The sequence below is a fragment of the Acinetobacter guillouiae genome (assembly GCF_002370525.2).
Lineage (GTDB): Bacteria > Pseudomonadota > Gammaproteobacteria > Pseudomonadales > Moraxellaceae > Acinetobacter > Acinetobacter guillouiae.
This window is the reverse complement of the sequence record NZ_AP014630.1, coordinates 4210021-4267691: the sequence shown is the minus strand read 5'-3', so window position 1 is coordinate 4267691 and position 57671 is coordinate 4210021. Positions and strand designations below refer to the sequence as shown.

General features: G+C 39.1%; 44 protein-coding genes (2 of these 44 only partly in view). 25 read left to right on the top strand and 19 right to left on the bottom strand.

Annotated features, from left to right (window positions below; genetic code table 11):
* The 5 genes from AS4_RS19900 to AS4_RS19880 all read right to left on the bottom strand — a co-directional run.
* Positions 1-865, bottom strand: the 5' portion of a protein-coding gene (locus AS4_RS19900; RefSeq protein ID WP_096735270.1) for a patatin-like phospholipase domain-containing protein. The gene continues 218 nt to the left of window position 1, outside the view; the window shows 865 of its 1083 coding nt (coding positions 1-865); its start codon is at positions 863-865; its stop codon lies beyond the left edge, outside the window.
* 130 nt (positions 866-995) lie between these two features.
* The gene (locus tag AS4_RS19895) at positions 996-2615 is read right to left on the bottom strand and encodes an ABC1 kinase family protein (RefSeq protein WP_096735269.1); all 1620 of its coding nucleotides are present in this window, start codon (positions 2613-2615) and stop codon (positions 996-998) included.
* Between the two features lie 3 nt (positions 2616-2618).
* Entirely contained in the window at positions 2619-3290 is a 672-nt protein-coding gene (locus AS4_RS19890; RefSeq protein WP_096735268.1) for a ubiquinone biosynthesis accessory factor UbiJ, read from the bottom strand.
* 32 nt (positions 3291-3322) lie between these two features.
* Positions 3323-4267, bottom strand: a complete 945-nt coding sequence (gene ubiE, locus AS4_RS19885) for a bifunctional demethylmenaquinone methyltransferase/2-methoxy-6-polyprenyl-1,4-benzoquinol methylase UbiE (RefSeq protein WP_096735267.1) — start codon at positions 4265-4267, stop codon at positions 3323-3325.
* A gap of 152 nt (positions 4268-4419) precedes the next feature.
* Complete coding sequence (locus AS4_RS19880; RefSeq protein ID WP_004725477.1) at positions 4420-5127, bottom strand: FFLEELY motif protein; 708 nt, start codon at positions 5125-5127, stop codon at positions 4420-4422.
* Between the two features lie 199 nt (positions 5128-5326).
* On the opposite strand from AS4_RS19880, the gene pap reads away from it, so the two are divergent.
* Positions 5327-6745, top strand: a complete 1419-nt coding sequence (pap, locus tag AS4_RS19875; protein WP_004725481.1) for a polyphosphate:AMP phosphotransferase — start codon at positions 5327-5329, stop codon at positions 6743-6745.
* Positions 6746-6861: 116 nt separating this feature from the next.
* On the opposite strand, the gene AS4_RS19870 is transcribed toward pap, so the two are convergent.
* A complete protein-coding gene (locus AS4_RS19870; protein WP_056517415.1) occupies positions 6862-7296 on the bottom strand; it encodes a MarR family winged helix-turn-helix transcriptional regulator in 435 nt (144 codons plus the stop codon).
* Between the two features lie 182 nt (positions 7297-7478).
* Complete coding sequence (locus AS4_RS19865; RefSeq protein ID WP_096735266.1) at positions 7479-8516, bottom strand: 2,5-dihydroxypyridine 5,6-dioxygenase; 1038 nt, start codon at positions 8514-8516, stop codon at positions 7479-7481.
* 229 nt (positions 8517-8745) lie between these two features.
* Between AS4_RS19865 and AS4_RS19860 the strand changes: the two genes are divergently transcribed.
* The 7 genes from AS4_RS19860 to AS4_RS19830 all read left to right on the top strand — a co-directional run bounded on the left by AS4_RS19860 (position 8746) and on the right by AS4_RS19830 (position 15583).
* Positions 8746-9888 carry an FAD-dependent monooxygenase gene (locus AS4_RS19860; RefSeq protein ID WP_096735265.1) on the top strand — a complete coding sequence of 381 codons (1143 nt, stop codon included), beginning with the start codon at positions 8746-8748 and terminating at the stop codon, positions 9886-9888.
* Positions 9885-10691, top strand: coding sequence for an alpha/beta fold hydrolase (locus AS4_RS19855; RefSeq protein ID WP_096735264.1), 807 nt, complete (start codon positions 9885-9887; stop codon positions 10689-10691). The genes AS4_RS19860 and AS4_RS19855 overlap by 4 nt, the downstream gene beginning before the upstream one ends.
* Before the next feature lie 12 nt (positions 10692-10703).
* Positions 10704-11459: a maleate cis-trans isomerase family protein gene (locus AS4_RS19850; RefSeq protein WP_096735263.1), complete on the top strand. Its 756-nt coding sequence runs from the start codon at positions 10704-10706 to the stop codon at positions 11457-11459.
* A 10-nt stretch (positions 11460-11469) separates the two neighbouring features.
* Positions 11470-12108, top strand: a complete 639-nt coding sequence (locus AS4_RS19845; protein WP_004816725.1) for an isochorismatase family protein — start codon at positions 11470-11472, stop codon at positions 12106-12108.
* 185 nt (positions 12109-12293) lie between these two features.
* Complete coding sequence (locus tag AS4_RS19840; protein ID WP_004816727.1) at positions 12294-13610, top strand: MFS transporter; 1317 nt, start codon at positions 12294-12296, stop codon at positions 13608-13610.
* Between the two features lie 56 nt (positions 13611-13666).
* Positions 13667-14857 carry a hypothetical protein gene (locus AS4_RS19835; protein ID WP_167468961.1) on the top strand — a complete coding sequence of 397 codons (1191 nt, stop codon included), beginning with the start codon at positions 13667-13669 and terminating at the stop codon, positions 14855-14857.
* Between the two features lie 21 nt (positions 14858-14878).
* Positions 14879-15583, top strand: coding sequence for a nitroreductase (locus tag AS4_RS19830; RefSeq protein WP_096735261.1), 705 nt, complete (start codon positions 14879-14881; stop codon positions 15581-15583).
* Positions 15584-15654: 71 nt separating this feature from the next.
* Here AS4_RS19830 and AS4_RS19825 read toward each other — a convergent pair whose 3' ends face one another.
* A complete protein-coding gene (locus tag AS4_RS19825) occupies positions 15655-16161 on the bottom strand; it encodes a hypothetical protein (protein WP_004725502.1) in 507 nt (168 codons plus the stop codon).
* A gap of 184 nt (positions 16162-16345) precedes the next feature.
* Here AS4_RS19825 and AS4_RS19820 point away from each other — a divergent pair, with 184 nt between their 5' ends.
* From AS4_RS19820 to recD, 3 genes are all read left to right on the top strand, one after another.
* Positions 16346-20125 (top strand): exodeoxyribonuclease V subunit gamma, encoded by a 3780-nt coding sequence (locus tag AS4_RS19820; protein WP_096735260.1) that lies wholly within the window; start codon positions 16346-16348, stop codon positions 20123-20125.
* A gap of 2 nt (positions 20126-20127) precedes the next feature.
* Positions 20128-23916 carry a UvrD-helicase domain-containing protein gene (locus AS4_RS19815; protein ID WP_096735259.1) on the top strand — a complete coding sequence of 1263 codons (3789 nt, stop codon included), beginning with the start codon at positions 20128-20130 and terminating at the stop codon, positions 23914-23916.
* 96 nt (positions 23917-24012) lie between these two features.
* Positions 24013-25788 carry an exodeoxyribonuclease V subunit alpha gene (gene recD, locus AS4_RS19810; RefSeq protein WP_197724421.1) on the top strand — a complete coding sequence of 592 codons (1776 nt, stop codon included), beginning with the start codon at positions 24013-24015 and terminating at the stop codon, positions 25786-25788.
* Positions 25789-26422: 634 nt separating this feature from the next.
* On the opposite strand, the gene AS4_RS19805 is transcribed toward recD, so the two are convergent.
* Entirely contained in the window at positions 26423-27721 is a 1299-nt protein-coding gene (locus AS4_RS19805; protein ID WP_096735257.1) for a serine hydrolase domain-containing protein, read from the bottom strand.
* Between the two features lie 269 nt (positions 27722-27990).
* On the opposite strand from AS4_RS19805, the gene rpsO reads away from it, so the two are divergent.
* From rpsO to AS4_RS19790, 3 genes are all read left to right on the top strand, one after another.
* On the top strand, positions 27991-28260 hold the full coding sequence (rpsO, locus tag AS4_RS19800; RefSeq protein WP_004725514.1) for a 30S ribosomal protein S15: 270 nt from the start codon (positions 27991-27993) through the stop codon (positions 28258-28260).
* 255 nt (positions 28261-28515) lie between these two features.
* The gene (gene pnp / locus AS4_RS19795; protein ID WP_171478454.1) at positions 28516-30603 is read left to right on the top strand and encodes a polyribonucleotide nucleotidyltransferase; all 2088 of its coding nucleotides are present in this window, start codon (positions 28516-28518) and stop codon (positions 30601-30603) included.
* Positions 30604-30751: 148 nt separating this feature from the next.
* The gene (locus tag AS4_RS19790; protein ID WP_096735255.1) at positions 30752-31975 is read left to right on the top strand and encodes a magnesium transporter CorA family protein; all 1224 of its coding nucleotides are present in this window, start codon (positions 30752-30754) and stop codon (positions 31973-31975) included.
* 7 nt (positions 31976-31982) lie between these two features.
* Here AS4_RS19790 and AS4_RS19785 read toward each other — a convergent pair whose 3' ends face one another.
* The 5 genes from AS4_RS19785 to AS4_RS19765 form a co-directional block, all read right to left on the bottom strand.
* Entirely contained in the window at positions 31983-32252 is a 270-nt protein-coding gene (locus AS4_RS19785; RefSeq protein ID WP_004725519.1) for a YdcH family protein, read from the bottom strand.
* A 122-nt stretch (positions 32253-32374) separates the two neighbouring features.
* A complete protein-coding gene (locus AS4_RS19780) occupies positions 32375-32713 on the bottom strand; it encodes a chaperone modulator CbpM (protein ID WP_004725521.1) in 339 nt (112 codons plus the stop codon).
* 41 nt (positions 32714-32754) lie between these two features.
* A complete protein-coding gene (locus AS4_RS19775; protein WP_096735254.1) occupies positions 32755-33723 on the bottom strand; it encodes a DnaJ C-terminal domain-containing protein in 969 nt (322 codons plus the stop codon).
* A gap of 347 nt (positions 33724-34070) precedes the next feature.
* Positions 34071-34946, bottom strand: a complete 876-nt coding sequence (hslO, locus tag AS4_RS19770) for an Hsp33 family molecular chaperone HslO (protein ID WP_004725526.1) — start codon at positions 34944-34946, stop codon at positions 34071-34073.
* An 83-nt stretch (positions 34947-35029) separates the two neighbouring features.
* Positions 35030-36925: a monovalent cation:proton antiporter-2 (CPA2) family protein gene (locus AS4_RS19765; protein ID WP_096735253.1), complete on the bottom strand. Its 1896-nt coding sequence runs from the start codon at positions 36923-36925 to the stop codon at positions 35030-35032.
* A gap of 479 nt (positions 36926-37404) precedes the next feature.
* Between AS4_RS19765 and AS4_RS19760 the strand changes: the two genes are divergently transcribed.
* The 3 genes from AS4_RS19760 to AS4_RS19750 all read left to right on the top strand — a co-directional run bounded on the left by AS4_RS19760 (position 37405) and on the right by AS4_RS19750 (position 42766).
* Positions 37405-41601, top strand: coding sequence for an RHS repeat-associated core domain-containing protein (locus tag AS4_RS19760; RefSeq protein ID WP_319922698.1), 4197 nt, complete (start codon positions 37405-37407; stop codon positions 41599-41601).
* A gap of 136 nt (positions 41602-41737) precedes the next feature.
* A complete protein-coding gene (locus tag AS4_RS19755) occupies positions 41738-42079 on the top strand; it encodes a hypothetical protein (protein WP_227548102.1) in 342 nt (113 codons plus the stop codon).
* A 186-nt stretch (positions 42080-42265) separates the two neighbouring features.
* A complete protein-coding gene (locus AS4_RS19750; protein ID WP_126606946.1) occupies positions 42266-42766 on the top strand; it encodes a hypothetical protein in 501 nt (166 codons plus the stop codon).
* A 103-nt stretch (positions 42767-42869) separates the two neighbouring features.
* On the opposite strand, the gene AS4_RS19745 is transcribed toward AS4_RS19750, so the two are convergent.
* Positions 42870-45095 carry a primosomal protein N' gene (locus tag AS4_RS19745; RefSeq protein WP_034617817.1) on the bottom strand — a complete coding sequence of 742 codons (2226 nt, stop codon included), beginning with the start codon at positions 45093-45095 and terminating at the stop codon, positions 42870-42872.
* A 168-nt stretch (positions 45096-45263) separates the two neighbouring features.
* Here AS4_RS19745 and gspF point away from each other — a divergent pair, with 168 nt between their 5' ends.
* From gspF to AS4_RS19730, 3 genes are all read left to right on the top strand, one after another.
* Complete coding sequence (gene gspF, locus AS4_RS19740) at positions 45264-46469, top strand: type II secretion system inner membrane protein GspF (protein ID WP_096735249.1); 1206 nt, start codon at positions 45264-45266, stop codon at positions 46467-46469.
* Positions 46470-46508: 39 nt separating this feature from the next.
* On the top strand, positions 46509-46946 hold the full coding sequence (gene gspG / locus AS4_RS19735; RefSeq protein ID WP_004816754.1) for a type II secretion system major pseudopilin GspG: 438 nt from the start codon (positions 46509-46511) through the stop codon (positions 46944-46946).
* Between the two features lie 281 nt (positions 46947-47227).
* The gene (locus tag AS4_RS19730) at positions 47228-47563 is read left to right on the top strand and encodes a hypothetical protein (RefSeq protein WP_004725552.1); all 336 of its coding nucleotides are present in this window, start codon (positions 47228-47230) and stop codon (positions 47561-47563) included.
* A gap of 73 nt (positions 47564-47636) precedes the next feature.
* Here AS4_RS19730 and AS4_RS19725 read toward each other — a convergent pair whose 3' ends face one another.
* Complete coding sequence (locus tag AS4_RS19725; protein WP_034617824.1) at positions 47637-47900, bottom strand: DUF2798 domain-containing protein; 264 nt, start codon at positions 47898-47900, stop codon at positions 47637-47639.
* A gap of 350 nt (positions 47901-48250) precedes the next feature.
* On the opposite strand from AS4_RS19725, the gene AS4_RS19720 reads away from it, so the two are divergent.
* Positions 48251-48589, top strand: coding sequence for a tRNA-binding protein (locus AS4_RS19720; protein ID WP_004816760.1), 339 nt, complete (start codon positions 48251-48253; stop codon positions 48587-48589).
* A 67-nt stretch (positions 48590-48656) separates the two neighbouring features.
* Here AS4_RS19720 and lnt read toward each other — a convergent pair whose 3' ends face one another.
* Positions 48657-50216 carry an apolipoprotein N-acyltransferase gene (gene lnt, locus AS4_RS19715; RefSeq protein ID WP_004725558.1) on the bottom strand — a complete coding sequence of 520 codons (1560 nt, stop codon included), beginning with the start codon at positions 50214-50216 and terminating at the stop codon, positions 48657-48659.
* A complete protein-coding gene (locus AS4_RS19710; RefSeq protein WP_004816763.1) occupies positions 50213-51052 on the bottom strand; it encodes an HlyC/CorC family transporter in 840 nt (279 codons plus the stop codon). Before AS4_RS19710 ends, lnt begins: the two co-directional genes overlap by 4 nt.
* A gap of 193 nt (positions 51053-51245) precedes the next feature.
* Between AS4_RS19710 and tusA the strand changes: the two genes are divergently transcribed.
* The 4 genes from tusA (at position 51246) to AS4_RS19690 (ending at position 56137) form a co-directional block, all read left to right on the top strand.
* Positions 51246-51503: a sulfurtransferase TusA gene (gene tusA / locus AS4_RS19705; RefSeq protein ID WP_004725563.1), complete on the top strand. Its 258-nt coding sequence runs from the start codon at positions 51246-51248 to the stop codon at positions 51501-51503.
* Positions 51504-51745: 242 nt separating this feature from the next.
* On the top strand, positions 51746-54541 hold the full coding sequence (gene tssI, locus AS4_RS19700) for a type VI secretion system Vgr family protein (RefSeq protein ID WP_096735248.1): 2796 nt from the start codon (positions 51746-51748) through the stop codon (positions 54539-54541).
* 11 nt (positions 54542-54552) lie between these two features.
* Positions 54553-55767, top strand: a complete 1215-nt coding sequence (locus AS4_RS19695; RefSeq protein WP_096735247.1) for a hypothetical protein — start codon at positions 54553-54555, stop codon at positions 55765-55767.
* Between the two features lies 1 nt (position 55768).
* Complete coding sequence (locus AS4_RS19690; protein ID WP_227548101.1) at positions 55769-56137, top strand: hypothetical protein; 369 nt, start codon at positions 55769-55771, stop codon at positions 56135-56137.
* A 206-nt stretch (positions 56138-56343) separates the two neighbouring features.
* Here the strand turns inward: AS4_RS19690 and AS4_RS19685 are convergent, their stop codons facing one another.
* A protein-coding gene (locus tag AS4_RS19685; protein WP_004725573.1) for an electron transfer flavoprotein-ubiquinone oxidoreductase crosses the window boundary here: on the bottom strand, positions 56344-57671 show its 3' portion. Its footprint extends 385 nt past the window's final position; only the last 1328 of its 1713 coding nucleotides appear in the window; its start codon lies off the right edge, out of view; it ends in the stop codon at positions 56344-56346.

Below are 57671 nucleotides of genomic sequence, written 5' to 3'. Positions count from 1 at the left end.
GGTTTGCAGGATTGGCTGTGCGAGATTTAAACATTTTGTCAAACCAGCCTGGGATGATACTGTCGGCAAAATGTGGATATAAAACAATCCCTTTACTTTCAAAAGGCAAATCGATGTGATAGTCGATCAAACCACCATCTCGATACGCGCCTTGTGGCGCATTGGCAATATTTTTTACCGCAGGTGTAACTGCCGGAATCGAACCTGAGGCCATCAGCCAATCCGCAACATTGTGCTGATTAAAATTTAAATAATGGGTTTTAAAAGCGTCATCCTGAATTTTAAATTGTGGGAACTGAGCAGGCTGACAGATGACTCGTTGCATAAATTTATTCAGATGGTTTCTTGAAATTGCATTACTGCCGATAATACCGAGTAAGGAGCTATACAGTGCAAACTTTTGATCACTTTGAAATAAATGTTCTGCTTTGGCTGCGATAATCGTAAGGTGATATTCGGGATGTTCGACCAATTTTTGGCTGTGTTGGTCTAAAATGCTGTACAGCATCTCGCGAGATATTTTCTCAATCTCTGCAATGGTCATCTTTTTATGAAAGGGCAAGTTGATATATAACTCCGCCAAACGCTCAGGACCAAGTAGTTCACCTTGCGCTAAAATTCCAGCAAAGCGCCATGCACCAACAGATGAACCAATTAAAAAACGTCGTTGTTTGGCACGCTGTAGAAAATCACCGAAAATCGCTTGATCCAAGCCCATTAAACCAATGCCTTTGGGGCCGCCAGCTGCGCCGGGAATCATATCGACTTGATGTGCAGATAAGCCTTCTTGTTGTATGTGTTGTTTGGCGAGTGAGCCTGCACGTAAGGTGATTGCTGCAGGGCGTTTTTGTAGAATTTGGGTCATGATTTCACTCACTCAAACGAATATTTTTCATTTTAGAGTGCGTGATAGATTGAACAATGGCGAGAGCTGTCACTCGGTGACTTAGCAGTCATAGACAAAAAAGCCTATTCATTGAATAGGCTGAATCATGTTACTTGGCAATCCGCCAAACTGCTAAAACAGTGGCTAAGACAATCAAGACAATTGAAATATACCACGGTGCAATGATCGCAATAGAGAGCAAAATCGCCATAATACTGCCGAAAATCCAGCTACGTTTTTGTTGCTGTTCCACTTCTAAACGCATCATTTGTAACTCATGCAGTTGTTTTGCATGCCACGCAGATTGATTTTTTAAACCATTTAAGCTGTCAACCATCAAGGTGGGGAAATCCTGTGCACCTAAAAGTAAGTCAGGAATTTTCTGTCCTAACTCTTTTAAGTTCTTCTGAGGATTCATTTGTGCTTTTACCCATTCGGTGAGAATCGGTTTTGCCAGCTTCCAAATGTCGAGTTCAGGATATAAATCGGTACCTAAACCTTCCACATGCACCAGTGTTTTGAGTAATAACATCAATTGTGGTGGAATTTCTAAATGGAAACGACGAGCAATGTCCATGACTTGAATCAAGATACCCGCAAAGTCCAATTCATGCATCGGTTTGGATACCATTGGTCCAACAGTGCGACGCATTTCACGGGATAGCGCATCTTGATCAGTGCCCGGTGGAATCCAGCCTGCCTGATGCACAATTTGAATCAGTTGTAAGAAGTCGCTGTTCATGACCGCAAGCAACATACGCGCAACGGTCATTTGATCTTGTTTAGATAGCTCACCCATAATTGCACAGTCAAGGGCAATATAACGAGGGTGGCTTGGATTCAAGGTTTCAACAAACACGTTGCCGGGATGCATATCGGCATGGAAGAAATTGTCACGAAATACTTGTGTAAAGAAAATCGTTAAACCCTTTTCAGCAAGATCTTTACGATCCATTCCGAGCTTTTCAAAGGTTTCAATATCCGAAATGGGAACGCCTGTGATCCGCTCAGCAACCATAACATCTTTGCTGTCCATATAGACTTCAGGCACATACATCATGCTCGAACCCGTGAAGTAATGACGCATACGACGGGTATTGTCTGCTTCTAGTGTAAGATCCAGTTCATTTAAGATCACTTGACGATAATTCTGGATAATTTCAGACAAATGCACTGCACGAGCTGCTTCAAGCCGTTTTTCTAAGCTTGCTCCTAGCCATAGCAGAATTTCAAAATCCTGTAGAATCTGACTGCGAATATCTGGACGAGTGACTTTCACCACCACTTCACGACCATCATGGAGCGCAGCAGTATGGACTTGTGCAATAGATGCAGCAGCCAAAGGTTGTTCATCAAAACGGGCAAAAATTGTAGAAATATTGGCTTTCAGCGATTGTTCAATACGCGCTTTTGCAATATTGACCTCGAAGGGTTTAACCCGATCTTGTAATAAAACCAATTGCTGTAAAATTTCAGGTGGAATTAAATCACGACGCGTGGAAAGTAATTGCCCCAGCTTAATTGCTAAAGGCCCCATTTCTTCTAATGCTTCTTTAAGCTTGAGCGGATTTTTACGTTCTTTACTAGACCATGCCGCAGGGTGTAAGCGAATTAAAGCTAAAGCATGCCGAGCTTTTTCAGGTAATTCTTCCGCAGGGACCAGTGTGTCGAGTCTATAGTGCGCGGCGATGCGCCAAAGTTCGAATAAACGGGCAATATGCGGAATCATATATTAAATTACCTGATCTTGATTTTGAGTAAAGTGAGATTGAAGTTGCTGAATTTTTGCTTCAAGTCGGTCAATATTTTGGTTCAGTTGGCGGGTATCTTGTTGCAGATCATCCATTTGCCAACGCGGAGCCAATACACCCGTATCTTCTTTTAAAAAGTCTTCTACAAAAAATAAATGACTTTGCAGTGAGCGTTTGAGATGCTTTGGCGCCAGTTGTATTTTGCCAATTTCATGCGCGAGTGCAGGACCAATCCACGGGCTAAGCTGGGCTGCCAAATCAGGCTCAAGCTGTTGGATAATATTTTGAATATCCTGTAACAGGTGATAATCACCTTGTAGGGGAATATTGCCAATATCATTCGCAACAAATAATTTAGCCAATTCAACAACATTCTTTACATGTAATGTTGCTGTGGCTTCTGCAATCGCAACATTTTTGTCAAAAGGACGTTGTTCAAAAATTGAAGGTGCTTCGCTTTTACCAGTCACAGTCGGTTCAAGACGGATTTTATTTTGATCAAAGTAAACATCAACAGAAAGCTGAGGCGTATCCATCACGACACGCAACAGTTTGCCTTGTAACTGATTAAATTGGATGCGGGTAATTGCATCCAAGTTAATACACTGATTGATTAATCGTTCAACTGCACCGAGTGCCAGAATTGACCACATAATTCAACCTTGCTGGTTATATCTTGGGGAAATTACAGTTTAAAGCCACGGTGTACCGCCACAATACCACCCGTTAAATTGTGGTAATCGCAGTTTTGGAAACCGGCATTTTCCATCATACCTTTTAAGGTACGTTGGTCTGGATGCATACGAATAGATTCAGCCAAATACTTATAACTTTCCGCATCATTGGCAACAATTTTACCCATAAATGGTAAAGCGGTGAAAGAATAGAAATCATATAGCTTTGAAAATGGTTCAAATACTGGTTTTGAGAACTCAAGGATCAGTAAACGACCACCTGGCTTTAATACACGATACATCGCTTGGAGTGCTGCATCCTTATCGGTCACATTACGTAGACCAAAGCTGATAGTGAGCAAGTCAAAACTATTGTCTGCAAAGGGCTCTAAGGTTTCAGCATTGGCCAATACAAAATCAACATTGGTACAGCCAGCATCAATCAAACGATCACGACCAACATTCAACATTGACTCGTTAATATCGGATAAAACCACATGACCTGTCGGGCCAACTTCACGGCTGAAAACTTTGGCTAAGTCACCTGTACCGCCTGCAATATCAAGCACGTGCTGACCACGACGTACACCTGACATATTGATCGCAAAGCGTTTCCAGAGGCGGTGAATACCGAATGACATTAAATCATTCATAATGTCGTATTTGCTTGCTACAGAATGGAAGACTTCAGCGACTTTTTGCGCTTTTTCTTCACTATTAACAGTTTTGTAGCCGAAATGCGTGGTTGCACCGACATTACCAGTATTGGCACCACGGGGTAGGTTGTATTTTGGCACAGTCCCAGAAACTGGCGTATCTACCAATTGTTGCTGCAAGGACTGTTGTTGACCTTGTGGAGTACCTTGCGGTAATGGTTCTGTTAGAAATGGACTCACTTTGTCTGTATTCGTTGCCGTTTCAGCAGGGGCTGTAGGCTTTTGGTTTTCATTCGACATTTGAGTCACTCCTGAACACAAAAATGGGAAATTTTATATTGCTCTGCATAATGACAGATTCTGCATAATTTTGCAGTCCTCATCATGAAATTGTTATGAATAATATACAAAAACCGATCTTAGAGATCGGTTTGATACAGCCAAAAATTAAATTAATCCTGAAATGGATTGGGATCTCCAGCATGCACTTTTTCGACAATATCACGTTCTTTTAGGGTAAATGCATGGATAAAATCAGCTGCGGATTTCATCGGTTTCATCGCAATAAAACCTTCGCCAATAAAGTCATACATCAATTCAAATTTATATTTGATTGCAGTGCCTTTACACATTTTAAATGCAGTATGCATAATGAATGAACGCATGTATTTGTCTAGTGCACCACCCAAATCATCCAATAAACCCAGCTGTTGTTGACGGGCTTCTGCTTGATCTAATTTCAGCAAGGTCAGTCGCATCATTTCATCATCAATCACTTGGTCAACAGGGTAATCCTTAAGTAATTGTGCCGCGACTTGCTCATCAAGTTGCATAGCAAGTACCGCCAATCCAACAGATTTTAAACCGGTCTTAATGGCATTTTCTGGGAGAATTTTTTCTGCTTTGTGGGCATATTTTAATAAACGTTCAATCTGTATCGCCAAATCATCAAATTCAGGCCCACCATATAAGCGGTTGATAAAATATTTTGCCATCAATTGATTTTCTTTTTGATTAAACAGCGCATGATGAGTCTTTTCAATACGCATTTTTAACCAGTCCTGCGCTTCATGCAGGCGTTTTTCTAGAATTGGGTCAGTGTGATAACTCAATTGTTGATATTGTTCTAAAAGCTGATCAAGTGCAGCAAGTTTTGACATATAAAAACTCTAGATTTCGTTTAGCAACAGCATAAAGGCAGTTGCTGCGTATCACTATGACAAAAGTTAAAAAACAATAGAGAAATATGGTCAGTGGATTTTTAAATAAACAATATCAAAGATTTTATACAGAAAATAATATAACTCTGTTTTTGGGAATGAGTATACTCAATTGAAGTTTCAGACTATAGAGAAGCAGATGATTGAAGAACAATTAGCGTTTGCGTTGCGTGATGAAGAAGAGTTATCCGTTGATCTGATTGAGGCACAATATGCCTTAAAGAATTCTAAAGATAAAAATAATGCCAAAAGCTTGGTCATTTTAGTCAGTGGTATCGAGCTTGCGGGGAAAGGGGAAGCGGTTAAACAATTACGCGAATGGGTTGATCCTCGTTACTTACGGGTTAAAGCAGATCCAGCAAGTTTATTTAGCAGTAAACAAAGTTTTTGGCAGCCTTATGCACGGCATATCCCATCAGAAGGGCAAATCCAGCTGTTTTTTGGCAATTGGTACAGTGACTTATTGTCAACAGCGATGCATGTTTCTAAACCTTTAGATGAAACCTTGTTCGATACCTATATTGAAAATATGCGTGCTTATGAACAAGACCTAAAAAATAATCATGTTGATGTGATTAAAATCTGGTTTGATCTACCGTGGAAAAGCTTACAAAAGCGTTTAGATTCAATGGATGCGTCTGAACAGCGTTGGCATAAGTTAATGGGTTTGGATTGGCGGAATAAAAAACAATACGACATTGTGCAAAAATTACGTCAACGGTTTACCGATGATTGGTATGTGATTGATTGCGAAGATTGTGTTGCACGAGATCAACAATTTGCTCAGTATATTTTGCAAGCATTAAAGCAGTTGCCTCGACATAAAACAGCAGTGAGAACCAAGTGGAAACAGGCGACTGTACCTGAGTCGTTATTGCAACCCGCGACAGAAGAACTGGATAAAGATCAATATAAAGCTGAATTAAAGAAATTAACCAAAAAAGTATCGGAAGCGCTACGCAATGATTCACGCAATGTCATCATAACCTTTGAAGGCATGGATGCAGCAGGTAAAGGTGGGGCAATCAAGCGGATTGTAAAAAATCTTGATCCGCGTGAATACGAGATTTATACCATTGCCGCACCAGAACAGTATGAATTGCGCCGTCCCTATTTATGGCGTTTTTGGACCAAGATTCAACCTGAGGAAAAGATCAGCATTTTTGATCGCACTTGGTATGGTCGAGTATTGGTTGAACGTATTGAAGGCTTTGCCAAGCCTGCGGAATGGCAACGTGCCTATGATGAAATTAATCGCTTTGAAAAAGATTTAACCGATAATCAAACCGTGTTGGTTAAATTCTGGTTGGCAATCAGCAAAGATGAACAAGAAGCACGTTTTAAAGCACGTGAACAAACACCGCATAAACGCTTTAAAATTACCCCTGATGACTGGCGAAATCGTGGACATTGGGACGATTATTTAAATGCTGCTGCGGATATGTTTGAACGAACCGATACCGAGTATGCGCCGTGGCATGTGGTTGCGACCAATGATAAGTACACGGCACGTATTCAAATCCTTAAAACGATTTTAAAGCAGCTAAAAGCGGATTGATTGTTTGCTAGCAACAGCTAAGTTGAGGTTATAAATAGTATCGCACTAAAGAATAGATGCTCTTATTCTACGCTTTAGTGTGATACCAATCACAATGATCAATGGGACAAAAGATCCTAATCTAATGGATGCCCCAGAATTTTTTTAAGTAAAAATTTTAAAGCAATTTTTTCGGCGGGATTTAATGCGGCGAGGGTTAAGTCACTAATACTTGCAGCAATTGGAATCGCTTGCGAAAGCTCTTGAATACCCGATGCTGTAATATGAATCAACACCTTGCGTTTGTCATGTTGATCAGGATCTTGTGAAATAAAAAGCTTGTCTTTTAATCGCTGGATAATGCCACGAATGGTTGCTTGGTCGATACCAGTTTCCTCAACCAATTCTTTTTGCGAACATTCTTTTAATTTATTGATGGCATAAAGTACAGCGAACTGAACCGAAGTGAGGCGGGTTTCATCCAAACTTTGTTGAAAAATCGTTAAATGATGAAAGTAAGTCCGTCTAAGTAAATATCCCACTTGTTCTTCAATTACATATTCATCATTCATGTTTGACCTCTTTATCATGTGAGGAAAATTAGACCCGAAGATTTAAAATATTGAAGTTTTTTTAAACTTTAACAGGGCCAGTATAAAAGGATTGCATAAAAATAACGACCATAATGCTACTTGGTCGTTATGCTTTGGTTGGATGTATTAAACATTTGATTTTAATAGTTAGTTTCTTCGCGTTAGCTGAGCGCTATAGGAACGCCTTGATCAACAACCACTAAATCATCGAGTTTCACTGTACAGTTACGAAGTGGAATATCCATATGACATGGTGTCTTACGGCTACCACCTACTTCTGTGTTGGGTCCCGTTGAAAATAAAAAGTTACCATTAAAAGCACGTGCATCCATACACATGCCATCATTTTTATCATGCAAACCCATCGCTGTCCATTGTGCTCGAGGTTGTAAGCCCCAACCAATGTGTGAAATTCCATACACCTCTGGATCATTAAAATATTTCATATAATCACGAAGATATTCTGCTTCAAATCCACCATGAATTTGAGTAATTACCCCCTTTTCGATTTCTAAAGTGACTCTTTCACGGGCATAGGTTTTAAAGGGTAATAAAATATCACCAATATCTAAAACCAAGATGCCTTCTGCCATATTTTCATTGGGCCAAGTGAATAAGAAACCACTCGGCCAGTGATCCCAGCGCCCAACTTCGTCAGCAAAGCCATATTCAGTTACAGCAGGGTATTGCCCAAGCGGAGCATAAAAATCTGTGCCTGCCTTTGAGGTCACATGCATACTTTTCGCTTTCTTTAAGTATTTTTCAGCAGTTTGAACCCGATGTTTGTCTTCTTGTGTGGGCAGCATACGAGCGAGAATTTCTGGGGGTTCCACGGCCAGTAAAATTCGTGTTCCTGTTTTTAAGATCTGTTCCTGTTCGGGTGAGTGCAGCAACATCATGGTGTCAATGATGAGGTCGACAGATTCAAGTGCTTGTTGTGCAGCAAAATTACCCGTTAACGCAGTATCACCACAATAAGCGGTCATATCGTTCCCCATGGCTTGGGGATGATTAAATGAAGGTAATTCTAAAATAAATACTTTGGCTTTTAACCGACATGCTGCATCAAGTGCGGCTTGAACGGTTTGTTGATGTGAATAATGACTTTTTAAAATCGCCACACTTTGTGTTTCATCGATTTTGGATAAGGTTAAAACATGCTCAAACATTTGGGTCAGTTCAGTGCTATTTACAGGCATGATGGTGCTCCTTTTTCATCGCTGTTTTTTGTATTTTTAAAGAGTATACACTTTGATAAGGTGGATTGTACATTTATTACATCATTGTAATTAAATTAATTATTAATTATAAACAAATATTTAAATGATTTTATGAGTTGAGATTTGTTTGAGAATTTAAAGTGTGTAGACTTTAATATTGTCGTGGAGTATATCTATTAAAAGAAAAATTTGTTTGATGGAGTAAACAATGAATAAAGCAAAAAAAATTGCAGTGATTGGTGCAGGTCTTGGTGGCGCTTCAATGGGGCTGCTACTACAGAGAGCCGGTTTTGATGTTGATGTCTATGAACAAGCAGCAGAATTTTCTCGTTTAGGTGCTGGTATTCATATTGGCCCAAACATTATGAAAATCTTTCGAGAAATGGGTTTAGAGCAAGATTTGGAAGACATGGGATGTCATCCAACGCATTGGGTCAGCCGTGATGGAAATACTGCAGACTATATGTCCAATGTTGGTTTGACTGGATATGGGGCAACCTATATCACGATCCATCGTGGTGATATGCATGCCCGACAAATCGAAGCATTGCAACAAGACAAATTACATTTTGCCAAACGCTTAAGTGCTGTTACTCAAAAGCTAGATGGAGTAACCCTAAGCTTTGAGGATGGCACAGTAAGTGATGTTGATATTGTGATTGGTGCTGATGGGATTAACTCAAAAATTCGAGAAATCATTCTTGGACCAGAAGCCCCTTTATACAGTGGTTGGGTTGCGCACCGTGCCATGATTAAAGGAGAACAATTAGAGAAATTAAAACAGCAATTTGATTTAGACGATTGTGTCAAATGGTGGTATGAGGATCGCCATATGATGGCCTATTACACCACCAAAGAACGTGATGAGTACTACTTTGTTACAGGTGTGCCTCATCCAGCATGGGATTTCCAAGGGCAAAGTTTTGTGCCTTGTTCAAAACAAGAATTATTTGAAACATTTAATGATTTTCACCCAACCATCTTAGCCATGATTGAAGCCAGTGAAGATATTACCAAGTGGCCATTAAACAATCGTAATCCATTACCGATATGGAGCAATGGCCGGATGGTGTTGCTTGGTGATGCTTGCCATCCCATGAAACCGCATATGGCACAAGGCGCAGGTATGGCGATTGAAGATGCCGCAATGCTCACGCGCTGTTTGCTGCAAACAGGGTTAGACCACTACCAGGAGGCGTTCAAATTATATGAACAAAACCGTAAACAACGTGCCAGTCGAGTGCAAGAAGTTTCCAATGCCAATACCTTCTTAAAAAGCCAAGAAGATCCAGCTTGGGTGTATGGATATGATGTATATGCACATGCATTAAATGAGGAGGAGGCCGTATGAGTCAATTCCTGTATGGGTCTAATGTAGCGATCAATCAAGTCCGCTTACATTATCTTCGTTATGGTGGGAGAGGGCATGCTTTGGTGTTGATCCCCGGGATTACCAGTCCTGCCATTACCTGGGGATTTGTAGCGGAAAAATTAGCTCAATTTTTTGATGTATATGTTTTGGATATTCGAGGCAGAGGCTTGTCTTCTTCGGGGGAGCATCTGCAATATGACACCGATACCTGTGCGCAAGATATTCTAGATTTTGTTAAAAAATTGGACTTGGAATCTTATTATTTGGTTGGGCACTCGATGGGCGCGCGTTTTGCGATTCGTTGTGCTGCGTTTGAACCGAAAGGTTTGAAAAAAATAGTCTTGATTGATCCACCTGTCTCAGGTCCAGGACGACGTGTTTATCCGAGCCAATTATCCTGGTATGTCGACTCTATTCAGCAATCTATTCAGGGGATGAATGCAGAAGACATGAAGCAATATTGCCCATCTTGGACTTTAGCGCAAAGACAATTGCGCGCAGAGTGGCTACATAGTTGTTATTTACCAGCCGTTATCAAGTCTTTTCATGATTTTCATCATGTTGATATTCATCAATATATCCCAAAAATCAAAGTACCAACTTTATTGATGGTGGCTGGCAAAGGTGATGTGATCACGGCAGGCGATATTGCAGAAATCCAATTGCTTAATTCACGGATTTTGGTGAGCCGTGTGGAAAATGCAGGGCATATGATTCCTTGGGATGACTTAAATGGTTTCTTAGCAGGCTTTTCAGATTTTTTAGAACAGAGGCTTATTTAAGGAGAAATGCTCATGCAAAGAATTTATAAAATTGGTCAAATCGTACCCAGTTCCAATACCACGATGGAAACTGAAATTCCAGCGATGTTGAAAGCACGCCAGCTGATTCGCCCTGAAAAATTTACCTTTCATTCTAGCCGTATGCGGATGAAACATGTCAAAAAAGAAGAGCTTGCGGCAATGGATGCGCAGTCTGATCGTTGTGCTTTAGAACTTTCAGATGCCAAAGTGGATGTGTTGGGATATGCCTGTCTGGTTGCGATTATGTCTATGGGCATTGGTTATCACCGTGAGTCAGAAAAACGTCTACATCAAGTCACGGTTGATAATGATGCTGCAGCACCTGTCGTCACCAGTGCGGGCGCTTTGGTTGACTGTTTGAAGCTGATGAAGGCGAAAAAAATTGTTGTTGTTACGCCCTATATGAAACCCTTAACCGAATTGGTGGTGAATTACATTGCTAAAGAGGGTTTTGAAATTCTCGATTATGTGGCCTTAGAAATCGCTGACAACATTGCTGTTGCGCAACATGACCCTGCTGATTTGCCCAACATTGTGCAAAAGCTGAATTACCAAGATGCAGATGTGATTGTGCTTTCAGCATGTGTGCAAATGCAGTCACTTCCTGTAGTCGCTAAAGTTGAGGCACTCACGGGTAAGCCCGTGATTTCAGCAGCAATTGCAACAACCTATCAGATGCTTAAAGCAATGGATTTAGAGCCAATTGTACCGGGTGCAGGTGCATTGCTCTCTGGCGCATATGCATAAGGAGTGTGAAATGAATCAACAATCCCTAAATGATAATTACCAAGGCGTGTGGGGAAATCGAATTGGTTTTGGCAAGAAACCCGTGCTGCTGTTGGTCGATTTTATCCAGTCTTATATTACGGCATCTGAGCCTTTATATGCGCCAGATGTGATTACTGCAGTTCAAGAAACCGAAGCGGTTTTAGCACTGGCACGTGAACAGAATATTTTAGTGATTCACACCAATATTCTTTATCACGCTAAAAATCAAATTGACGGGGGAATGTGGGTAAAAAAATCACCCGTAATGGCAGCGATGACAGTGGGTAATCCAGCCACTCAATTTTGCCCACAAGTTCAACCGCTCGACACTGAATTGGTGATTACTAAAAATTATGCCAGTGCTTTTTTTGCAACAAGTTTGTCATCGGTTTTAAACGCTGAGGCGATAGATACCGTGATTATTGTGGGTTGTTCGACCAGTGGGTGTGTTCGAGCAACAGCCGTGGATGCTGTGCAACATGGATTTAGAACCATTGTGATCCGTGACTGTGTTGGGGATCGTCATCGTGAACCCCATGAAGCCAATCTGTTTGATATTGATAGTAAGTATGGAGATGTTGTATCAAAACAAGAGGTCTTGAATTATTTCACTCAAAACAAAAATTGATGATTGATACAACTAAAAATTATGGACGTTAGGGTAATAAAAAACCAAGGATAGAATGGTTTTTGGTGATGCATTAAAACAAAAGAGAATGTGCAGATCATCGGTGACATAAAAGCTTTGTTCATTTTGTTCTAAGTATTACAAGAAAAACAACTCACTTGGTTTGTGATCTAAAGGAGTTAGATATGTCTACCAGTGTTGTAAAACCACAAGAAATTTACCCTGAACAAGAGGTTCAGGTTTATAAAAAAGTGATTTGGAAACTGATTCCATTCCTGTGTTTCTGTTATATCGCAGCCTATTTAGACCGAATTAATGTCGGGATTGCCAAATTACACATGTTAAATGATGTGAATTTAAGTGAAGCTGCGTTTGGGTTAGGTGCAGGGCTTTTCTTTGTTGGCTATATTATTTTTGAAGTACCCAGTAACTTAGTTCTGGAAAAGGTCGGCGCAAAAATTTGGATTGCGCGGATTATGATTACATGGGGGATTTTGTCTGGTTTAACCATGTTTGTGACCACACCGATGCAGTTTTATGCGCTGCGGTTTCTGCTCGGTGCTGCGGAAGCAGGCTTTTTACCCGGGGTTTTGTATTATTTAACCACATGGTTCCCAACATATTATCGCGCTAAGATCATTGCCTTATTTATGATCGGTTTACCCTTGGCGGTGATTATTGGTAGTCCGCTATCAGGTTGGATCATGACCACCTTTGATCAAGTTTATGGCTGGGCAGGTTGGCAGTGGTTGTTCTTTTTAGAGGCACTTCCAAGCGTGATCTTGGGTATTTTGACATTTAAAATGTTACCGAATCACTTTTCCAAAGCCAAATGGCTCAATGATGCTGAAAAATCAATCATTGAAAAAAATCTCAATAAAGATTTAGAAGGCAATGACTCTGCCAAACAAAAGCATAGTTTTAAAGATGGATTTTTCAATACCAATATCCTAAAACTCGGTGCAATTAATTTTTCGATGTTGCTGTGTACCTATTCTATGGGCTTTTGGTTGCCGACATTTATTAAAACCACAGGCGTTGCCAACTTATTAAATATCGGATTACTGGTTGCCATTCCAAGTATTGTTGGCTTGATTGCAATGTTGGTCATTGGGCGAAGCTCAGATAAATATAGAGAGCGTCGTTGGCATATGGTTGTACCATTTATTTTTGGTGCAGTCGCACTGTTTTTAACCACAATGTTTAGTAGCAATATTGTCATGACCTTGATTTTGTTCTCGATTGCTGCGATTGCGACCACAGGCACCATCCCCGTGTTCTTTAGTCTTCCTGCAACTTTTTTATCAGGAACTGCGGCGGCGACAGGGTTTGCACTGGCATGTTCTATTGCCAACATTGCTGGCTTAGTCAGTAACACTTTGGTGGGTTATGCCATTCAGATTACCGGTAAACCAGAAGGCGCACTCATCGTGTTCTCAGCATGTTTATTGTTGAGTTGCTTCATTGTGCTGTCTTTGCCTAAAACATTAGTAAACAAATAAATTAAAAAAATTGAATGGCAATGCGTTCGGGAGAACAAATTGCTGAGGAGGTTCTCATGTTAAAAATTAAATATTTAGGATTAATCATATCGAGTTTGATCTCATTTCAAGCCTATGCCAATGCACAACCTTCACCGTTCCAATGGGAAACTGAAGATGGTTTAAAACAATTGAAATTAGGCGGTTTTGTCCGAACCAATTATCGCGATGAGCGATGGGAAAGCCCCAATAATGGCAAGTTTTTGTTTGATAATGCCCGTTTAAATATTAAGGGAAAATATGACCAATTTTATTTGGATGTAAGTTATGCCTTCCAAAGTGATCATAAACGTTCTGTTGAACATGGTTTTGTCGGGTATAAGCCTGATGACAATAATGATTTTCAGGCCGGAATTATTTATAAGCCTTTTGGAATTTATCCATTCCCAGAGCATGCCTGGACTTTCCCGATCCCATTTTTCTTGGGATTTGCCGACAGTGTAGCGCCGGGATTGAGTTGGAAAAACACCTCGCCAACACATGATTTTACCGTGGCGTATATGCCAATCATGAGTCCAGGCAATATTCGTTATTCGCCAGAGTCAGGTTCGGCGGATAAATTGGATAATGTGCTGCCTCACCAACAGCAATATCTCAATGAAAAAAGAAATCAGCTCAATCTACGTTATGCCCATAAAATGGATTTGGAATTTGGTAAACAGGAGTTTGGTGTCAGTGGGGCATATTCACAATTGCGTAATAAAGCGACGGATAAAAATGGCGATTATTATGCATTTGGAGTGCATGGCTTAAACAATTACGAAAAATGGAATGTGCAAACTTCAGCGATTCGCTATAAATATGATGCAAAAAACCCGGAGGGTGTAAATAATGATCAAATTTTAATGCAAGCGAATGGTATAACACCTGCTTATTTTGTCGCAGCTGAAGGGACGATTGGTTCGTTTAATATCGGTTATACCCAACCTGTGCAAACCAAGTATTTTCCGAATTTAAAAACTGTAAAATTCTATAATGATTATAGTGTGTTATGGAAAGACAAAGCTGGCTGGGATCGCTCGCAAATGGACACCTTTGGAGTGCAGTTTAATGCAATGCCTTTCTTAATTTGGGTAGACGGAAGTGTTGGGAAGAATGTCAATGTGTTGGGTGGGGCTAAAAACGCAACTGGCTATACCTCGACGAATTCGGACTATAGCAATGACTGGAAATTTAGGTGGAATATCAACGTCGGATATAACTTTTAGTCTTGACCTATGAGGGAATAAATGGAATTGACAGCTAATAATCTGGTCGAAGCAGTGATTTTAAATCGACATTCTGTACGTGCATTTACAGATCAGACTGTAGATCCTGAGATCATTCAGGATCTGCTGCGAAAAGCCAGTTATGCACCCTCTGGAACCAATACGCAACCGTGGAAAGTCTATGTGGTTCAGGGCAATAGCAAATTGAGGATTAGCCAGCAAGTGATTGCAGCGGCGGATTCCATTTATTCTGGTCAATGTTCAAGAAGCGAATTTAGCGCCCCTTATCTTTATTATCCTGAGCAATGGTTTGAACCGTATATGAGCCGTAGACGGGAGAATGGTTGGGGGATGTATGCTGTACTGGGTATTAGCAAACAACAACGAGAGGAAATGCATCAGCAACAGCTTCGAAATTTTAAGTTTTTTGATGCGCCTGTTGGTTTATTTTTTACCACGCATCGTCAATTAGAAGCGGGCGCAAAAATGGCGATCGCCATGTTGATGCAAAATATTATGTTGCTTGCAAAAGCGCAGGGTTTAGACACCTGTCCCCAAGCATCATGGAATGATTATCACAAGATTATCATGCCAATTTTAGGTGCTACAGATGATGAACAATTGGTTTGTGGCATGTCTTTAGGCTATGCCGATATGAATGAAAAAATTAATTCTTTTCATCCCTCACGACTCAGTCTTGAAGAATTTGCTGTATTTTTACAATGAACAAAAAACAAAGAGATATCAGATGATATCTCTTTGTTTTACTAAATATAGATCTTAAAGTATAGCAGCGCTTAGCTCACTAACTTTTGCGTTTGTTTATTTTGAATATTTTTGGCTAATTTATAACATTCATCTACATGCGCTTCAGCAACTTTTTTCATCACAATATAGCCTAAACTTGCTGCAATGATTGAGCCACCCAGTGGGATAAATTTGGTCACTTGTTTGGTAATGATTTTAGCCGCCATATTATTTAAGGATGCCTTTACCGCTGTACGCGCAACCACTAAACCTGAAAACTCAAAACCACGTTTGCGTAATTCATTCCAATGAATTTTCTTGGTTGCAGGATCATAAACACTGATTTGATCTGGTGCTAAACCAAAGCGGGCATTGATTTCAGGAATCAGAAGCGACAGCATCCCGACATCAATCACCACATCTAAAAACGGAACAGGAATCACTGCGACACCAGCAGAGACATAAGAGCGCTTTTTTACTTGCTCCAAGCATTCATCACGAATTTGTTCTAGGTTTAAGCTTGGATCGATTGCGTCTGGAAGTTTATCAATTTTCATAAAACAATTACCTTTGTTTCAAGCTTTTTCTCATATTTTTGAAAACGCATGTTTAAGCTTGAAATTGTGAAGTTATTTCCAAATAATGTTTTAAAAATGCCATAGTATGGTGTTGTTGTATAGTGGCGAATGTTTATGTTTTGTGCATAAACGTAGACAATAGAAGATTGAAAGTTGAGGAATTATGGCCATTCATGTGATTCAAAGCCAACGCATTGATGTTTTGGTGCAAGGGCTTTTGCAAAATACCATTCGGCCATCCAAGAATCCTTTTGCAGTCTTGCAAACACAACATTTTATTGTCCCAAGCCCTGCGGTACAAGAATGGTTGAGCCAACGTATTGCTGAACAACAAGGCATCAGTGCCAACAGCCAATTTCATCAACGTATTCGTGGTTTTCAGTGGTTTGCTTATCAGCAAGTTTTAGACGACAAAGACAAAGTCCGTAAAGCCAATATTCCGCGTTTGATTATGAAGTGGCGAATTTATCAAACGTTAAAAAGTTTTATTGAGCAGGATGAAAATAGCTTAGCCCAAGAGCATCCTTTGCATGGCATTATCCAGCGTATTTATGATGCAGCCTCGCAACTGGAACAAGGTTTAGAGAAGCAACTCAAAAAACAAAGTATGTTGTATTGGGTCTCTGAACAAGTGTCAAAATTGTTCAGTCACTACATGCTGTATCGTGGAGACTGTCAACGCGGTTGCCAACAGAACAATGGACAAGCATGTAGTTGCCCAAGCAATTGGCTAGGGCAGTGGGGACGTGGTCAAGCACTTAACCTCGAACAACAATTCTTTAAAACCAATCAACAAATTTCAGCATTTACTTTAAATCAAGCACAAGAGCTGGAAACTTGGCAACGTTGGTTGTGGCAACATACATTTCATGATGATTTTATTGAAATGCAAAGTATTGATCATGATTTTTGGCAAATCATGGATGATGATCTACAACGCTCTCAAGCCTTAAAGAAATTACCCAGCCAGCTGATTATCTTTACTTTATTGGATTTACCACCAAGTCAATTACAGTTTTTAAGACGACTGGGACAATATTTGGATGTGGTGATTTTACATTACAACCCATCACAAGAATATTGGGCTGACAGTGTCGATCCAAACTGGAAAAAACAATATGATTTGCGGGTAAAGGCGCGTTTTGTCAGTAAGTATCCCAAAGCGACCGATGCAGATATTCAAAAGTTTTTTGATGAATTTACTTTGAATTTTAATGCGGAAATTCGTGAATCACGACATCCATTATTAACCCGTTTTGGTAAACAAGCCCGTGACCACTTTTCGATCTTGTCTAATCTGTCTTCAGGTGAAGAAGGGCAATGGGTGGATGCCTTTGTCGATGAAGAGCCGATTCATTTATTAAGCAAATTACAATCGGATATTTTGTATTTGGTTGAGCCTGAACCGCATGCTTATCCAATTGCCAAAACGGATGATTCGATTCAAATCCATGTGTGTCATTCGTCTTTACGACAGCTTGAAGTATTAAAAGACCAGTTGGTTGCTTGGCTGATGAAAAGCACTGCTGAACAACCACATCGCCCAAGTGATGTTTTGGTGTTAGTGCCAGATTTAAAACAAATTGAACCACTTATTCGCAGTGTATTTCCACATACACCAAACCAAGACAGTATTTATCTGCCAGTGAAGATTGCTGGAGTAACGCAACTGGATGCCAATAATGCTTGGCGTGCTGTTTTAGGCCGTATTCAATTGGTTGAAGGTCGTTTTAGTGTTGAGGATTTCGCAGATTGGTTAAGTTTAAATGCCACGCAATTACGTTATGGTCTAGATATTTCAAACACAGAAAGAATGATTGAGTTATTGATCAATGCTGGGTTTAAACGTGGTCTAGATGCACAACATTTACGACGATCTTTAAGTCAGGATGATGAAGATTTCCGTTTTAGTTTTAAATTTGCCCTTGATCGTTTGGCTTTAGGTATTGCGATTCCAGAGCATACGATTTTTGAAAATACCCTAAGTTATGCCCAAATTTTGCAAAGTGATTTTGAGTTAGTGGCTAAACTGATTCAGATTTATCAAGATTTTGATGTGCGCCGTGACTGGATGATTGCGCATGAGTTGGGGAAAAATGCCACGTTAAAATGCAATGTTGAGGCGTGGTTAAAACTGCTGATGCAAGACATTATTGAGTTTGAACAAGCCGGTGTTGAGTCGTTACAAGTCGTACGTGAAATTGTCAAAAAACAAGAGCGTATGCTGACCTTAGCCAGTTTTTATGATGAACATGCGCAACCCATTCTTAAAAATATTTATTTACCTTTACCCTATCTATTGAATGAAATTCAAAATTTATTAGAAGGTCAAATCGATCAGGCTTTACCGACAGGACAGATTACCTTTAGCCAAATTGGCCAGATTCGTCCTTTGCCTTATAAGTTGATCGTCCTGTTAAATTTGGATGGGGGTAAATTTCCAGATCGAAATGTGCATTTACCCTTTGATTTAATGCAAATTCTCAAGCCACAGTTGGGGGATCGTTCCCGCCTAGATGATGATCAAGGCGCTTTCCTTGATGCTTTATTATTGGCGCAGGAAAATCTATGGTTATTCTATAATGGCTTTGATGTGAGTGATGGTGAAGTTCGTGAGCCATCCAGCGTGTTACAGGAATTGATCAACCATATTGCCCTGATTGCCCAATCTGAAACGGCATTATCTACGGACAATAAGGATATCAGTCCTGTTGATCACATGATTGAGCTGAAGGGGATTCAAGTTCCTGAACATTTGCAGTGTTTATATCATATTCACAGCTTACAACCTTTTGATCCAAATGGTTTTGAGTCAACCACACCGCTTCGTTTTCAAGATCAATGGTTCAATGTTGCACAACACATCCGTCAAGCGGAAATGCTTGCTAAACGTGAGGCTTGGGCAAATACACAATATCCTGTTGTTCAAGAAGAGCTCACTGTTTTGGATGCGCGACAGTGGATTCAAGATGTCACTTTCCCAGCACAGTTATATTTAAAAACTTTAGGCGTAGAGAATCTGCGCGCAGAAGATATTCCCGCAATGAACGAACCCTTAATTCTGGATGGTTTGGCACGTTATCAGATTCGAGATTTCTTGCAGAAACAATCGGCTCATTCTGCTGAAGACTCTTGGTCTCAAGAGATTGGATTACTGCAAAATCAATTACCGATTGGCAAGGTCCAGCACAGCGCATGGCAAATCAGTTTGGCGGAGCAAGACAGTTTAAAAGAGCGGTTACAGCATTATGCTGCTGATGTGACGGTGACAACGCAACGGCAATGGCGAATTGACGCTGGTTTGGTTATGAATATCACAGTACCTCAGCAAGCAGGGCAGCATTGGGTGAGTTTGGATGCGTCAAGCGGTCGTGCTAAACGTCGTGCCAAAGTTTGGTTGGAATATTTACTTTGGTTAAGCTATTTAAATGTCGATGCTGAAAAGTCTAAAACGCTACAACGTATTGCGGTATTTAGTGATGTCACGATCATCAGTACTGGGTTATGTTCAGAACAGGCGAAAGCATATTTATTACCGTGGTTTAAAGCATTTGCCTATGCCCAATCGGAACCTCTGGTTCTGCCTGCGGCTTTGTTATTAAAACCCGCTGAAAATAATAAGCAGTTGCAATGGTCACTCGGGACGGTTGAAGGTGGCTTAGCTGCACATCGTTTAAATGAACATGGTTTAAATGCGGATACACAACATCATGTGGAAAGCATGTTGATCGATAACTTTGCAGATCTTTTAAATGAATGGAATAAAAGCGATGCGTTTCTACCTTATGATTTGACTGAAATGGAATGGAGTAAAAAGCATCGGGATTGGCAATTTATTTTGCAAGAACAAGATGCAACCGCATTGTTAAAACATGCCTGTGATCATTTTGGCTATGCGTTGTATCAGCCGATTTATCAGCATCAATTTGTTGCGGAGGAATAAACATGACTTCCGTAAATTCACAGTTACCAGCAGCACAAAACGGCACAGCCAAAAAAGTTTCGATTCAGCCGATTGAAGATATGCAATTTTCAGGATTGCACTGGATCGAAGCTTCAGCAGGTACAGGTAAAACCTATACGCTCTCAAGCTTGATGGTGCGGATTTTTTTAGAAAAATACTTACCGAGCCAAGTCATTGCGACCACATTTACCCGTAAAGCTGCGGCAGAATTGAAAACACGTATTCGCTTACGATTACAGGAAACATACCGCTATTTTGACTCATGTCGTGAATTAACCGAAGCGCAAGTCTTGACCAAGGCAGCCCAAGAGTCAGATCCATTATTTTCTAAAGTATTAAAAATGTTTGCCTCGCGGATTGCGTATGCCTGTGAACGCTTGAAATTGGTGATTGATCAACTGGATGAACTTTTTGTCGGGACTTTAGACAGTTTTAGTCAGAAATTACTGCGTGAGTTTGCTTTTGAAAGTGGCAAAATTGAGCGGGCTGAAATTACTGATGATGCGAAAAGTTATAGTCAGCAATTGATTCATGATGTACTTCGTGCATGGATTCAGAAACAGCCCCAAGATATTGTGGATAGCTTGATGTTTGCGGGCGAGTTACATGGTGTCGATTATTATGTTGCAACGGTGGAACAAAGCTTAAATTTTGCCTCGGCAAATTTTATTGAGCCTAAATTTTCCAATGCAGATGTTCAGCTATTCCAACAGGCGATTGAACAGCTTGCCAAGATTCAACTGGATCAATTGCAGACTTTGCAAAGTTATTATTTATTGGATGGTGAGTTTTATAAATTTGCAAATGGGACAAAATTTAGAAATGATCGATTGAATCGTATTTTTGCCAAGAGCTTGCCGCGAATTATTCAAACCCTACAACAGCATGACTATAAACATTATCTAAGTTCAAAGCTGAGTGTTGAAAAGTCCGACTTTGCAACCCTGATTAAGGTGATTCGGGAGCAGCAAATTTTTAAAAAAGCCGCACCTGAAAATGTACAATCCGATTTTTATCAACACACGCTTATTCAACAGTTACTCAGTATTTATGCGCAGATTGAGATATATGAAAATCAACTGCTTGGAACCAATACATTCTTAAAATACTATTTGGCAAAAGAAGTCAAAACACGCTTACCACAAGTGTTACAGCAAAAGGGTGAAACCACCTTTGCTCAACAAATTCGTACCCTTGCAGAGGCTTTGCAAGGCGAACAAGGCCAGCGTTTTGCGACCTTTGTACATGCGCGTTATCCACTGATTCTGGTCGATGAATTTCAGGACACCAACCAAGATCAAGATGATATGTTGGCACAAATTTGGCGGCATCCCAATCGTGTCAAACAGGGTTGTATGATCATGGTCGGAGACCGTAAACAGGCGATTTATGGTTTCCGTGGTGGGGACATGTTGACCTTTTTAAAAGCGCATCAGGATGTGTTTGGTAAAGCAGGGCATGAATATAATCTGATTTTTAATCATCGCTCAGTCAAGCCTTTGGTTGAAGTGGTTGATGCCTTATTTCAACGCCAGATGGATTTTGGTGAACAGGTCTGGTATACCCCAGTACAAGCAGGTCCTCGTCCGCATCCCGACTTACTGGATCAAGGTCATGTCAATCCACAGCCTTTAAGGTGGATCAAGCTTGAAGATAAAAATCAAGAAGCTGAGCAAGTGGCATGGAAAATTCGTGAGCTACTGAATCAGGGGATTCAAGGCAGTTTATATTTTATTGAAAAATCAGTGCATCGTGCAGTAGATGAAAATGATATCGCCATCCTCTCTAAAAACCATGATGGCTTAGATAAAGCACAATCCGCGCTGGAATTTTTAGGGATTCGAACCAGTCGCCCCTCGAAAAAAAGTGTCTTTGAAAGTCAGATAGCAGGTGATGTTGGTGCTGTGCTTGCTGCAATTTTGCATCCTTATCATGAAGCCAAAGTAAAACGAGCTTTGTTAAGTCGTTTGATCGGCTTTGATCTAAAAGCATTGATTGTCTTGGAACAGCATGCTGATGGTTTGAGTGTCTATATTGAACTGTTCGATCAGATTCGTGAGATGTGGCTCAATCAAGGGTTTTTAACAGCTTGGCAATATCTGCTTAACCAATTTTCTGTCTGGACAAAATTGGTGGAAAAACACAGTCGTGACAATGAGCGTGTGGTGGTGAATTTACGTCATTTAACAGAGTTATTGAGCCAGCACAGTGAAGACTATCAAGGTGCACAAAATCTTTATCATTGGTATTTAAAACAACTGACTTCACCGATGGAGAGAGAGTGGGAGATGGAACGGAAACTGTCCAATGAGGCAGGGGTTCAGTTGATGACCATTCACCAATCCAAAGGGCTTGAATTTAAGTTTGTGTTTTTATTGGGCGCTGATAAAGACTTTAAAGAGATCAATAAAACGCTGAATTTCTCGACGGTTGAACAGCTGAATGTACGAACAGGACAGAATGAACAACAGCGTGTGGTGGCGATCAATGATGCCAATCTACTCGATAAAAAAGACATTGAGCAACACAATGAGCGCGCTTTAGCAGAACATCACCGGTTGTGGTATGTGGCATTGACCCGCGCCAGTTATCGGGTGTATGCAATGCTGAGTGATGTAAAGGAAAAATCTACAACAGGACTGGCATTTTGGCGCGGTCAAGGCGCAAATACGTTTCAGCATGCTGGAACTGCCATGCAAGCTTTATTGACCGAACGCCCACCACGTTTAGAAAAACCCAAGAGCGAAGTCCAATTGCCTTTACTTGCACAAGCCTTTCCTACCCAACGTTTTTATCCGCGGGGTAAAACCAGTTTTAGTGCTTTGGCTCAGCATTTAACTCGGCAACAAATTCAGGATGCTTTGGCCGTTTCTGAACAAAAACAGGATCGAGCAGAAGATGAAATTCAACAACCCATTGTTGAAATCATTACAGATGTGGTTCCTAGTCAACCGCTTGCATGGATCAAAGCCAATTTCCCAATGGGCACAATTGCAGGAAATTTCCTACATGAAATTTTTGAGCATATTGATTTTAAAGATACGCATTATTGGCGTTTGGAAATACGTCGTCGCTTTAAAAATGATTATTCAAGTTTATGGACGGAGTTACTGGAAAAATATCAGCAGGCTTTTCTCAACGACAATTCGAGTGAGGACGTTTCTCAAACAGAACACGCTGTAGAAGAGACGCTGATTGACTGGATGGCTAAGTGGCTACAGGATGTTTTATCTACGCCGATTCTCAGTCATTTTAAAATGGGGCAACTTGAACCACATGAGCATTTAGCTGAGTTTCCATTTTATCTGGCCCTTTCAGATCGAGTTTTGGCAATTAAACGTATACATCAATTGTTTGATGAGCATGCCATTGCAATGCCTGAGTTTAAAGATGCCAATTCAGCACGTTATTTAAATGGGTCAATTGATTTGGTGTTTTTTGATGGTCAGCAATATCATATCGCCGATTATAAAAGTAATTTTTTGGGTGTAGATCAGCAAAGTTATTCATTTGAAGCTGTTCAGGACAGCATGTCACATGCCAGTTATTGGCTACAGGCATCTTTGTATTTGGTGGCATTGCATCGTTATTTGAAAATCCAGCTCGAAGATTATCAAATTGATCGTGATCTGGGAGGCGCAACCTATTTGTATTTACGTGGTATGAATGGTCAAAGTGGACAAGGTTACTACTTCTGGCGACCCACGACGGAATTTATTTTAAGACTTGATGCCATATTGGGCTATTTTACTGAGGATAAACCCAGTTGAATCGTGTGAATAGTTGCTTGAACATCTTTGCAAACAATAAGTTATTCTGTGGATAACTCTGTTGAAAACCTTGTAGATAACTCTGAGGATAACCGTGTGGAAAATAAACAGGATTTAGAAAGCCAAGTCCCGCAATGGATTGAGACATGGAGTAAATACATTTTAGCGCAGTATTCCACAGCTTCAGGATTAGATGAACAGACACTTGAATTAGTACAAGAAATTTTATTGGCAACCACACAAGGGGATAGCTGTATCTCCGCAGGGGCGCAAAACACCGCCTTATTAAAGCCATTGATTGTAACGCATGATATTGAAGAACCTGATATTGTAGAACATGATTTAGCTGAAACAGTGGTTGCACCATTTGTGCAACAGCATGGCTTGATTTATCTATATCGTTATTGGCAACTTGAGCGTCGTTTGGCGATACAAGTGGCACGGTTAAAACAGCAGAAGATTCAACCTGTTGATGTTGTTGCATTTGATCAGCTTCTCACCGATAGGCATCAAAAAGCTGCTTTAACTATGGTGGCAGGCAATGCTTTTAATATTATTACTGGCGGACCAGGTACAGGTAAAACCTATACCTTGGCCAGAATCATTGCAGTATTGCAGCAAACCCTTCCTGATATTCGTATTGCAATGGCTGCGCCCACAGGCAAAGCCGCACAGAGAATGGGGGAAGCACTACAAAAATCATTGAGTGATCCAAAACTACACAGTTTTGGACTGAACCAACATCAATTTAATCCCATGACCTTACATCGGTTATTGGGCTTGGGAAATCAGCATATTCCTCGTTTTAATCTACGACAGCCATTGCCCTATGATGTGGTCGTGGTTGATGAAGCATCGATGCTAGATTTAAATTTAGCCACGATGTTATTTGAAGCCATTCCTGAACATTGCCGTTTAATTCTTTTGGGCGATGCCAATCAGTTGGCTTCTGTGGATGTCGGTTCGGTGTTGGCAGATTTACAGAATGTACAATCATTACAGCACAATCGGGTCAATCTACAGACCAGTCAACGCTTTAAAGATGGTGCTTTAATTGGAAAAATGGCACAGTTTATTCAATCACAGAAAAATCAAAGTATAGACCGTGCAGAATTATTGGCGAATTTTGAGCAAGAGATTGTTGAGGCGAGTGCGCTTAAACCAGTTGAGCTCAAAGCAAATATGCAAGATGTGATTCAGCTTGAATATCTGCCTGAAAAGATTTTGCCAGCAGATCTAATCCAGTATTACCAAAAACTCAGTTTAGGTTTTCAAGCTTATTTTCAAAGTTTAAACAGCTATCTGATGGCCGAAGAGCCTCATCATCAGATTGAAGCGGTGACACAAGCATTTGACCTCTATCGTATTTTAACGGCTGTTCGGCATGGTGCATTGGGATTGAATAGCTTAAACCATGAAATGGAAAAAGCATTATTTGAATATCTTCCAACATTGGCTCGTTATGGTGACTGGTATGTTGGGCGCCCTGTGATGATGAGCTATAACGATTATCAACTTGGTCTTTCCAATGGAGATATCGGAATTTGTCTAAAACATCGCCAGCATGCTGATCAATTTGAAGTCTATTTCCCCAGTTTAGACAAATGGATTGCTGCAACGCGTTTGCCTAAATCGATGCAAACCGCTTTTGTTTTAACCATCCATAAGTCTCAGGGTTCAGAATTCACCCATACCGCCGTAGTTTTGGATGTTGCAGCAACACGTTTGTTGAGCCAAGAGTTGATTTATACCGCCATCACACGGGCCAAATCAGTGGTGAGTTTACTGGTTGATCGACAAGCATTTATCCACGCTTTAGACACTGCCACAACCAGAATGAGTGGATTGGTTAGCATGATTAACACGGCATAGTTATTTTGTAGTTTTTATTGATAGTTTATCTCTATGTACGAAATTGCTTACATGAATTCGAGAGATTTGCGCATAGAGCTTCTTGTTACTTTTTGAGATGATGAAGCCATAAAGAACTCAGCAAGGATCGTTGAGTAAAATCGCAAAATAATAACAATTTAAAGTCGTGAGACTGCGAACTTACATGAAAGTAAGTGATAAGAGGAAACTTACAGCCGCTAAGCCTTGTAGTTTTGGGAGAGACTACAGGGCTTTTTTATTGAAATTAAATTCTGAATTTTTTACTTCAAAGAGAATCAAATTATTTAAATTTAGTAGGTTTTTTTAAACGCTACAACCATTGCCTCTATGTACGTTATTTCTCACATAATCTTGCGGTAAATGCGACTTCTGTTCACTATATGTCACAGGCATAATAAGTCACATAAGGACATAATTGGTCACATGGTTGTGAAATAAGTGTCATGTACAAAAACAAAAACTGCTTAGGGTACAAGCAAATACTATAAATAAGATAAGCACAATAACTAAACAAGAAACTACAGCGCAAAGGAAAAGCCCTAAGAGTAATCTTAGGGCTTTTTCATATTTTATCTGTTGCATTTAAACCAAAATCGCTGTTTAAACTGACAATTTAAACCAATTCGGTTTCTGTTCGATCTGTGCCAAATAATGCTCGACGTTGTGTTTTAGGGATCTTAGGACACTGAGTAGAAATTTGATAAAGTGTTTGCGCAAGAGCAGGAATATGTGTTCCAACTACAGCTTTGCCTGTATTTAAAATACTGACGCTAATATCACGCTCTGGATCAGCCCAGCAGAGAATGTTGGAAAAGCCTAAATGACCAAAAGCTTGCCCCGTCATTGGCCCAAATATACCCACTGGGTTACTGCCGAGCATAGGCCCCAAAGCATAGCGCATCGGTGCAAGTAAGGTTCGGTCGATGTTGGTGGTTGAGGTGGGCAAAGTTGCACGAAATACCGTTTCAGGACTCATGATTTGCTTGCCATTATATTGACCGCCATTCAATAACATCTCAAAGAAGCGATTGGCTTGTTCAGCACTGGTGTAAATATTGCCCGCAGGGCATACCGTATCCATAAAACGTGGATCATTGGTCACATCGACAGCAAGCTGTAAGCCACCACCGAGCACATGGTTTAAATATAAGTCTGTACCGAGTTTAGGGTGTACACCAGTCGGATAATTTAAAGCAACTTGATCTCTATATTCTGGTTTTAAGCCATAGTTAAAAAACTGCATATCCATCGGTTTTTCAATATGTTCATGTAAAAACTGACGAATATCTTGTCCTGTTACCCGTTCAATCAATTCACCTAAAATATAGCCTGCAGTAACAGCGTGATAAGCCAAATGCGTACCAGCAGGTGAAATGGGTTGTGCAGCGTAAAGGTGTTGTAAAATTTGATCTTTGTCAAAAAGCAGTTCTGGGGTGACTTCCATTTCTATCCGTGGAATTCCACCACGATGGGACAATAAATGGAAAATTGTGGCACGGCGCTTGCCATTTTGTGCATATTCAGGAATGTAATAACTGATCGGATCTAATAGATTGATTGCACCTGTTTCATCTAACATGTGAATCAACATTGCTGTAATTATTTTTGATGCTGAAAATAGGCAAATCGGGGTGTCTGGATTGGCAAGTACCGCATCTGAAGCCAGACCATCAGCAGAATTACCTGACGCATAACCCAGACTACGATTGAGAATAATCTCACCTTTGCGTCTTAAGCACATGGTGATCAGGGGATGGTTGCCTGTTTGATACAGGTTTTCAATACTTTGCCAAATCTTTTCAATTTGTTGTTGGGTCATCCCTCCCAGTTCTGGAGAAACTTCATTTTTGCGCTGCGTGATACTGCTTAAGTCCTTGGGTACATAGCAGGTATTGGTTGAAAACAATTTCACAATCTTTTTCCATGATTATTTTTATTCCACGGCAGTGTGAACTGAGTTGAGCATGATGTCAGTGTCCCAATTGCCATGCGATTTGTAAAAAAAATGCAATAGTTTTGTAATTAAGCCTTATGGGATATGGTTGTACGATATTTTTGCAATCTCACCCCACTTCCTTTAAAATAGGCGACTGCTGTAGTGATGCACGGCAGTTAAATTGATTTTGAAGAATCAATTTGATTTGTATCAAATATTTAAATTAAGCATCTCGGAGAAATCGAATGGCTTTAACAAACGCAGATCGCGCAGAGATCGTTGCAAAATTCGCTCGTGCTGAAAATGACACTGGTTCACCTGAAGTACAAGTTGCTTTATTGACTGCTCAAATCAATGATTTGCAAGGTCACTTTAAAGAACACAAACACGACCATCATAGCCGTCGTGGTTTGATCCGTATGGTTAACCAACGTCGTAAGCTTCTTGACTATCTTAAAGGTAAAGATGCTACTCGTTACAGCGATTTGATTGCTGCTTTAGGTTTACGTCGTTAATTCGATTTAAACTTTTATTTTCGGATTATTGCATGCTGAATGCTGTACTGATGAAAACTAAAGTCTATCCAGTATTTACTGGATAAAAGGGAAGGGGCGAATATTCGCTCCTTCTTCGTGTTTAAAATTAGTCTAACTAAAGATTTATTGTCTAGTGAGGTCGGCTTCTAAGCTTTGTCATTTATGCGGTTGATGTGAATGCCAAACCTTAGGGGTCTCCACTAGAATAAAATTAGGAAACAAAAATACATGTCAATGTTTAATGTTATTCGTAAAGAATTTCAATATGGTCAACATCAAGTTGTACTAGAAACAGGTCGTGTTGCTCGTCAAGCAAACACGGTTCTTATTACAATGGGTGGCGTAACAGTACTGGTTGCTGTTGTTGCACAACCTACTGCTAAAGCGGGTCAAGACTTCTTCCCACTTACAGTTAACTATCAAGAAAAACAATATGCTGCGGGTCGTATCCCAGGTGGTTATGGTAAGCGTGAAGGCCGTGCTTCAGAAGCAGAAACTTTAATTTCTCGTTTAATTGACCGTCCAATTCGTCCGTTGTTCCCAGAAGGGTATTACAACGAGATCCAAGTTACTGCAACAGTTGTGTCTTCAGACAAAACTATGGACGCTGACATTGCTGCAATGTTAGGTACGTCTGCTGCACTTGCAATCGCAGGTACACCTTTCCGTGGTCCAATCGGTGGTGCGCGTGTTGGTTTGATCAATGGCGAATATGTCCTTAACCCAAATTTAGAACAACTTGCTCAATCTGACCTTGACCTTGTCGTTGCAGGTACAGAATCTGCAGTATTGATGGTTGAGTCTGAAGCAAAAGAACTTTCAGAAGACCAAATGTTAGGCGCTGTGCTTTTCGGTCATGACGAAATGCAAATTGCGATCCAAGCGATTAAAGAGTTTGCTGCTGCCGCTGGTGCAACAGAATCAACTTGGACTGCTCCAGTTAAAAACGAAGATCTTCGTGCAAAATTAAAAGACGCATTTGAAGCTAAAATCTCTGAAGCGTATACCATTGCTGTTAAGCATGACCGTTATGCTGCTTTAGATGCACTTCAAGCTGAAGCAACTGCGCAATTCGTTCCTGAAAATGACGAAGCTGGTATTACAGATGACTTAAACGAATTATTTGAAGATCTTAAATACCGTACTGTACGTGACAACATCCTTTCAGGAAAACCACGTATCGATGGTCGTGATACTAAAACTGTTCGTGGATTAGACGTACAAGTGGGTGTGTTAGATCGTGCTCATGGTTCATCATTATTTACACGTGGTGAAACTCAGGCGTTGGTTACAACGACTTTGGGTAATACACGTGATGCGTTGATGGTTGATACCTTGTCTGGTACAAAAACTGACAACTTCATGTTGCATTACAACTTCCCTGCATATTCTGTAGGTGAAACAGGTCGTGAATCTGGTCCTAAGCGTCGTGAAATTGGTCATGGTCGTTTAGCACGTCGTGGTGTACAAGCTGTTCTTCCACCAGCTGATCGCTTCCCGTATGTGATTCGTATTGTATCTGACATTACTGAATCAAATGGTTCATCTTCAATGGCTTCTGTATGTGGTGCTTCATTATCACTTATGGATGCAGGTGTTCCTCTTAAAGCGCCAGTTGCGGGTATCGCAATGGGTCTAGTAAAAGAAGGCGAGCGTTTTGCTGTTCTTTCTGACATCTTAGGTGATGAAGATCACTTAGGTGATATGGACTTTAAAGTTGCTGGTTCTGCAAACGGTATTACTGCGCTTCAAATGGATATCAAAATCGAAGGTATCACAGAAGAAATTATGGAAGTTGCGTTGAATCAAGCCTATGCAGGTCGTATGCATATTCTGAATGCAATGAACCAAGTGATTTCACGTGCACGTCCTGAAATTTCTATGCATGCGCCAACATTCCAAGTGATCAACATCAATCCTGATAAGATCCGTGATGTGATTGGTAAAGGTGGTGCGACAATCCGTCAAATCACAGAAGAAACAAAAGCAGCGATTGATATCGAAGATAACGGTACTGTACGTGTATTTGGTGAAACCAAAGCGGCTGCTCAAGCTGCGATTGCAAAAATCCAAGCGCTTACTGCTGAAGTTGAACCAGGTAAAATCTATGCTGGTCGCGTGATTCGTATCGTTGAATTTGGTGCCTTTGTAAATATCATGCCAGGTACAGATGGTTTACTTCACATCTCGCAAATTTCAAACGAACGCGTTGCAAACGTGACTGATATCTTGGCTGAAGGTCAAGACGTTAAAGTTCAAGTTGCTGACGTAGACAACCGTGGTCGTATTAAATTAACCATGAAAGATGTAGACCAAGCATAATATTTGCAAGGTTTAAATCCTTTAGGGTTTGATTAAAATTTAATATAGAAAAGACTGCCTTGTGCTTCGCCAAAGTTACAACTTTGGCTTGCTCAGGGCTTTTTTTATGGCATGATGCATAACAAGAAAGACCAAAAATATCGTGAATATGCAAAGCTTTTATTTTTTTCAACACACAGATGAACCTTATACCTGTATACAAAAAGAGCCTGTTTTTAATGCAGAGCAGCAATTTGTCTGGGTGGATTGTACCCGTGAAGATGTGGTCAATCGTGCTGAGCAATGGCAAAAAGAAATCTATAATGCGACCGAAATTCACCTCAATGAATACCATATTCGAGATATTTTAAATATCGAACATCCATGCACATTTGATGCAATGGAAGATTATGATTTATTGATTTTTCGTAAATTAATTACCCCAGATGATCAAATCGATAGTGGCGAAGATGCCCTTGAACAGCATGATCGTGTTTTTGGTTTGGCGTCCTCACCAGTCAGTTTTATTATTACCTCACAAGCTTTAATCACCATTCATGAAAAGGGCAACCATGCCTTTGAAAGTTATCTTGCCCGTATTTTCAATATCATGAATAAGAGTTTAGAAGAACAAAATAAACCACGTAAATTACCGACTACGCCTTTAGATTTAGCACTGCGTTTGCTGAATAGTATGATTGATGGCTATTTGGATTTGCGTAATCCTTTGTCTCGTCGGGTTGAATTTTGGCAACAAGAACTATTGCAAGGCAATCGCCGCTTTACCAAGTGGCATCAACTGTTTCAGGAAAATCTGGTTTTTCAACAAATTGAAAATTTGTGCGAAGAACAAATAGATTCCTTACAGGAACTTCGAGATGAAATTGTTGAAAATTATGCCCATTTAAAAGGTAAAAAACGCACTGAGAAGCAGGACATTATGCTGGTTCGCGTGGATGATCTGGTTAGCCATGTTGAACGTATTCAAAAATATACAGTACGTTTAAGTACCGCAATTCAAACTGCGATTGATTTACATTTTTCTGCAATTGCCAATCAAACCAATGAGAATATGCGAATTCTTGCGATTATTACTGCGGTGTTTGCGCCATTGACCTTATTAACAGGGGTATATGGAATGAATTTTGAATTCATTCCAGGTTTACGCAGTCCGATAGGTTTCTGGGTGATGCTGGGTGTGATGTTGGGCTGTACGATTGGGTTGTTAGTCTATTTTTACCGCCGTCATTTGGTCGGGCGTGGTGAACGAAGTGTGATTGATATGTTGGCACAACAACATAAAAATCAGCACGTCAATTTACTCTGGTTTTTAGATTATGAACCGATCAAACAAACCATGAAAGAAGTCGAAAAAATCACAAAACTGAAATAATTAAGCATTATTCTAGTTGAGGATTTATCTGCGCTGTCTTTTGTAAAATTAAGTAGAGTTGATCTTTTAATCTTAATTTTTTCCGCTTGAGCTGCTCAATATTTTCATGAATATGATTGAGTGGATCAAGCTCAAGGTGACTGATTTCACGATCAAGTTCATCGTGGTCAATCAAAAGTTTAGCAAAATGCGGATCTTCTTGTTTTAAACTACACATGAGATCGCGGTGTTCTGGGAACATGTGTTTCAACTTTTTATTCATTACTTTCGAATTCATCAGAGCTCATTAACCTCTTTGTCAGAAAATTCTAAACGAAAAAACAAAAACGGAGAGACAAGTTCTCCATCATGACAGGTTAAATATTAACCTGTCACTAGGCATTAACATTTTGAAATGAATTAATGAGTATGAAGGTGAAGATGTTTGACTTGTTTTCGCAATTGTTGAACTTCATCAAGTAAATCCATCATCATTGCAACGGCAGATAAACTGGCTTCAAAGTCACGTTGTAAACGATAAGCACGACGTGCGCGTGAGATATCTTCTCCAAAAAATTGATGAATACGGTCTTCAGGACGTGCAGGTAAAATTTCATATTCAAGCAATTGCAAAATCCAATCCGGACTTTGACCGCATGCCTCAGCAAAGTGCTTGAGATCTAGATTTAGGTTTTCATCCACGATTTCTGCATCATGGAAACCGTCATAGACAATTTCACGATATTGAATAGTTGTCATGATTGCTCTCCTTTAGCAAGGCTATGTTGGTATCTATAAAATTATGAACGGGGATTAAAGTCAGTAAAAGCATCAGCAAATTGTTGATAGGCTTTTTGCTGTGTTTCGGTGGTTGCTTTGGGATAAACAATATTGATCACCAAATAAAGATGACCTGGGGTTTTATGCGGTATCCCTTTGTCTTTTAAACGGAGTTGCTGATTGGGTTTGGCATTTTGTGGCACAGTAACTTTTACTTTACCTGCTGGGGTATCAATTTCAATACTTTGACCAAGTGCTGCTTCCCAAGGTGTAACATCAACCGTGTAATAGACATCAGCACCTTCAACACGGATACGGTCAGTGTCTTGGTATTGGATCTCAATATAAAGATCGCCATTTTCACCACCGTTAATTCCAGCTTGCCCTTGTTTTGCAAGGCGAATTTGCTGACCTTCTTTCATGCCTTTGGGGATTTTAACTTGGAGGGTTTTCCGTTGTACTTCGGGTTCACCATAGGCATTATAGGTTGGGATTTGTAAGGTGATACTCTGGGTTGCGCCTTCATAACCAATGCTTACAGGAATTTCAATACTGGCATGTTGATCTTCACCTTTATAGCTGCGTTGTTGCTGAGAGCCGCGTTGCCCAAAATCTTGTTGATGTCCACCGCCAAAACCGCCACCGAAACGTCCAAATAGATCTTCAAAACCACTAAAATCTTGTCCACCACTGCTACTGTACGAACGATGGAATTGGCTACCATCAAAACCACTTTGACCTGCAGATTGCCCTCCAAACCCACCTGTATTGGCATAGGGGTTATCCAGTTCAAAATCGTATTGCTTTTTCTTTTCTTCATTACTTAAGGTGTCGTAGGCGACATTGATCGTCTGCATTTTTGCTTCAGCATCGGCTTCTTTACTCACGTCAGGATGATATTTACGTGCGAGTTTTCGATAAGCTTTCTTAATTTCGTCTGGTGTCGCATTTCTAGAAACACCTAAATCTTCATAATAATTTTTTGCCATACTTAAGGTCATTATTTTGTTTAACTTTATTCTAGTTTTATGCCTTTTTGGCTGCAGATGGAAGAGCAACTTAGTGTGGTTATTGTTTCAAAACTTATCTAGCACAAAAGCCCGCTTATTGCTGATAAAGGTGGTGTTTCATGTTCTATAGGCTTTGTGTGTTCGGGTTGGTGCTTTGGTGAAGTAAATGACGATTCCAAATAGCTATTCAACCTTTTAATTTATAAAACTTGTTGATTATGCTTTGAATTTTAATTGAAAAAAAAGAGCAAACTGAATTTGCTCTTTTCTTGGTAAAAATCGATAGTTAAATTTCTGCAAATTTAAACCATTCAGATCTTAATAGATTAACTCAAATGCTCACCAAACAGATTTAAAGCTTCTTTTGCAGTGAACTGATATTTTTTATTGCAAAATTGGCAATCCATTTCAATTGGATTTTGAATTTCTAGGGTTTCTTTGACTGCATCTAGACCAATCTGGATCAATGCATTTTTGCATTTATCGCGTGAACAGGTGCAATTGAATTGAAGCTGTTCAACATCTGGCAGACGAACTTCTTCTTCATTGTATAAACGGTAAAGAATTTCTTGTGCGGTTAAATCCGTCAATTCTTCAGGCTTTAAGGTCTGCGTCAACATAATCAAACGTGGCCATAAGTCTTCATCCACACGTTGTTGTTCTTCTTCATTATTACGAGGTAATAACTGAATCAGTAAACCGCCTGCATTGTGATGGGTACTTGCCAAGACAATACGTGTTGGGATTTGTGCAGAAAGGTCATAATACTGCATTAAACAAGCCGCAAGCGTTGGTTGATCAAGTGGCACAATCCCTTGATAACGTTCACCAAACTCAGGTTCAATATTGATAAATAACACAGGTTGTTGCAACGTGCTGAGCACAGTACTGCTGTCTTCACTCAACATAAAATGCGGATCTTCTTCATAGTCTGCAAGTGCACGTACATCACCTAAATGGTTGCATTCAGCCATCGCCCATTTGAATGTACCTTGTGCTTGAATTTGTAAGCTAATACGTCCTTTAATTTTTAATGTGCTTGCAAGTAATGCTGTTGCACTCAACATTTCACCCAATAAAATGCGCACAGCAGGCGCATAATTACGCTGCGATAGAATCGTTTGTAGTGCTGTATCTAAATGTACAATTTCACCACGTACAGGGCTATCTTCAATATAAAAACGTTGACGTAAATCAGACATAAAATTCTCCAAATCCCTGTTTAGATGGTGGCGATATTATAAATCACAAGTTTATTTCACCTGAAAAACGCTGCATCTTAAAGTTAATTTTCGTCATCACGCATAATATTAATACGATCATGCTTGGCATGTGTGGTTTGAGCCTTTTCTGTGGGTCTTTCTAAGCCTGATTCATCCAAATCTGGAACATCTTTGTATTGCTCAGGATTGTGGTTTTCAACTTGCGCATCGCTTTCAAACAGGTGCTCAAGCTCCGAAATAAAGTCCCGATAGCTTTCAAAAAGCTTTTGCTCGTCGGTATAAATACGTTGTTGACGTGTTAACAGTTCTTCATCGTAGTTTCTAAATAGCTCAACACTATCATAAGCCTCTTGTTTACTCATGCCCAGTTCACACAATGCTCGATAGCCCATACCCAAGGACGTTAAATAGGTTTCACGCCAAATATGTTTAACTCCGACATCACGCAGGAGGTGCATGTGATAACGATCTCGTGCTCGAACCAATAAGGTAAGGTTTGGATAATTGAGCAAAATATGTCGCGCAACATTCATTGAATCTTCAACATTATCAATTGCCAATACAAAAACCTTGGCCTGTTCAATTCCGGCTGCACGGAGTAAATCGGGTTGAGTCACATCGCCATAATACAAAGTACCACCATAGCGCCGAACAAAATCAATTTTTTGTAAATTATTATCAATGGCGGTAAAGGTAAAATGACGGATACGCGCCAAACGAGCAACAATTTGCCCTACACGACCAAAACCAGCGACAATAAGAGCAGGGTGTTCGTTGGGAATCTCATCGTATTTCGGTGCACTGTCTTTATTGATTAAGGGCAATACTTGTGTACTTACCAGCCAAAAGAAGATAGGGGTCAGTACCATGGATAAGGTCACAATTAAGGTGATGGGCTCCATGATTGCTTCAGCCAGTACTTTTTCGCTTTTTGCCACGTTTAATACCACAAAGGCAAATTCACCCCCTTGGGCTAAACAGGTTGCGACCATTAAACTGTTGGTCCAACTCATTTTTTTATAACGTGCAATGGCTGCCATCACGATCATTTTGATCAGAATTAAGCTGACTGCGCCACCAATAATCAGTAATGGCATATCTGCAATTAACGAGATTTGTGTGGTCATTCCCACCGTCATAAAAAATAAACCGAGCAATAAACCTTTAAAGGGCGCAATACTGGCTTCAAGTTCATGACGGAATTCAGAGTCAGCCAGAAGCACACCTGTTAAAAAAGCGCCTAAGGTTGTGCTGATCCCGAGTGTATCCATCAACAACACCACACCCAGCACGATAAATAGGCCAACGGCTGTGATCAGTTCTGTTGCACCACTTTTTGCCACAAAGCGGAAAAATGGTCGCATCACATAACGACTAAACAGAAATAAACCCGTGAACGTGGCGATAATCGCAGCAAAGTAAGCAACGCCATGATGACTCGATTCGCTGCCTGCTAAGAGTGGGATGATGGCAAGTAATGGAATCGCAGCAATATCCTGAAACAGTAAAATCGAAAAGGATTGCTGACCGTGTGTAGTATTGAGTTGTTGTTTTTCTTCCAAAAGCTGTAAAACAAAGGCGGTTGAAGAAAGTGCTAAGGCAAAACCAATCACAAAACTTGCGGGGAGTGATTGTTGAAAGATTAAATAGATGGTTCCCATCAGCACCAAACCAGTAACCCCCACCTGTAAACTTCCCATCACAAAAATGGATTGGCGCATTTCCCATAAACGCTGTGGTCGAAGTTCTAAACCAATCAGGAACATCAGTAAAATCACCCCAAATTCTGCAAGGTGCATGATTTCCTCTGGATCATTGGCGATGTTAAACGCGCTTGGACCCAGAAGTATTCCTGTAAATAAGTAACCCAGTACGGTGGCGATACCGAGTTTTTTTCCTAGAGGAACCAGGATTAATGCTGCACCAAGGAAGATGGTGATTTGGAGTAACAGTGACATTCACTTGCCTTAAGTTTTTTTCTTTCTTTAGAAATTGTAGCGTGATTTTGTGATTGACTTGGAGATATTTATTAAGAAATTGTCTTTTTACCCAATAAAAATTTAAAAATGATTAGCGAGGTAAAACGAGAACTGATGTGTAAATAAAGACGTGATAATAAACTGTATTGAAAATCCATTGCTTTATATGGCGGTAGATTTTTGCATTTTTCTAAATGATCTATTTATGCTGATGATCGTGGGCTTAAATGGAATACTATATTTTTCAATTTATTTAGAAAAACTTAATAGAATCTAAATTTAATTTAAAAAATCAATTGAGAATGATTCTTATTTATTGGTTGAGCGTGATACAGTATCCCGTAGTTCTAGATTTGCTGAGAATAAAAATGAGAATATTAGCACCATTATTTATTATAATTTTTTTTCCAATTAAAACGTTTGCTTTGTCATTTGAACTATGCCAAATGGAATCTTCTATGTGTAATAGCATTGGTGGAAGTGAATGTGGTATATGGAATTCAATAAAAACCAATTGTGAAAATAATTACGGAAGCAGTTTAATTTCAGATTCTGGTGGAAGCGGGGGCGTAGGTCAATTACCAACAATAGAAGTAGAGGCTATAAAACCAAGTCCATTCCCTAGTATATATGATCCTTGGTCTAGGCCTGGTGGTTCAGGAGGAGGTGGTGATTCTACGAGCACGAGTCCAACGTCGAGTTCTGAGGATACAGAGTTTGTTGTACCTGCTTTTACCCAAACACAATGTTCAGCGGATAGCACTTCTAATCCTATTGTGATTGCAAATGGGAAAAAAATACAGCAGGAGCTAGATTTTACAACCACTGGTGAGATGCCTTTAGCGTTTATTCGCTATTATGATTCTTTTGCTACTCGCTATGCGAATTTTTCAGTCAATGGGAAATGGAGGCATAATTTTGATTATCGTTTAGCTGTAGATCCTCAGGGAAAGAGAATTAGACAATTACCCAATGGTGAAAATTATTACTTCAATGAATTAACACGTATTCAGAAATCTAATAATGAATGGATTGTTAGCTTACCTGATGGTGGTGTAGAAATTTACATGCTAAATGGGAGGCTGCTTAGTAAAAAGAATGCTTATGGTATTGGTTGGATACTTTCTTATAATGAAAATAATAGATTAATTAAAGTCACACATACTAATGGAAGAAGTATTGACTTCACTTGGAATCAAGATGGTATGTTGAGTTCCGTCACAGATCCATCAGGGAAAAAATATAATTATATTTATGATATGTATAATTACTCATATAAATTTTTGAATATTAAAAGGACGAGAAAAGTCCCTTACTTAGCTTCTGTAACTTATCCAGATAGTTTAGGTTCTCGAACTTATCACTATGGAGAAAATGGGGCACGCCCTCAAGTACTGAGTGGAATATCGATTAATGGTAAGCGTTATAATAGTTATTACTTTGATGGAAAAAAAGCAGTTCAAAGTGGTCGTAGTGATGGTACCCAAGTTGATAAGTTAACTTATGCTGATGATTATACAATTGTCACCAATCCTTTAGGTGCGATTATTAAATATATTTATACCGATAATCAAAAAAATAAACTCGCTAAAGTAGAAAGAAGTGGGGTAAATAACTGCCCGAATAGCAGTATGGAAAATACTTACGATAACAATGGATATGTGATTTCCACCAAAGACTGGAATGGCGTAGAGACACAATATCAGCGTGATCGTTTTGGCAGAGTCACTCAAGAAACTATAGGTATCCAAAATGGTAATGCTTCCAATGCGTATATCAAAAAATATAGCTATCTTGGAGGAACCAGTTTAATCACTAAAATTCAAATACTTGATGGGTCCAATCGTCTAATTCGAGAGGAAACTTATAGTTATTATGCTGCCAATGAACCCGCTAAAAACCGCCTTAAAAGTCAGACGATCTGTAGTAAAACAGGGACAACCACCTGTAGCATAATTGCTTATGGCTATAGTTTGCATGCTGATGGAATGCTGAGTGCTGTAGTGGTCAATAAGAACGGAAAAAATACGGTTTATAACTATGGTTATCAAGGTAATCTATCCCAAATTAAAAATGCATTGGGGCATGCTATCAGTTATTCACAGCACAATGGGTTGGGGTTAGCGGGTGAAGTTATTTACCCGAATGGTTTGCTTGAATATTATGGTTATGATGCACGTGGTAGAATTATCGATATTAATCAAATGTTTGAAAGCAATAATAATATTTATTTATATACTCAATCCTTCGAACAAGGACCATTTGGTGTAACTCAAATTTATCGTAGTGGAATGACAGGGGCTTATGCTAATTATAATTGGATCAGAGAGTCTATTGATTATAATGATAATGGCACAATTGCTCAAATTACCCACGCTAAATTTAGTCAAGTTTTAAGTAGCCAAGAATATCAGTATTCAAATCTTGGACAACTCCTCAGTGTTCGCTTTAAAGAAGGTGGTTCGGTTCGTTATTCTAAAACTAATCAACATAATCAAATAGGATGGATAACCGCAGATCTAGGCAATAATGGGCAAAACCAGCGTTATGAATATGATGCCAATGGAAATGTTATTAAAGAAATTGACTCTTTGGGTAAAATCATGACATATGCTTATGATCTACATGGCAATCTGAACAAGGAAAGTCGTAGTGATGGTTCGACTATTTTATATAGCTATGACGCTATTGGACAATTGATTAGTGTTAAAGATGCAAAAGGCAATACAACGACATATAGCTATGATGGGTTGGGGCAACTGTTATCAACCAATAGTCCAGATACAGGGTTAACCCAATATCAATATGATCCAGATGGTAATCTGATTCGTTTAACGCGTGCAAATAATGTCAGCACAATATATAGCTATGATGCGTTAAATCGCCGAACTAGAGCTCAGACAGGTGATCAGATTCAAACATGGATTTATGACAATTGTAGCAATGGTGTTGGTCGCTTGTGTGCCACTGCCGATGGGGTCACGTCTACAGGTTATGGTTATACGAAAGATGGTCAACTTGCTGTACAAATTAAAAATATAGCTGGGGTTACTTACTCAACCTATTGGAACTATGATGGTTTGGGTAATTTGCTTGAAGAAAGTCGTGAGAATGAAAATAATAAAGTCATTTATGAATATGATGAATTAAATCGAGTAAATGCAGTTAAATTCAAGACAGCAGACATAACACAAACGATTGTCAGCAATGTCACATATGAACCCTATGGAGGTATTAAAAACTGGACCTATGGCAATGGTCTAACACGACAAGCGAGTTATGATCAGGATTACCGTCTAATTGGTATCACTGCTGCGGGAGTGCAAAACCTTAGTCATCAATATAATGCCAATAATTGGATCACTCAGATCAATAATGGCTTAGATAACAATAAAACCACCAGTTATAACTATGATCTACTTGGGCAATTAAACCTTGCTTCTTCAACTCAATATACCGAACGCTGGCAACAAGACAGCAATTACAATCGGACCAATCGCGTAGGCAATACCAATGCTGTAACCAACTATGTACTTGGTCAGGGAAATCGTTTAACCAGTACAACAGGCGCTGAAGCGAAAAACTTTAGCTATGATGTGTTGGGTAACCTAATCCAAAAGACAGGCTATGCTGGAACGGTTAATTACACTTATGATGGTTTTAATCGTTTGAAAAGTGTAAATACAGGTGCTACGGTAAGTTATGACTATGATGTCTTTAATCTTCGTAGTCGTAAATCTGGCAGTGGCGGAACCGTTAATTATATATATGCACCTGATGGTCGATTGCTTGCGGAGAGCCCTTTATCTACATCACAAAATGGCAGTTTAGCAAAAAGCTATATTTGGCTAGGTGGTCAACCGATTGCTGTGCTAAGCAACAATCAATTCTACTATATCCATAATGATCACTTAGGTCGTCCAGAAATCATTACTGACTCAAATCAAGCTGTGGTATGGAAAGCTCAACTGAGCAGTTATGACAGTGCAGTGGTACAAAGTAGTATTGGGGACTTTAACCTTGGTTTTCCTGGGCAATATTATGATGCTGAGAGTACCCTTTGGTATAACTGGAACCGTTATTATGATGTAAGTATAGGGCGTTATACTCAGAGTGATCCGATTGGATTGGCGGGCGGTTTAAATACCTATGCTTATGTAGAAAATAATCCGATTAATAATGTTGATCCAAAAGGGCTTGAAGTTAGAGCTGTTTTAAATCGCACTACAAATCGTTTGGCCATTATGGATATAGATACGAAACAGATGGTTGTTACCACAGCATTTTCTGGTGGTCATATATCAATGGGACAAATTGTAAGTCCAGGGTCGGGTAAAGAAATACCTGCACCTAATGGAACTTATATTATTACTAATAATCCTAATCCTAAAAAGCATCAAGTTGGATGGTATGGTTTATTAAGAAAAGGGGATGGTAAATTAGATGATTTTTACAATGGGCGTGGTGGCTTTCGTTTACATTCAGGCACAGTTAGCCATGGATGTGTAACTGTTGATAGTACTGATAATAACAATTGGGAAAAAGTTTCAAAATTATTGAATAGTACGAAAACAACTCAAGTCACATATGAAGAACCATGGTATTCCCCAAATAAACCGATGACTCGGTATGGAGAAATAGAAATTGTTAACTAAAAATAAATTACACTTATTCTTATGTTCTTTAATGATTGCTCTTTTTTTCATAGGATGTGTTTATTTAAGTCTTATATTTTATAAATTGAGTTTTGTAGAGTCTAATCTATTAAAATTTAGAGTTGTGAATATATGTATGAGATTACCTAGTGAAAAAATACCAACTTTTCTTTGGACATCTATCAATAATGATATTAGTGAAAATAAAGATCTAGAACAAAATAAAAGAGTAGATTTTTATACTGCTCTTTTGGTCACTTGTGGTGACAAAATCTCAAGAAATCATGATCAAAGCTTAATTTTTTATGAAAGTGTAAAGTTAGAAGATACTGAATTATTAATCAATGACTTAAAAGAATTTATCAGTAGACATAGATCTAAAAACGTATCTGGAGATGAAATCCAAATGTTGGAAAATTGGGTGGAATATTTTGATGTTAAGCTAAAAGAGAGAAATTATGAAAATATCCATAATTAGCTTTATTTGCCTGATGATCACTGGGTGCAATTTCATAAATGTAGATCGCTGTCTGGATAACGGTGGTCGTTGGGATAAACAAAAACAAGAATGTATCTATCAAGAATGATTTTTAATCATAATTATCTTTCTATATCTAATAAATTAGCATCACACACTTAGCCGTTTTAGCATGGGAGAGATTGTTTGGACACTGAATTAAAAAACTATATGAATCCAAGATATATAATTTGCGCAATGATTGATTCATGCTTTATTGATCTAGATACGCTCATCGGCTGGGTTGATATGAACATAAGTCATGTTGATACTCCTAGGGATTGGCTATTTTCTGTTTCTTTAGCTACTGACCTTAAAAATATAAATGACGGTATTAGATGTGGTTTAGCAAATGAAAATATGCTGGATCATAACTTAATCGATTCGCTTTTCATTGGTTTTGCTTACATTCGCTATAAAAAAGGCGAAATAAATATCAGTGAATTAGATAAAATTTTATCTGAATATTTCGTTTCTGATAGAGCGCTTTTTAATGAAGATGATTTATTTACTTATTTTTATAAACCAAACTCTAATTCTCAATTAGTTCATGATATTAATTTAAAATTTGCTGAGTATGAATCTATCAGCAGAAAGGCTTTTGAATATTTTCATAGTGAAAAAGTAATTGACGCCTTAACAGATTGATTTTTTATATCATTAATTCAAAAAAATAGTGAGTACACAAATTCATTTTTAAACAAAATTGCATACTCACATCACTTCTAAAATACTGAATACAACAACAAACTCAACTCAACTCTTGCGGATCAACATCTATGGTGACTTTCATCGTAGAGGGTTTGCTATGTAACAGCTGTTGCCACCATTGACGAATATAAAAATGCATTTTTGCCCGATCTTGAGAAAGCAAAACCACATGGGCTTGGTAACGCCCTGCTTTACGCTCCATTGGCGCTGGAATAGGCCCCCAAATATCAATTAAATTCTCTTCGGCAGTTTGTCTAAGCAGCTGCGTCATTTCAGTCAGAAACTTTAAATTTTCTTCCTGATGCTTTGAATCACAGCGGATCAAAGCTGTATAACGAAAGGGTGGAAGTAGTGCTGCTTGGCGATCTTTTAAGGTTTGTTTGGCAAAGGTCCGATAGTCATTATGAATCAAGGTGTTTAATAACGGATGATCAGGTCTTAGGGTTTGTAAATAGACTTCACCCTTCATTTCACCACGACCCGCACGGCCTGCAACTTGAATAATCAATTGCGCAGTACGTTCTGTGGCGCGGAAATCCACACTCAACAAACCTGCATCAATATCCAAAATTGCCACTAAGGTGACATAAGGAAAGTGATGTCCTTTTGCCAGCATTTGAGTGCCAAGTAAAATGGTCGGTTCACTTTTTTGGATTTGATCATAAATCTTTTGCCAACTGCCAACCCGACTGGTTGAGTCACGGTCTACGCGCAAGACGGGGAAGTGAGGGAACAGCTCATTCAAAGTTTCTTCAACTTTGGCGGTTCCCATGCCAATTGGCTTTAATTGTTGTTGATTGCATTGTGGGCAAGCATCAGGCATACGATTAATCGTGCCACAATGGTGACAATGTAAATGCTGATAAGGCTTTAAATGCAGGGTAAAGTGAGCATCGCAGTTGGGGCAATTGGCCTGCCAACCACAGCTTTCACAGATAAGCACAGGGGCATAACCACGTCGATTTAAAAAAATCAGAACTTGTTCTTTTTTCTCTAAACGTTTTTTGATTTCAGCAATTAAAACATCACTTAAGCCATGCTGTTTTTTTGCCACTTTTAAATCAATCAAATGCATTTTCGGCATGATTGCGGCACCAGCACGTTGATTTAACTCAATCCGTGTCAGCTTTTCTTGGCGAGCAAGATAATAACTGTCGATGCTTGGTGTGGCCGAACCTAAAATAATCGGGCAATTTTCTAAATGTGCACGATACATGGCCACATCGCGAGCATGATAGCGAAAGCCTTCTTGTTGTTTAAACGAAAGATCATGCTCTTCATCTAAAATAATCAAACCCAAATGTGGCAAGGGCGTATAAATTGCAGAACGTGTACCTAAAATAATAGAGGCTTTGCCCGTTTGCGCATGCTGCCATGCTTGTAAACGTTTAGTGTCATTTAAGCCTGAGTGCAGTAAGGCAATATTGCAATGAAAACGTGATTGAAAACGACTGATGGTTTGTGGGGTTAAGCCGATTTCAGGCACTAAAACCAAGACTTGTTTGCCTTGTTTAAGTACTTCATGCATTACTTGCAAATAAACTTCGGTTTTACCACTCCCAGTTAAACCATCCAATAGAAATGCTTGATATTTTTTCTGCGCTTTTAAAATCGCTTGAATAGCTTTCTTCTGATCGTCATTTGGCGTGAGGGGCATCTGTGCCAATTGCACAGGTTCTGGCGTGACATTTTGTGGTTCCAAATCACAACGAACAATGTCTTTTTTCTCAAGGACTTTAAGTGTGGCTGTTTCAACACCACTTAAATTAAGAATATTTTCCTGTGTCCCTTTCGGGTGTAGCTTTAAAATTTTATAGGCTTCTTGTTGTTTTTCAGAACGCTTAACTTTGTCTTCGGCATGTAAGTCTAAAAGTTTCCAGATACGTGCCAATAAATTATAAGGTTTACCTTGGCGTAATAAGGTAGGTAACGCCGTTTGAATCACTTCACCGATGGGAAATTGGTAATATTGTGATGACCATGTCAATAAACTTAAAACTTTACTGTCTAAAATGGCTTGTTCATCTAACAGTTCAGTAATGGCTTTGAGTTTAAAATGAGAATCCACAGGTTCATCAATCGGTACTTTCTTGACAATAACACCAATCAGATTTTGTCTGCCAAAAGACACTGCAACACGCGCACCGACTTCAGCTTGCGCATATTGTTCAGCGGTGACTTGGTAATCAAAGCAGTCATTCAAATAGACTGGAACAGCAACTTGAATACGATAAATCGTCTGTGGCGTAGCAAGGGTATTCGACATTTTTAATTTAGTGACTCATTAATTTAGTGAGGCTGTGATGAAATTGTTTCATGTCCAGATTCGGCTTGTGTTAGAGTGTAACAGTCATCTATAAACATGAATATGAATGATTTATAGGGTATGACGCAACAGCGTAATCAAAAAATTTTGGAAAACTAGAGCATAATAATGCCAGCATATCAATTTACTGCAATTGATGCTTCAGGAAAGCAGCAAAAAGGCGTGTTAGAGGGAGATTCCGCACGCCAGATTCGACAACAACTACGGGACAAGGAATTGATTCCTGTCACGGTGGATGCTGTTGAACAAAAAGATAAAAATAAAAGTTCAGGATTTTTTCAACGTAAATTTTCGGCTTATGATCTGGCCTTAATGACACGTCAACTTTCTGTTTTGGTCGCTGCTGCAATTCCTTTAGAGGAAGCATTACGAGCAGTTGCCAAACAAAGTGAAAAAGTGCATGTACAAAATCTTTTACTTTCGGCACGTTCAAAAGTGCTTGAAGGGCACTCTTTGGCTCAAGCGATGCAACAAACAGGACGCTTTCCAGATTTGTATATTGCGACTGTTGCTGCGGGTGAACGTTCAGGGCATTTAGATTTAATTTTAGATCAATTATCTGATTACACCGAAAACCGCTTTGCCATGCAAAAGAAAATTCAAGGTGCGATGATCTATCCAATCATCTTGATGTTTATGTCTTTTGCGATTGTGATGGGGTTAATGACGTATGTTGTTCCAGACATTGTTAAAACCTTTGACCAAAGTAAGCAAGCCTTGCCATGGATCACTGTGGCGTTAATGAAAGCCAGTGAGATTATTCGGCAGGCTTGGCCCTTTATGTTGGTGTTTAGTGTGATTGGGATCTTTTTATTGATTCGATTCCTACGAACTTCTGCGGGGCACTATGCTTTTGATCGTTTAACACTCAGATTGCCATTATTTGGTAAATTATCTCGTGGTATAAATGCAGCGCGTTTTGCCAGTACCTTATCTATTCTTACCCAATCAGGCGTGCCATTGGTCGATGCTTTGAAAATTGGAGCAGCGGTGAGTAGCAATTGGGTGATACGAGATGCAGTTAATATTGCAGCAGAGAAAGTCACAGAAGGTGGAAATCTTGCAACACAATTGGAGCGTTGTGGTTATTTCCCACCGATGATGGTACAAATGATTAAAAGCGGTGAAGCTTCGGGTGAGTTAGATCGAATGTTAAGCCGTGCATCAGATATGCAGGATCGAGAAGTATCCTCATTTATTTCAACATTATTGGCTTTACTGGAACCCTTAATGTTGGTGTTTATGGCTGGTATTGTTTTGGTTATTGTGATTGCAGTCATGTTGCCAATTGTCAATATGAACAATATGATTTAAGCCAATTATTTTTATAAAGAATATATAGAGAGTAAGCAGATGCAACGAAAGATGAATAGGACTCGTCAGTCAGGTTTTACCTTAATTGAAGTGATGGTTGTGATTGTTATTTTAGGCGTACTTGCAGCATTGATCGTACCCAATGTGATGGGACGTGGTGAAAAAGCCAAAGTTGACACCACTAAAATTGCATTAAAAGGTGTAGCGGGTGCTTTGGACCAGTATAAACTGGACAATGGGCGTTATCCGACAAGCCAAGATGGTGGTTTAGACGCGCTTGTAAATCAACCTGCAACGGCTAAAAACTGGTTACCTGGTGGTTATGTTAAAGGTGGTTATCCGAAAGACAGTTGGGAAAATGATATTCAATATGTAATCCCTGGTTCTGAAGGTCGTAAATTTGATTTATATTCTTTTGGTGCCGATGGTAAACAAGGTGGTGAAGGAAATGATGCAGATATTTATTACCAACCTTAATTGAAGATTATTTAAGTTATTATTTATGGGATTAATCACTTCATTTAATCGAGTTAATAAATCTTGAGTGAAGTGATAATCTTTCTTGTTTGCTAAAGTGTATTTAATTTATTGAAATATAACAGCTATTTAAAATAACGATGTTTGAGAGTTATAATAAGAATTATTCCCATATTTAATAGTTACAAGAAAGTTAAATTGTGTATAAAAATAGACTTTTTATTTAATTAAAAGCTTGCATAATAGTTCTCAGGGCAATCTGAATTGCTTAGGAGGATGAGATGAAAGCATTATTATTACCAGATGAAATCAGCCAGTTTCATTGGACTATGCTCAAATCTGTTCTTTTAATTTTGAGCCTATTACCGATTAGCCAGTTTTTTCTCAATATTTGGCAAGTTGCCGATGCCAATAGCCAGATCATGATTGGTTTTATGGCGATTAGCGTATTTAGTGCATTATCTATTATTAGTTTTTATAATGCCTTAAATTTGACAGTATTTCAGTTAAAAACTGAATTCTCATCATTATTAGAACAATATTTAGTACGTTCATATCGTTATGTGCCAATGTTATTTTTAGCTGCAATGATGTCTTATTTGGTGACTCAACTTTAGTTGAAATATCATGGAAAACCGAGGGTGTAATCCTCGGTTTTTTTGCACTACAATTTAATCATTCAGGTTCCAACTAAGTCGGCTGAACAAGGCTCATGGTGATTTTGCGCACAATCGGCAAGATAAAAAGTAACACTGGAAAGGCAATCAGCCAAGAAATCCCCCAAGCTGAAAGCCATGTGTATAGCGAAAAATTCTCAAAACCCATGCTTCTGAATGTACTGATACATGAAACAATAAATGTCATGATAATAGACAGTAACAAAGGTAAAACAATCGCTGCATAGCGATGTGGAATCTTTTTAAAATTAAAATAAGACGATTTAGAATTTTGCATTTTTTACTCCGTAAACCAACAAACGCCAGTGCCGCACCAAAATATTAAAATTTTGATTAAAAATAACCCCAAGCCTTGTTGGAGATATGTTGGCACGTTGATTGACGTAAACGTTTACGGCTTTATGATCAGCGAAAATAATTTAGCATAAACTTGAAAAAAATATAATAAAAAATGTGCTGAAAATATTTTCAATTTCGTTTTGATAGGGCTTGGATTGAGGCTGGATTGAACATGATTGTCTTTTTAATAGGATCATTTGTCTGTTTTGTATAAGGTTGATCGCTTTAAATTTATCTAAAATGATTTTATCTCTTGAGATGAACCGATAAAAATACGAGGACTCAGCAATGCAACAAATAGAATGGAATGACTTTCTTAAAGTAGAGTTACGGGTAGGAAAAATTATTCAAGCCGAAGTGTTTGAGAAAGCGCGTAAGCCTGCTTATATTTTGCATGTTGATTTTGGCGAAGTGCTCGGTGTAAAGAAATCGAGTGCGCAAATTACCAACCTGTATCAACCTGAAGATTTAATTGGGAAGCTTGTGGTTGCTGTTGTGAACTTTCCAAAAAAACAAATTGGACCGATTCAATCAGAGTGTTTAGTGACAGGTTTTCATAATCAAGATGGGCATGTGACGTTGTGTGTGCCTGATGCAAATGTGCCATTGGGCACAAAGTTACTTTAATCATTGAATCAAGCCCTTTGTTGAAGCTGACCTCATCTCCTTAAACCAGAGATGAGGGATTCAAGCATTAACGTCTAGATTTAAAGCTAATATCGACTGCTTTAGGTCGATAGATCCAGCCTAAAATTAATAACAAGAGGGAGAGCAATAAAATAGGATAGTCACTAAAGCGGGTGTACCAAGTTTCACCTTGCATGGCAGGTAAATCACCACGAAGCACAGCTTTTTGATCTACAGGGGCTTGTTTTACAATATGCCCATTGTGGTCAATAAATGCTGTTACACCTGTATTGGTAGCACGAATAAACCAACGTCCGTTTTCCTTGGCACGCATTTGTACCATTTGAAGATGTTGTAATGGACCTGCTGTACCGGTGAACCACGCATCATTGGAAACAGTCACTAAAAAGTCACTATTAATCGCATTACGTCGAGTGAGATTCGGGTAGGCCACTTCATAACAAATGGCTGCAGCTAAATCATGTCCTTTAATATTAAAAGGTTTCTGATTGGATGCACCTTGGGAAAATCCACTCATGGATGGATCATTTTGTAGCGCAGGTAATACCCAAGCCAATAATCCTGAAAGTGGAATATATTCACCAAAAGGCACCAGACGTTGTTTTTTATATAAGCCTGAAGAATCCGCGCCAGAAGCCATCATACTGTTGTAGTACATTGGATAGCCATTTTTCTGCGATTCTTTTAAGTCCCAATAAGGAATACCGGTTACCCATGCTGTGCCTGAACTTTTGGCTTGTTGATCCATCATATCCAAGAATTGTTGAATATCTGTTTGGAACAGTGGAATCGAGGATTCTGGCCAAACAATCAGATCACGGCCCCATTCAGTACGGCTTAAATTAACGTAAATTTCTAAGGTTTTAACCTGATATTCAGTTAACCATTTTAAATCTTGCGGAATATTGCCTTGAATCAAAGAAACGGAGAGTGGTTTTTCTGCTTTCGGTTGTACGAAAGTGATAAACGATGCGCCCCATGCGCCAAGGATTAGAATAATTGCAGGAAAGATCCAAAAAACTTTTCTATTTAAAATTTCAACCAATGCACAAGCAAGGATAATCACGACAAAAGATACTGCAAACACACCAAACAGTGGAGCATAGCCATCTAAGAGTCGTTCAGTAAATGCGTAACCTGCAAATAACCAAGGAAAACCCGTAAAGACCCAAGTCTTCGACCATTCAAAAATAACCCACAAAGGAGCGAAAGTTAATGGCGTTTCAGGGAAGAATCTACGATATACCCAAGTCTGAATCGCGGTAAAAAGCCCCATGACAATGGCCATGATGGCGATCATCAAGACACTTAATACTGCATTGGTATCTCCATACACATGAATCGATGTATAGAGCCAGAATGCGCCAACAAACCATAGGCCAAAGCCATAGCTTAAGCCAATCGCAAATGCTTGGCGTGGTGTACGGCCTTTTAAGCAAGCATACAGCAGGGCAGGCGATAAAATTGCCAACCACCACCAATAATAAGGCGCCAGTGCTAAACTGAACACTGCGCCTGACATTAACGAAATCAATAATGGGAAAATGAAGGGCAGCTGTTTTTGTTGTTGTGATGAATTTAACAGCTTGTCAAAGTATGCTCTCATTTATGTACAGCTCGAATCAGATGAATAGTGCGTGCATCTGCTTCAATAATTGTAAATTCCCAATCCTCAAGCTCAACCACTTGGCCTTGAAGATCACTCACTAGACCAATTTCTTGAAGCAGTAATCCGCCCATAGTCTCTACTTCATCGTCAGGAAATTCAGCATCTAAAACATTGTTAAAATGTTCGATTGGTGTAAGTGCTTGCACAATCCATGTATTGGCTGTGGTATGGGTTGTATCTGGAATGATAAATTGCGCTTCTTCGTCAACGTTATCATGCTCATCTTCAATTTCGCCGACAATCTCTTCCAGAATATCTTCTAAAGTGACCAGACCTGCTGTTGAACCATATTCATCAATCACAATAGCAATATGGGTTTGAGTGTTTTTTAACATCCTCAAAACTTGGTCGGAACGGGCACTTTCTGGGACAAATAATGGCTGACGCATTAACGCATGCACATCGACAACAGATGAGCGATCAGTTAAAAAGGGTAAAAGATCTTTAGCAAGTAAAATACCCACCACGTTTTCAGGCTGATCAGAAGAGAAAACAGGGAAACGTGAATGTGCAGATTCAATAAGAATATCTAAAATATCAAGAAGTTGATCATCTTCTTGCAAACTGACCATCGCTGTGCGCGGAGTCATGACTTCACGGATTTTTGTTGCAGGAAGGTCTAATACGCCTTCTAACATTGCAACAGTATCGGGTTCTAAAAAACGACGTGAATCTTGTACTAATTTTAGCAGTTCATCCCGGGTTTCTGGCGCTGTTCCTAACCATTTGCGTAAGCCACGCATTCCCCACGATGGGCCTGATTCCTCGTGCATGATCTTTCCTAAAGACGCTTAATATCTAGTAAATGTTTTTTTATCATACCGAAGAAAACACAGATGTCTATCTATTAAATAAGGTAAATAGATGAATGTATGTGTCATATTATAGATATATTGCAAGCCTTATTCATTATTTGAGTTTGTGTTAAAATTATTGATTGATTTCGCTTCTTTTTGAGAATAGATAATGTCTGAACCGATGCCTACAGCAAGCATTCAATTAAACACGCGTGGACTACGTTGTCCTGAGCCTGTAATGATGTTGCATCAAGCAATTCGTAAATCTAAATCAGGTGATGTCGTTGAAGTATTTGCAACTGATAATTCAACCTCTTGGGACATTCCTAAATTTTGTATGCATCTCGGTCATGAGTTGATTTTACAAGAAGAAGTACTAGATGATGCCGGAAATAAGGAATTTCACTATTTAGTGAAGAAAGGTTAAAAGATCATGATGGGTGGAAATCAGTCTATGTTATATGTGATGATTTCCCTTTTATTGATTTAAGAATATTGAAATTTATTTGGCCCGTTTTTAATAGTTAATAAATTTATATTATATGTAATTTATTGAATTTTAATAATTTTATTGTGGATATTAAATCATTTTACAAAATTAAAAATGACAGAATTTTGACTTGTGATTATAATCTAAACATATTTTTTAATAATAATTAACTCATTCAAATGAACAGCTTAGTAAATAGCATTTATAAAATATTGGATCAGCTTGGACTAAACGCACAAAAACGAGCTTTGCATATCCAATTTACAAATACAGACTTAAACAACCAAGTCTTCTTACAACGTATCGATGGACAACATGGTCTAAACCAAGGTGTGTCTATTGAACTGATTTGTCTTGCCACTTCAGCAACGATTCCGCTTAAACAGTTTATTGGTAGCCAAGTGGCCATTGATCAAGTCACAGATCATGGACAATTGTTTCGTAGCACAGGAGTGATTACTGAGGCCGCACAAGGGCAAAGTGATGGCGCACTAACGCTATATAAACTCAAACTCGAAGATGCCACTTCACTGTGGCATAAACGCCGTAACAGCCGAGTGTTTATGAATAAGTCGGTTGTTCAAATCATAGAAACGCTGTTTAAAGAATGGCAAGATAAAAGCCCACTCTTTGCCTCCAGTCTAAGTCTCGATAAAAGTGGACTGAAAAAAGATTACGATATCCGCCCATTCATTATGCAGAGCAACGAAAGTGACTATGCATTTTTAACCCGCTTGATGCGCAGTGAAGGGATCAACTGGCTGATTGATGAAGCGCAATTGATTGTGCTTAGTTCTGCGACTCAAATTCAGCCACAAAAACTGCGCTTGGTGGATGACAATAGCGAATACAAATCGTTAGAACGAAGAACGATCCGCTTCCATCGTAGCAGTGCCACAGAACAACAAGACAGCATCACCAGCTTTATCGGACAACGTAGCTTACAACCCACTGCTGTCCACGTACAACGCTGGCAAGCAGATGTGTTAGAGCAAGAAGAGGGTGCAGGCAGTGTTCAAAGCAAACATCAACATAGTCAAAACCAGAATAATGCCAGTCTCGGTTTAGAACAGGCTTGGCATATTAGTCCAGCATGGATTCAAGACCTCAATGGTGAAGATCAAGCAACCGCTTCAAATAACAATCAGATTGAAAAGATCAACCAAAACCTCAGCCATTACTATGATGCTCAATCCAAGCAATTTGTTGCCAATTCCACTGTACGTGATGCACAAGTGGGTTACTGGTTTGAGTTAAACGAACACCCAGAAATAGATCAACACAGTGGCTCAGACAAAGAATTTCTGATCACGTCAAAGACATTCTATAACCAGAACAATTTACCCAAAGACCTGAATGAGCAAATCAATCGCTTGCTCCAACAAAGCAATTGGGTCAATTCAAATGTAGACTCAAACAACCCAGAACGCCAAGCCAATCAATTGGTGTTACAACGCCGTAATATCACCACTGTTCCGGAATACCACCCACTACAACACCGCCCGAGTACCCATCCACAACGAGCCAAAGTGGTTGGGTCAAGTGGAGAAGAAATTCATGTCGATGAATGGGGACGTATTAAAGTTCGTTTCCTGTTTACCCGCAATGAAGACCACAGTCATGATGGTGGAGCAGGGAGCAATGACAACGACACTGATTCTGCTTGGGTGGATGTACTGACCCCGTGGGCAGGTGAAGGCTATGGTGCGCGGTTCTTACCGAGGATTGGCGAGATTGTGGTGATAGATTTCTTTGATGGCAATATCGATCGACCATTTGTGGTGGGGCGTATCCATGAAGCACAACGAAGTCCAACGAAATTTGATGACAAAGGCCAATTGCCTGATACAAAAAAACTGGCAGGGATCAAAAGTCGGGAAGTTAAAGGCAGTGGCTATGGCCAGCTTAGATTTGACGATACCACAGACCAAATCAGCAGCCAGCTACATAGCAGTCACGGTGCGAGTCAACTGAATCTCGGTAATCTGAGCCATCCTAAAGAAAACGAGACCAGTGAAGGACGAGGCGAAGGCTTTGAACTAAGAACAGACCAATGGGGAGCAGTGCGTGCAGGACAGGGTCTACTACTGAGTACCTATGCTCAAGATTCAGCTTCAGGCAATCACCTTGATGCAACTGCAGCGAAAAGTCAGTTGGAAAGCAGCCTAAATAATTCTAAAGCCTTAAGTGAAGTTGCCAAGAATCAGCAAACTGATCCTTTAGAAAATTTAGATCATTTGAAATCTTTTATTTCTTATTTGGAAAAAGATGAATCCAGTGAAGCAAAAAGCCAAGCAGATACCTTTAAGCAAGCTCTAATGTTATTGGCTTCACCCAATTCGGTTGCGCTTGCTACTAATGAAGATCTACATCTTTCTGCCGATCGACAAATCTATGAAACTGCGGGTGATAGTATTCAATTGAGTACGCAAAAGAATTTAGTTGCACATGCACAATCAAAGATCAGTCTTTTTGCGGCACAAGAAGGGGTAAGATTATTTGCAGGGAAAGGTAAAGTTGAGATCCAAGCACAAGGCGATGGTGCGGATTTGATTGCGCGTAAAGGTATTCAAATTATTTCGACGGAAGAAAAAATCGAGATTAAAGCGGATAAGAAAATTATTTTGATTGCAGATGGATCTCAAGTTGAAATTAGTAGTGCAGGTGTTTTACCGACCACTGCGGGTAAGTTTGAAGTCAAAGCTGGACAACATAAGTTTTTGGGTGGGGCGCAAGTTTCGAATGTAAAATACCCATTACCTGTATTGGGTGATGAAAACAAATATGATGTTGTTTTTTTAATGCAAGATGATGATGGTATTCCTTACAAAAATATGAAATACATTGCATTCTTAGAAAGTGGTGAAATTATTGAAGATATCACAGATGATAAAGGATATACGAAACCTATAAAAACACTCAGTAAAGAAAAAGTATCAATTCACTTAAAAACTGATAATTATTTAAATATTTAGAGGAAAATATAATGAATTATTTCCCATTTGTTATAGTTAAATCTAATGTGGATACTAAGAAGTTGTATTATAGTTTACAAGTTTTCAATACTTCTACAAATAAAGTTGTGCTTGATAGTGCTAAAAAAATTCAGGCAGGAATTAAATATCCTTTGAGGAATAATTATAAGACTGAGATAATGAGCATACCAACTGATGGTGAATCAGCAAAAGATATGGTTATTGAGTTTACTTTATATAAGCGTGATGGTATAAAATTTATTCCAGTAGTTAATAAAAAGATTCTATCAAACATGGTTTTTGAATTTACTTTAGATAATATTAAAAGTAATAAAATAAAATATGATATTGTTAATTACATGGAAACAAAAAATATTACAAAGCCTGTGACTGGTGTTAATAATAATTTAGTTCAGTTAACAATATCTAACACAAGAATGTTTGTAAGTACGCAACATCCTATCGGTGATTATTTTGATCCTTTTACTAAAGAAAAAATACAGCAAGGATTATTGAGTAGACTTAAGGAAAAGTATCCAGATCAAGGTTTTACAAATTTGTGTGGTCCAGCTGCTTTTTTTTATTGTGTTTTAAATGCTAATTCGAATATTTATAAAAAAATTGTAAAAGAATTATGGGAAAAGGGTGAAACTAAAGTCAATAATTTAACGATAAAACCAGATAAAGGTGGAGCTAGAACTGTAAAAAATTATTTTGATGAGCATGATAATGCTTTAATTCCTGCAATTGATTGGATTACTCTTGGAAGTTTAAGGGATTCAAGTAATATAATCTTGGACTATACTTTAGAGTATGGAGAAGCAAGTGCAGGGATCACTCCACCAGGAGATTTACTTACATGGTTTAGGGATATAGGTTTTAAAAATGTAGATTTTTTCCATATCGGAATTTCAAATAAATTAAAGGCATTGGTTGAAACTAGTAAATATGATGTAAAAAAATATTTTATAGTATTGTTATCAAGTAGTAGTATTTTGCAATATCAAAAAAAGACTTTGGCGGTCTTTCCTACTCATTGGGTTGTGCTAGATAGTAATATTATGGTAGATGGCTCGTTATTAAATTCAACCACTTTAGAAACAGATGAGGTTAAATTTAAAGTCTTTAGTTGGGGTAAGTCATATAATCAAAATGATGGTTTAACACTTGGTGAGCTGGTTAAATATACTTGGGGTGTTTATATATTTGAAAGAGGATTGGTTTAATATGAAAAAGTTTTTTTACTCTGGGTATCTTGTTTGTGTTTTTTTTATTTTAGGCTGCAGTCATCAAATAAAGATTGAACCTAATAATTTGCCAGAAATGAAGTATGGCGAGAAATATGATAATAGAATAGAAATTGAGAAGCTAAATATATTTGGTGAACTTGTTATTAAAACAGATTTACCTGATAACTCAGGTATTAATATAGAAAAAGTAGGGGAGAATGACTTTCTTTATCAAAATTCTATAAGAATATATGGAGTACCTAAAGTTAAAGGTAATTATTATATTTTATTAGATGGTAATTTTAGAGGTGGAGCTTTTGGTGGGATGACTAATTTTAAGAAAAAATATGATGTCATCATAAAATAACACATAATGATTTTACGTAAAAATAAACTGATTTGGATAGTATTAGAGAGGTGAGTGATTTCTATCAATAGAATAAAGGTGTTAATAATAAAATAACATTAAATCCAAGAGTTTCATTTGTAGATTGGATTGCAATGAGAAGCTTAAGAGATTCAGGAAATTAAGTTTTTGATGATAAAAAAACCCGCCGAAGCGGGTTTATTGATTTACATATTTGGATAGTTTGGACCACCGCCACCCTCAGGTGTTACCCAAGTGATGTTCTGAGATGGATCTTTGATATCACAAGTCTTACAGTGAACACAGTTCGCAGCATTTATCTGGAAGCGCTTAGAACCATCATCATTTTCCATAATCTCGTAAACACCAGCAGGACAGTAGCGTTGAGCTGGCTCATCCCATTTTGGTAAGTTGACATTGACTGGAATCGAAGCATCGGTCAGCTTTAAGTGAGCTGGCTGATTCTCTTCATGTACGGTATTCGATACAAATACAGAAGATAAACGATCAAAGGTTAATTTACCGTCTGGCTTTGGATAAGTAGGTTTAAATGTCGCAGCATCTACAGTTTTTAATGCACTAAAGTCAGGTGCAAGGTCATGTAGGGTAAATGGCACTTTAAAGATATTTTGATCGATAAAGTTAAATGCACCACCCATCCATAAACCGAATTTATGCATTGCTGGACCAAAGTTACGTGAACGATGTAACTCTTCTTTTAACCAACTGTTGTTGAATTTGTCCGTATATGCAGTCAATTCTTTGGCAAAGAAATCTTCACCTTCAGCCACACGCGCAACCGCTAAATCGCCACCTTTCTCATGACCTGCTTGAATTGCTTCAAATACAGCTTCACCACACAACATACCCGATTTCATCGCAGTATGAGAGCCTTTGATTTTAGCAAAGTTTAAGAAACCAGCATCATCACCAATTAAGCAACCGCCTGGGAAAGTCAGTTTAGGTAGAGAGTTTAGACCGCCTTTAACAACTGCACGTGCGCCATAAGAAATACGCTTACCACCTTCAAGATATTGCTTGATCAGTGGATGTGTTTTCCAACGTTGCATTTCAGCAAAAGGATACATGTGTGGATTTTCATAAGATAAATCGACAATCATACCCAAGGTCACTTGGTTGTTTTCAGCGTGATATAACCACCAGCCGCCTGAAGAACCTGTTTCTGCCAAAGGCCAGCCTGAACCATGCATCACTAAACCTGGTTTATGTTTAGCAGGGTCAATTTCCCAAAGTTCTTTGATCCCGATACCGTAATGTTGCGGATCAGCATCTTGATCTAAGTTGTATTTTGCAATCAGACGTTTACCAAGGTGTCCACGACAACCTTCTGCAAAAATTGTGTATTTTGCATGAAGCTCGTAGCCAGGAGTAAAGTTGTGAGTAGGTTCACCATCTTTACCAATACCCATATCACCAGTTTGGATGCCTTTTACAGAACCATCTTCATGATAAAGGATTTCTGAAGCAGCAAAGCCAGGGAAGATAGAAACTTCTAACTCTTCCGCTTTTTGAC

Bases quoted from the DNA above. Each gene is read 5' to 3' on its own strand.
- AS4_RS19895 (WP_096735269.1), bottom strand. From the start codon at position 2,615: ATGATTCCGCATATTGCCCGTTTATTCGAACTTTGGCGCATCGCCGCG.
- AS4_RS19890 (WP_096735268.1), bottom strand. From the start codon at position 3,290: ATGTGGTCAATTCTGGCACTCGGTGCAGTTGAACGATTAATCAATCAG.
- ubiE (WP_096735267.1), bottom strand. From the start codon at position 4,267: ATGTCGAATGAAAACCAAAAGCCTACAGCCCCTGCTGAAACGGCAACG.
- AS4_RS19880 (WP_004725477.1), bottom strand. From the start codon at position 5,127: ATGTCAAAACTTGCTGCACTTGATCAGCTTTTAGAACAATATCAACAA.
- pap (WP_004725481.1), top strand. From the start codon at position 5,327: ATGATTGAAGAACAATTAGCGTTTGCGTTGCGTGATGAAGAAGAGTTA.
- AS4_RS19870 (WP_056517415.1), bottom strand. From the start codon at position 7,296: ATGAATGATGAATATGTAATTGAAGAACAAGTGGGATATTTACTTAGA.
- AS4_RS19865 (WP_096735266.1), bottom strand. From the start codon at position 8,516: ATGCCTGTAAATAGCACTGAACTGACCCAAATGTTTGAGCATGTTTTA.
- AS4_RS19860 (WP_096735265.1), top strand. From the start codon at position 8,746: ATGAATAAAGCAAAAAAAATTGCAGTGATTGGTGCAGGTCTTGGTGGC.
- AS4_RS19855 (WP_096735264.1), top strand. From the start codon at position 9,885: ATGAGTCAATTCCTGTATGGGTCTAATGTAGCGATCAATCAAGTCCGC.
- AS4_RS19850 (WP_096735263.1), top strand. From the start codon at position 10,704: ATGCAAAGAATTTATAAAATTGGTCAAATCGTACCCAGTTCCAATACC.
- AS4_RS19845 (WP_004816725.1), top strand. From the start codon at position 11,470: ATGAATCAACAATCCCTAAATGATAATTACCAAGGCGTGTGGGGAAAT.
- AS4_RS19840 (WP_004816727.1), top strand. From the start codon at position 12,294: ATGTCTACCAGTGTTGTAAAACCACAAGAAATTTACCCTGAACAAGAG.
- AS4_RS19835 (WP_167468961.1), top strand. From the start codon at position 13,667: ATGTTAAAAATTAAATATTTAGGATTAATCATATCGAGTTTGATCTCA.
- AS4_RS19830 (WP_096735261.1), top strand. From the start codon at position 14,879: ATGGAATTGACAGCTAATAATCTGGTCGAAGCAGTGATTTTAAATCGA.
- AS4_RS19825 (WP_004725502.1), bottom strand. From the start codon at position 16,161: ATGAAAATTGATAAACTTCCAGACGCAATCGATCCAAGCTTAAACCTA.
- AS4_RS19820 (WP_096735260.1), top strand. From the start codon at position 16,346: ATGGCCATTCATGTGATTCAAAGCCAACGCATTGATGTTTTGGTGCAA.
- AS4_RS19815 (WP_096735259.1), top strand. From the start codon at position 20,128: ATGACTTCCGTAAATTCACAGTTACCAGCAGCACAAAACGGCACAGCC.
- rpsO (WP_004725514.1), top strand. From the start codon at position 27,991: ATGGCTTTAACAAACGCAGATCGCGCAGAGATCGTTGCAAAATTCGCT.
- pnp (WP_171478454.1), top strand. From the start codon at position 28,516: ATGTTTAATGTTATTCGTAAAGAATTTCAATATGGTCAACATCAAGTT.
- AS4_RS19790 (WP_096735255.1), top strand. From the start codon at position 30,752: ATGCAAAGCTTTTATTTTTTTCAACACACAGATGAACCTTATACCTGT.
- AS4_RS19785 (WP_004725519.1), bottom strand. From the start codon at position 32,252: ATGAATTCGAAAGTAATGAATAAAAAGTTGAAACACATGTTCCCAGAA.
- AS4_RS19780 (WP_004725521.1), bottom strand. From the start codon at position 32,713: ATGACAACTATTCAATATCGTGAAATTGTCTATGACGGTTTCCATGAT.
- AS4_RS19775 (WP_096735254.1), bottom strand. From the start codon at position 33,723: ATGGCAAAAAATTATTATGAAGATTTAGGTGTTTCTAGAAATGCGACA.
- hslO (WP_004725526.1), bottom strand. From the start codon at position 34,946: ATGTCTGATTTACGTCAACGTTTTTATATTGAAGATAGCCCTGTACGT.
- AS4_RS19765 (WP_096735253.1), bottom strand. From the start codon at position 36,925: ATGTCACTGTTACTCCAAATCACCATCTTCCTTGGTGCAGCATTAATC.
- AS4_RS19760 (WP_319922698.1), top strand. From the start codon at position 37,405: ATGTGTAATAGCATTGGTGGAAGTGAATGTGGTATATGGAATTCAATA.
- AS4_RS19755 (WP_227548102.1), top strand. From the start codon at position 41,738: ATGAGATTACCTAGTGAAAAAATACCAACTTTTCTTTGGACATCTATC.
- AS4_RS19745 (WP_034617817.1), bottom strand. From the start codon at position 45,095: ATGTCGAATACCCTTGCTACGCCACAGACGATTTATCGTATTCAAGTT.
- gspF (WP_096735249.1), top strand. From the start codon at position 45,264: ATGCCAGCATATCAATTTACTGCAATTGATGCTTCAGGAAAGCAGCAA.
- gspG (WP_004816754.1), top strand. From the start codon at position 46,509: ATGCAACGAAAGATGAATAGGACTCGTCAGTCAGGTTTTACCTTAATT.
- AS4_RS19730 (WP_004725552.1), top strand. From the start codon at position 47,228: ATGAAAGCATTATTATTACCAGATGAAATCAGCCAGTTTCATTGGACT.
- AS4_RS19725 (WP_034617824.1), bottom strand. From the start codon at position 47,900: ATGCAAAATTCTAAATCGTCTTATTTTAATTTTAAAAAGATTCCACAT.
- AS4_RS19720 (WP_004816760.1), top strand. From the start codon at position 48,251: ATGCAACAAATAGAATGGAATGACTTTCTTAAAGTAGAGTTACGGGTA.
- lnt (WP_004725558.1), bottom strand. From the start codon at position 50,216: ATGAGAGCATACTTTGACAAGCTGTTAAATTCATCACAACAACAAAAA.
- AS4_RS19710 (WP_004816763.1), bottom strand. From the start codon at position 51,052: ATGCACGAGGAATCAGGCCCATCGTGGGGAATGCGTGGCTTACGCAAA.
- tusA (WP_004725563.1), top strand. From the start codon at position 51,246: ATGTCTGAACCGATGCCTACAGCAAGCATTCAATTAAACACGCGTGGA.
- tssI (WP_096735248.1), top strand. From the start codon at position 51,746: ATGAACAGCTTAGTAAATAGCATTTATAAAATATTGGATCAGCTTGGA.
- AS4_RS19695 (WP_096735247.1), top strand. From the start codon at position 54,553: ATGAATTATTTCCCATTTGTTATAGTTAAATCTAATGTGGATACTAAG.
- AS4_RS19690 (WP_227548101.1), top strand. From the start codon at position 55,769: ATGAAAAAGTTTTTTTACTCTGGGTATCTTGTTTGTGTTTTTTTTATT.